This window comes from Enterococcus sp. GC34, assembly GCF_040886645.1.
Taxonomy (GTDB): domain Bacteria; phylum Bacillota; class Bacilli; order Lactobacillales; family Enterococcaceae; genus Enterococcus; species Enterococcus faecalis.
Map to the genome: position 1 here is coordinate 173015 of NZ_JBFOEF010000005.1, position 56089 is coordinate 229103.

70 protein-coding genes and 1 riboswitch (1 of these 71 only partly in view) are annotated in these 56089 nt (G+C 39.7%); of the genes, 60 read left to right on the plus strand and 10 right to left on the minus strand.

What is annotated here, in order from left to right; genetic code table 11:
- A protein-coding gene (gene add, locus AB3I72_RS06765) for an adenosine deaminase (protein ID WP_002361528.1) crosses the window boundary here: on the minus strand, positions 1-818 show its 5' portion. 214 nt of this gene lie to the left of the window's left edge; the window shows 818 of its 1032 coding nt (coding positions 1-818); its start codon is at positions 816-818; its stop codon lies beyond the left edge, outside the window.
- 141 nt (positions 819-959) lie between these two features.
- Between add and AB3I72_RS06770 the strand changes: the two genes are divergently transcribed.
- The 13 genes from AB3I72_RS06770 (at position 960) to deoD (ending at position 14584) form a co-directional block, all read left to right on the plus strand.
- Entirely contained in the window at positions 960-1967 is a 1008-nt protein-coding gene (locus tag AB3I72_RS06770) for a substrate-binding domain-containing protein (RefSeq protein ID WP_002356164.1), read from the plus strand.
- Between the two features lie 140 nt (positions 1968-2107).
- Entirely contained in the window at positions 2108-3409 is a 1302-nt protein-coding gene (locus AB3I72_RS06775) for a pyrimidine-nucleoside phosphorylase (RefSeq protein WP_061100546.1), read from the plus strand.
- A gap of 27 nt (positions 3410-3436) precedes the next feature.
- Positions 3437-4099, plus strand: a complete 663-nt coding sequence (deoC, locus tag AB3I72_RS06780; RefSeq protein WP_002356166.1) for a deoxyribose-phosphate aldolase — start codon at positions 3437-3439, stop codon at positions 4097-4099.
- A complete protein-coding gene (locus AB3I72_RS06785) occupies positions 4068-4532 on the plus strand; it encodes a cytidine deaminase (protein ID WP_002387503.1) in 465 nt (154 codons plus the stop codon). Before deoC ends, AB3I72_RS06785 begins: the two co-directional genes overlap by 32 nt.
- Before the next feature lie 95 nt (positions 4533-4627).
- A complete protein-coding gene (locus AB3I72_RS06790; RefSeq protein ID WP_061100545.1) occupies positions 4628-5701 on the plus strand; it encodes a BMP family protein in 1074 nt (357 codons plus the stop codon).
- Positions 5702-5754: 53 nt separating this feature from the next.
- Positions 5755-6840 carry a BMP family protein gene (locus AB3I72_RS06795; RefSeq protein ID WP_002356169.1) on the plus strand — a complete coding sequence of 362 codons (1086 nt, stop codon included), beginning with the start codon at positions 5755-5757 and terminating at the stop codon, positions 6838-6840.
- A 205-nt stretch (positions 6841-7045) separates the two neighbouring features.
- The gene (locus AB3I72_RS06800; RefSeq protein WP_002381361.1) at positions 7046-8614 is read left to right on the plus strand and encodes an ABC transporter ATP-binding protein; all 1569 of its coding nucleotides are present in this window, start codon (positions 7046-7048) and stop codon (positions 8612-8614) included.
- Positions 8607-9740 carry an ABC transporter permease gene (locus AB3I72_RS06805; protein ID WP_010820604.1) on the plus strand — a complete coding sequence of 378 codons (1134 nt, stop codon included), beginning with the start codon at positions 8607-8609 and terminating at the stop codon, positions 9738-9740. The genes AB3I72_RS06800 and AB3I72_RS06805 overlap by 8 nt, the downstream gene beginning before the upstream one ends.
- Positions 9740-10693, plus strand: coding sequence for an ABC transporter permease (locus tag AB3I72_RS06810; RefSeq protein WP_002356172.1), 954 nt, complete (start codon positions 9740-9742; stop codon positions 10691-10693). Before AB3I72_RS06805 ends, AB3I72_RS06810 begins: the two co-directional genes overlap by 1 nt.
- A gap of 268 nt (positions 10694-10961) precedes the next feature.
- Positions 10962-11555 carry a TMEM175 family protein gene (locus AB3I72_RS06815; protein WP_176944791.1) on the plus strand — a complete coding sequence of 198 codons (594 nt, stop codon included), beginning with the start codon at positions 10962-10964 and terminating at the stop codon, positions 11553-11555.
- Between the two features lie 301 nt (positions 11556-11856).
- Positions 11857-13023, plus strand: a complete 1167-nt coding sequence (deoB, locus tag AB3I72_RS06820) for a phosphopentomutase (RefSeq protein WP_002356179.1) — start codon at positions 11857-11859, stop codon at positions 13021-13023.
- 16 nt (positions 13024-13039) lie between these two features.
- Positions 13040-13858: a purine-nucleoside phosphorylase gene (locus tag AB3I72_RS06825; RefSeq protein ID WP_002356180.1), complete on the plus strand. Its 819-nt coding sequence runs from the start codon at positions 13040-13042 to the stop codon at positions 13856-13858.
- 18 nt (positions 13859-13876) lie between these two features.
- Positions 13877-14584 (plus strand): purine-nucleoside phosphorylase, encoded by a 708-nt coding sequence (gene deoD, locus AB3I72_RS06830; RefSeq protein ID WP_002359338.1) that lies wholly within the window; start codon positions 13877-13879, stop codon positions 14582-14584.
- A gap of 40 nt (positions 14585-14624) precedes the next feature.
- Here the strand turns inward: deoD and AB3I72_RS06835 are convergent, their stop codons facing one another.
- On the minus strand, positions 14625-15563 hold the full coding sequence (locus tag AB3I72_RS06835) for an iron-hydroxamate ABC transporter substrate-binding protein (RefSeq protein ID WP_368023744.1): 939 nt from the start codon (positions 15561-15563) through the stop codon (positions 14625-14627).
- A 229-nt stretch (positions 15564-15792) separates the two neighbouring features.
- Between AB3I72_RS06835 and AB3I72_RS06840 the strand changes: the two genes are divergently transcribed.
- The 4 genes from AB3I72_RS06840 (at position 15793) to AB3I72_RS06855 (ending at position 19923) form a co-directional block, all read left to right on the plus strand.
- Complete coding sequence (locus tag AB3I72_RS06840; protein ID WP_002373821.1) at positions 15793-16599, plus strand: ABC transporter ATP-binding protein; 807 nt, start codon at positions 15793-15795, stop codon at positions 16597-16599.
- The gene (locus AB3I72_RS06845) at positions 16596-17606 is read left to right on the plus strand and encodes a FecCD family ABC transporter permease (protein WP_368023747.1); all 1011 of its coding nucleotides are present in this window, start codon (positions 16596-16598) and stop codon (positions 17604-17606) included. The genes AB3I72_RS06840 and AB3I72_RS06845 overlap by 4 nt, the downstream gene beginning before the upstream one ends.
- Positions 17603-18607: a FecCD family ABC transporter permease gene (locus AB3I72_RS06850; RefSeq protein ID WP_368023748.1), complete on the plus strand. Its 1005-nt coding sequence runs from the start codon at positions 17603-17605 to the stop codon at positions 18605-18607. The genes AB3I72_RS06845 and AB3I72_RS06850 overlap by 4 nt, the downstream gene beginning before the upstream one ends.
- 113 nt (positions 18608-18720) lie before the next feature.
- Positions 18721-19923 (plus strand): iron-containing alcohol dehydrogenase, encoded by a 1203-nt coding sequence (locus AB3I72_RS06855; RefSeq protein WP_368023749.1) that lies wholly within the window; start codon positions 18721-18723, stop codon positions 19921-19923.
- A 56-nt stretch (positions 19924-19979) separates the two neighbouring features.
- Here the strand turns inward: AB3I72_RS06855 and gpmA are convergent, their stop codons facing one another.
- The 3 genes from gpmA to rpiA all read right to left on the minus strand — a co-directional run bounded on the left by gpmA (position 19980) and on the right by rpiA (position 22138).
- On the minus strand, positions 19980-20666 hold the full coding sequence (gene gpmA / locus AB3I72_RS06860; protein ID WP_002359343.1) for a 2,3-diphosphoglycerate-dependent phosphoglycerate mutase: 687 nt from the start codon (positions 20664-20666) through the stop codon (positions 19980-19982).
- Positions 20667-20840: 174 nt separating this feature from the next.
- Positions 20841-21416 (minus strand): recombinase family protein, encoded by a 576-nt coding sequence (locus AB3I72_RS06865; RefSeq protein ID WP_002356188.1) that lies wholly within the window; start codon positions 21414-21416, stop codon positions 20841-20843.
- A gap of 41 nt (positions 21417-21457) precedes the next feature.
- A complete protein-coding gene (rpiA, locus tag AB3I72_RS06870) occupies positions 21458-22138 on the minus strand; it encodes a ribose-5-phosphate isomerase RpiA (RefSeq protein ID WP_010777349.1) in 681 nt (226 codons plus the stop codon).
- Positions 22139-22482: 344 nt separating this feature from the next.
- Between rpiA and rpsL the strand changes: the two genes are divergently transcribed.
- The 42 genes from rpsL to truA all read left to right on the plus strand — a co-directional run bounded on the left by rpsL (position 22483) and on the right by truA (position 50071).
- Complete coding sequence (gene rpsL, locus AB3I72_RS06875; protein ID WP_002356190.1) at positions 22483-22896, plus strand: 30S ribosomal protein S12; 414 nt, start codon at positions 22483-22485, stop codon at positions 22894-22896.
- Between the two features lie 55 nt (positions 22897-22951).
- Positions 22952-23422: a 30S ribosomal protein S7 gene (rpsG, locus tag AB3I72_RS06880; RefSeq protein WP_002356191.1), complete on the plus strand. Its 471-nt coding sequence runs from the start codon at positions 22952-22954 to the stop codon at positions 23420-23422.
- An 83-nt stretch (positions 23423-23505) separates the two neighbouring features.
- On the plus strand, positions 23506-25587 hold the full coding sequence (gene fusA / locus AB3I72_RS06885; RefSeq protein ID WP_002356192.1) for an elongation factor G: 2082 nt from the start codon (positions 23506-23508) through the stop codon (positions 25585-25587).
- Between the two features lie 150 nt (positions 25588-25737).
- Positions 25738-26925, plus strand: coding sequence for an elongation factor Tu (gene tuf / locus AB3I72_RS06890; RefSeq protein WP_002356194.1), 1188 nt, complete (start codon positions 25738-25740; stop codon positions 26923-26925).
- 180 nt (positions 26926-27105) lie between these two features.
- Positions 27106-27930 (plus strand): bifunctional hydroxymethylpyrimidine kinase/phosphomethylpyrimidine kinase, encoded by an 825-nt coding sequence (gene thiD / locus AB3I72_RS06895; RefSeq protein ID WP_002364530.1) that lies wholly within the window; start codon positions 27106-27108, stop codon positions 27928-27930.
- A gap of 270 nt (positions 27931-28200) precedes the next feature.
- Positions 28201-29367 (plus strand): cyclopropane-fatty-acyl-phospholipid synthase family protein, encoded by a 1167-nt coding sequence (locus tag AB3I72_RS06900; RefSeq protein WP_002391607.1) that lies wholly within the window; start codon positions 28201-28203, stop codon positions 29365-29367.
- A 348-nt stretch (positions 29368-29715) separates the two neighbouring features.
- The gene (gene rpsJ / locus AB3I72_RS06905; RefSeq protein ID WP_002389727.1) at positions 29716-30024 is read left to right on the plus strand and encodes a 30S ribosomal protein S10; all 309 of its coding nucleotides are present in this window, start codon (positions 29716-29718) and stop codon (positions 30022-30024) included.
- Between the two features lie 21 nt (positions 30025-30045).
- Positions 30046-30675 carry a 50S ribosomal protein L3 gene (gene rplC, locus AB3I72_RS06910; protein WP_002356199.1) on the plus strand — a complete coding sequence of 210 codons (630 nt, stop codon included), beginning with the start codon at positions 30046-30048 and terminating at the stop codon, positions 30673-30675.
- 25 nt (positions 30676-30700) lie between these two features.
- Positions 30701-31324 carry a 50S ribosomal protein L4 gene (gene rplD / locus AB3I72_RS06915; protein ID WP_002356200.1) on the plus strand — a complete coding sequence of 208 codons (624 nt, stop codon included), beginning with the start codon at positions 30701-30703 and terminating at the stop codon, positions 31322-31324.
- Complete coding sequence (locus AB3I72_RS06920; RefSeq protein ID WP_002356203.1) at positions 31324-31614, plus strand: 50S ribosomal protein L23; 291 nt, start codon at positions 31324-31326, stop codon at positions 31612-31614. The genes rplD and AB3I72_RS06920 overlap by 1 nt, the downstream gene beginning before the upstream one ends.
- 39 nt (positions 31615-31653) lie before the next feature.
- On the plus strand, positions 31654-32484 hold the full coding sequence (gene rplB, locus AB3I72_RS06925) for a 50S ribosomal protein L2 (protein WP_002356204.1): 831 nt from the start codon (positions 31654-31656) through the stop codon (positions 32482-32484).
- Positions 32485-32526: 42 nt separating this feature from the next.
- The gene (gene rpsS, locus AB3I72_RS06930; RefSeq protein ID WP_002356205.1) at positions 32527-32805 is read left to right on the plus strand and encodes a 30S ribosomal protein S19; all 279 of its coding nucleotides are present in this window, start codon (positions 32527-32529) and stop codon (positions 32803-32805) included.
- Positions 32806-32826: 21 nt separating this feature from the next.
- Positions 32827-33174: a 50S ribosomal protein L22 gene (gene rplV, locus AB3I72_RS06935; protein WP_002356206.1), complete on the plus strand. Its 348-nt coding sequence runs from the start codon at positions 32827-32829 to the stop codon at positions 33172-33174.
- A 66-nt stretch (positions 33175-33240) separates the two neighbouring features.
- On the plus strand, positions 33241-33897 hold the full coding sequence (gene rpsC, locus AB3I72_RS06940; RefSeq protein ID WP_002356207.1) for a 30S ribosomal protein S3: 657 nt from the start codon (positions 33241-33243) through the stop codon (positions 33895-33897).
- 2 nt (positions 33898-33899) lie between these two features.
- A complete protein-coding gene (rplP, locus tag AB3I72_RS06945; protein ID WP_002356208.1) occupies positions 33900-34334 on the plus strand; it encodes a 50S ribosomal protein L16 in 435 nt (144 codons plus the stop codon).
- Positions 34324-34512: a 50S ribosomal protein L29 gene (rpmC, locus tag AB3I72_RS06950; RefSeq protein ID WP_002383858.1), complete on the plus strand. Its 189-nt coding sequence runs from the start codon at positions 34324-34326 to the stop codon at positions 34510-34512. The genes rplP and rpmC overlap by 11 nt, the downstream gene beginning before the upstream one ends.
- 23 nt (positions 34513-34535) lie before the next feature.
- On the plus strand, positions 34536-34802 hold the full coding sequence (gene rpsQ / locus AB3I72_RS06955; protein WP_002359348.1) for a 30S ribosomal protein S17: 267 nt from the start codon (positions 34536-34538) through the stop codon (positions 34800-34802).
- A 57-nt stretch (positions 34803-34859) separates the two neighbouring features.
- Positions 34860-35228 carry a 50S ribosomal protein L14 gene (rplN, locus tag AB3I72_RS06960; RefSeq protein ID WP_002356211.1) on the plus strand — a complete coding sequence of 123 codons (369 nt, stop codon included), beginning with the start codon at positions 34860-34862 and terminating at the stop codon, positions 35226-35228.
- A 35-nt stretch (positions 35229-35263) separates the two neighbouring features.
- Positions 35264-35575, plus strand: a complete 312-nt coding sequence (rplX, locus tag AB3I72_RS06965; RefSeq protein WP_002356212.1) for a 50S ribosomal protein L24 — start codon at positions 35264-35266, stop codon at positions 35573-35575.
- Positions 35576-35600: 25 nt separating this feature from the next.
- Positions 35601-36140 carry a 50S ribosomal protein L5 gene (gene rplE, locus AB3I72_RS06970; protein ID WP_002356213.1) on the plus strand — a complete coding sequence of 180 codons (540 nt, stop codon included), beginning with the start codon at positions 35601-35603 and terminating at the stop codon, positions 36138-36140.
- An 18-nt stretch (positions 36141-36158) separates the two neighbouring features.
- On the plus strand, positions 36159-36344 hold the full coding sequence (locus AB3I72_RS06975) for a type Z 30S ribosomal protein S14 (protein ID WP_002356214.1): 186 nt from the start codon (positions 36159-36161) through the stop codon (positions 36342-36344).
- 35 nt (positions 36345-36379) lie between these two features.
- Entirely contained in the window at positions 36380-36778 is a 399-nt protein-coding gene (gene rpsH / locus AB3I72_RS06980; protein ID WP_002356215.1) for a 30S ribosomal protein S8, read from the plus strand.
- Between the two features lie 31 nt (positions 36779-36809).
- The gene (gene rplF, locus AB3I72_RS06985) at positions 36810-37346 is read left to right on the plus strand and encodes a 50S ribosomal protein L6 (RefSeq protein WP_002356217.1); all 537 of its coding nucleotides are present in this window, start codon (positions 36810-36812) and stop codon (positions 37344-37346) included.
- A gap of 160 nt (positions 37347-37506) precedes the next feature.
- On the plus strand, positions 37507-37863 hold the full coding sequence (gene rplR, locus AB3I72_RS06990) for a 50S ribosomal protein L18 (RefSeq protein WP_002356218.1): 357 nt from the start codon (positions 37507-37509) through the stop codon (positions 37861-37863).
- Positions 37864-37883: 20 nt separating this feature from the next.
- Positions 37884-38384: a 30S ribosomal protein S5 gene (gene rpsE / locus AB3I72_RS06995; protein ID WP_002356219.1), complete on the plus strand. Its 501-nt coding sequence runs from the start codon at positions 37884-37886 to the stop codon at positions 38382-38384.
- Between the two features lie 14 nt (positions 38385-38398).
- The gene (gene rpmD, locus AB3I72_RS07000; RefSeq protein ID WP_002356220.1) at positions 38399-38578 is read left to right on the plus strand and encodes a 50S ribosomal protein L30; all 180 of its coding nucleotides are present in this window, start codon (positions 38399-38401) and stop codon (positions 38576-38578) included.
- 47 nt (positions 38579-38625) lie between these two features.
- Positions 38626-39066: a 50S ribosomal protein L15 gene (gene rplO / locus AB3I72_RS07005; protein WP_002356221.1), complete on the plus strand. Its 441-nt coding sequence runs from the start codon at positions 38626-38628 to the stop codon at positions 39064-39066.
- The gene (secY, locus tag AB3I72_RS07010) at positions 39067-40365 is read left to right on the plus strand and encodes a preprotein translocase subunit SecY (RefSeq protein ID WP_002359350.1); all 1299 of its coding nucleotides are present in this window, start codon (positions 39067-39069) and stop codon (positions 40363-40365) included. It abuts the gene before it with no gap.
- 86 nt (positions 40366-40451) lie between these two features.
- Positions 40452-41102 carry an adenylate kinase gene (locus AB3I72_RS07015; protein ID WP_002356223.1) on the plus strand — a complete coding sequence of 217 codons (651 nt, stop codon included), beginning with the start codon at positions 40452-40454 and terminating at the stop codon, positions 41100-41102.
- A 210-nt stretch (positions 41103-41312) separates the two neighbouring features.
- Positions 41313-41531, plus strand: coding sequence for a translation initiation factor IF-1 (gene infA, locus AB3I72_RS07020; protein WP_002356224.1), 219 nt, complete (start codon positions 41313-41315; stop codon positions 41529-41531).
- Positions 41532-41563: 32 nt separating this feature from the next.
- Positions 41564-41680, plus strand: a complete 117-nt coding sequence (gene rpmJ, locus AB3I72_RS07025; protein WP_002288710.1) for a 50S ribosomal protein L36 — start codon at positions 41564-41566, stop codon at positions 41678-41680.
- Positions 41681-41699: 19 nt separating this feature from the next.
- Positions 41700-42065, plus strand: a complete 366-nt coding sequence (rpsM, locus tag AB3I72_RS07030) for a 30S ribosomal protein S13 (RefSeq protein WP_002356225.1) — start codon at positions 41700-41702, stop codon at positions 42063-42065.
- A gap of 27 nt (positions 42066-42092) precedes the next feature.
- On the plus strand, positions 42093-42482 hold the full coding sequence (rpsK, locus tag AB3I72_RS07035) for a 30S ribosomal protein S11 (protein ID WP_002356226.1): 390 nt from the start codon (positions 42093-42095) through the stop codon (positions 42480-42482).
- An 80-nt stretch (positions 42483-42562) separates the two neighbouring features.
- On the plus strand, positions 42563-43501 hold the full coding sequence (locus tag AB3I72_RS07040; protein WP_002356227.1) for a DNA-directed RNA polymerase subunit alpha: 939 nt from the start codon (positions 42563-42565) through the stop codon (positions 43499-43501).
- Between the two features lie 73 nt (positions 43502-43574).
- On the plus strand, positions 43575-43958 hold the full coding sequence (rplQ, locus tag AB3I72_RS07045; RefSeq protein WP_002356228.1) for a 50S ribosomal protein L17: 384 nt from the start codon (positions 43575-43577) through the stop codon (positions 43956-43958).
- A 45-nt stretch (positions 43959-44003) separates the two neighbouring features.
- Positions 44004-44216: a hypothetical protein gene (locus AB3I72_RS07050; RefSeq protein WP_368023752.1), complete on the plus strand. Its 213-nt coding sequence runs from the start codon at positions 44004-44006 to the stop codon at positions 44214-44216.
- 16 nt (positions 44217-44232) lie between these two features.
- The gene (locus AB3I72_RS07055; protein ID WP_002356229.1) at positions 44233-45432 is read left to right on the plus strand and encodes a DUF819 family protein; all 1200 of its coding nucleotides are present in this window, start codon (positions 44233-44235) and stop codon (positions 45430-45432) included.
- Between the two features lie 15 nt (positions 45433-45447).
- Entirely contained in the window at positions 45448-46623 is a 1176-nt protein-coding gene (locus tag AB3I72_RS07060; RefSeq protein WP_202255907.1) for an amidohydrolase, read from the plus strand.
- A 201-nt stretch (positions 46624-46824) separates the two neighbouring features.
- A complete protein-coding gene (locus AB3I72_RS07065; protein ID WP_002359354.1) occupies positions 46825-47664 on the plus strand; it encodes an energy-coupling factor ABC transporter ATP-binding protein in 840 nt (279 codons plus the stop codon).
- Positions 47640-48509 carry an energy-coupling factor ABC transporter ATP-binding protein gene (locus AB3I72_RS07070; protein ID WP_002381364.1) on the plus strand — a complete coding sequence of 290 codons (870 nt, stop codon included), beginning with the start codon at positions 47640-47642 and terminating at the stop codon, positions 48507-48509. The genes AB3I72_RS07065 and AB3I72_RS07070 overlap by 25 nt, the downstream gene beginning before the upstream one ends.
- On the plus strand, positions 48506-49303 hold the full coding sequence (locus AB3I72_RS07075) for an energy-coupling factor transporter transmembrane protein EcfT (protein WP_002373841.1): 798 nt from the start codon (positions 48506-48508) through the stop codon (positions 49301-49303). Before AB3I72_RS07070 ends, AB3I72_RS07075 begins: the two co-directional genes overlap by 4 nt.
- An 18-nt stretch (positions 49304-49321) precedes the next feature.
- Positions 49322-50071: a tRNA pseudouridine(38-40) synthase TruA gene (gene truA, locus AB3I72_RS07080; protein ID WP_002356237.1), complete on the plus strand. Its 750-nt coding sequence runs from the start codon at positions 49322-49324 to the stop codon at positions 50069-50071.
- Between the two features lie 50 nt (positions 50072-50121).
- Here the strand turns inward: truA and AB3I72_RS07085 are convergent, their stop codons facing one another.
- The 3 genes from AB3I72_RS07085 to AB3I72_RS07095 all read right to left on the minus strand — a co-directional run bounded on the left by AB3I72_RS07085 (position 50122) and on the right by AB3I72_RS07095 (position 52502).
- Entirely contained in the window at positions 50122-50433 is a 312-nt protein-coding gene (locus AB3I72_RS07085) for a heavy metal-binding domain-containing protein (protein WP_002381365.1), read from the minus strand.
- Positions 50434-50564: 131 nt separating this feature from the next.
- The gene (gene brnQ, locus AB3I72_RS07090) at positions 50565-51920 is read right to left on the minus strand and encodes a branched-chain amino acid transport system II carrier protein (RefSeq protein ID WP_002361550.1); all 1356 of its coding nucleotides are present in this window, start codon (positions 51918-51920) and stop codon (positions 50565-50567) included.
- A gap of 90 nt (positions 51921-52010) precedes the next feature.
- On the minus strand, positions 52011-52502 hold the full coding sequence (locus AB3I72_RS07095; RefSeq protein WP_010816260.1) for a GNAT family N-acetyltransferase: 492 nt from the start codon (positions 52500-52502) through the stop codon (positions 52011-52013).
- A 173-nt stretch (positions 52503-52675) separates the two neighbouring features.
- Here AB3I72_RS07095 and AB3I72_RS07100 point away from each other — a divergent pair, with 173 nt between their 5' ends.
- Positions 52676-53260: a TIGR00730 family Rossman fold protein gene (locus AB3I72_RS07100; protein WP_002383869.1), complete on the plus strand. Its 585-nt coding sequence runs from the start codon at positions 52676-52678 to the stop codon at positions 53258-53260.
- A gap of 44 nt (positions 53261-53304) precedes the next feature.
- Here the strand turns inward: AB3I72_RS07100 and AB3I72_RS07105 are convergent, their stop codons facing one another.
- Positions 53305-54045, minus strand: coding sequence for an amino acid ABC transporter ATP-binding protein (locus AB3I72_RS07105; RefSeq protein WP_002356242.1), 741 nt, complete (start codon positions 54043-54045; stop codon positions 53305-53307).
- A gap of 11 nt (positions 54046-54056) precedes the next feature.
- Positions 54057-55640: an ABC transporter substrate-binding protein/permease gene (locus AB3I72_RS07110; RefSeq protein WP_002381368.1), complete on the minus strand. Its 1584-nt coding sequence runs from the start codon at positions 55638-55640 to the stop codon at positions 54057-54059.
- Positions 55641-55834: 194 nt separating this feature from the next.
- A riboswitch (Lysine riboswitch) is annotated at positions 55835-56009 on the minus strand.
- Between the last annotated feature and the right edge of the window lie 80 nt (positions 56010-56089).

A 56089-nucleotide genomic window follows, 5' to 3' on the forward strand; every position in this document is an offset into this window, starting at 1 on the left:
AATTGTTGAAAAGGGTATTCAGCCAATGTTTTGACGGTGCCTGTTTGGAAGTTGCTAGTTGGACACATTTCTAAAAGAACCTTTTTTTCTTTTAAGAGCGCCAAATATTCGGGTGTATCTTTCAAAGCAATACCGTGGCCAATCCGAGTAGCACCTAAAGTGACAGCATCAGCGACGTTTTTGCCACAGCCGCATTCCCCAGCGTGGAGTGTTAATGGAATTGACAATTGGTTGGCTAAAGCTAATACGTCTTCAAATGTGTATGGAGGGAAATCGACTTCATTGCCAGCTAAATCAAAGCCGCCAACGCCTGTCTCTCTGAAATCATGCGCTAAGTGAACGATTTTTTCTATGGCTTGTTGTTGGTCATGCCGCATGCCGCATAACAGTGCATTGCTTTTTACACCAAAATCTTCTTCGCCTTGTTTTAAGCCAGTTAAAACAGCGGTCACGATTTCAGGTAACCGTAAGCCTTTTTCTGTATGTTGCGAAGGCGCAAAACGCACCTCTATGTATGCCACGCCATCTTCGGCAGCTTGGCTAATCACGTCATACGCCGCTGCTTGCAAAGCTTCGGCCGTTTGTAGACAGGTTAGCACGAAGTCGAACCGAGTTAAATAATCATTCAAATCGGTGCATTTTTCAGGGGCAACCACTAACTCTTTCAAGGCTTGTTCGTCTTGGGGTAATGGAATGTTTTGTTTTTCAGCAATGGTGCGTAAAGTGGTTGGTCGAATCGACCCATCTAAGTGACAGTGCAGCTCGATTTTTGGTAATTGACGGACACGGGATTCTTCCATGAAAAAAATAGCCTCCATTTTCTTTTGTTTTTTAATCTTTTTAGTCTATTTCTTTTGTCTTTTTTTTGTTAAAATGTAAAAGATTCGATAAGTATTTTGAAGACTGTAACACGTCTACAAATGTCTGTCAATGCAAAAGGAGACGTTGGGAGGGGCGCGATGAAACTAACGATTAAAGAAATTGCTGATATGGCTGGTGTTTCTGTCACAACCGTCTCACAAATTCTGAATAATAAAGGGAGTCGTTTCAGTGAAAAAACCCGCAACAAGGTGTTGGCGGTAGTCGCTGAAAATCATTACAAGCCAGATTACTTTGCTTCGAATGTAATCAACCGTCATTCCAAAACCATTGGTATGATTGTGCCAGATGTGACGGATTTCTTTTTCTCAAAAGTGATTGAAGGTGTGGAAACATATTTAAATTCGTTAGGCTACATGATTTTGTTATGCAATTCAAAGCATGATTCCGAGCAAGCGATGCAATATGTTAGCGAGTTGATTCATCGGTCGGTAGATGGCATTATTTTTGCCACGCCGAATGTTTTGCCAGAAAATCATATTTTAAAAGACCGACGAGAACATCCGATTCCTGTCATTCTTGTCGATCGTGGGATTAATCCACGAGATAGTGGACGATTAATCGTTAAAGAGTACGAAGGTGCTTATCAAGCGGTCCATCATTTGATTCAACAAGGGCATCAGCATATTGGCATGTTGCGTGAAAGTGCCGGCTATTATCGTTTAACGGAACGAGTGACGGCGTATCAGCATGCGTTACAGGACAACAATTTACCTTTTCGTCCGCATTATGTTTGTGCTGGGGAATTGAACTTGCATGGCGGCTATGCTGCGGCGAAAGAAGTTTTGAAAAATGAAGAAATCACAGCAATTTTTTGTGGCAATGATGAAATGGCGATGGGAGCTTATCAAGCCATTGAAGAAGCAGGTAAGAAAATTCCTGACGATATTTCGGTGGTTGGTTTTGATGGCTTGGAAATTTCCGAATATTTGGTGCCGAGTTTAACAACCGTCTATCAGCCGAGTTTTGATATTGGCTATTATGCAGCAAAATTTTTGGTGGAAGCTATTGCAGATCCAACAGGGAAAGTTCCAAATAAAGTTTTTGATGCGACGTTTATTGCTAGAAAAAGCACAAAACCGATTTAAAAAACAGCTTAGAAATAGAACGTTCGTGTTGTTTGCGTTTTCACAAGAAAAAAATAATAGTAAACTGGTTTACTAAATGGTTTAAAGCTGAACGATTTTGTTGTATAATACATTATCGGGAAATCGGAGGGAACGAATTCATGAGAATGGTAGACATTATTGAAAAGAAACGTGACGGGCATCAACTAACAAGCGAAGAAATTCAATTTATTATCAACGGATACACAGATGGTTCAATTCCAGATTATCAGGTAAGTACCTTTTTAATGGCTGTTTTTTACCAAGATATGACAGACGAAGAAATTACACAAATGACGTTAGCAATGGTCCATTCAGGCGAAATTGTGGATCTTTCTTCTATAGAAGGAATCAAAGTCGACAAGCATTCTACAGGTGGCGTAGGCGACACTACGACGCTTATTTTAGCGCCATTAGTTGCTAGTGTCGGGGTCAATGTAGCAAAAATGTCTGGTCGTGGCTTAGGCTACACGGGCGGTACGTTGGATAAATTAGAAGCGATTCCTGGTTTTAAAGTTGAATTGACAGAAGAACGTTTTATTCAATTGGTGAACGATACAAAAGTGGCAGTGATTGGTCAGTCAGGTGATCTAGCACCAGCAGACAAAAAACTTTATGCGTTACGCGATGTGACCGCCACTGTTGACTCAATTCCATTAATTGCAAGTTCCATTATGAGTAAAAAAATTGCCGCAGGGGCAGATGCGATTGTCTTAGACGTGACTACTGGTGAAGGGGCCTTTATGAAAGACCTAGCAAGTGCTCGTCGATTAGCGGAAACAATGGTTCGCATTGGGAAACTGGCAAATCGTCAAACGATGGCAGTAATTTCAGACATGTCACAACCTTTAGGGGAGGCCATCGGAAATAGTTTAGAAATCGTTGAAGCAATCGAGACCTTGCAAGGAAATGGGCCAGAAGATTTAGTGGAGATGTGCTATGTCTTAGGAAGTCAGATGGTCGTTTTAGCTAAAAAAGCCGAGACGTTAGACGAAGCACGGGCTTTATTAGAAGAAGCATTAACAAGCGGTCGAGCGCTCGCAAAATTTAAAGAAATGATTGAAAATCAAGGCGGCGACAGTTCCGTTGTTGACCAGCCAGAAAAATTATTAACCGCAACTTATCAATTTGATTTACCTGCCAAAGAAACAGGCGTGGTACAAAAAATCGTTGCCAATGAAATTGGCGTTGCCGCAATGTTGCTGGGCGCTGGTCGGGCTACGAAAGAAGATACGATTGATTTTGCAGTTGGCTTGAAACTTCACAAAAAAGTAGGGAGCCCAGTTGAAAAAGGCGAATCATTACTAACCATTTATGCCAATCGTGAAGACGTGACAGAAGTCGAACAATTGCTTTATAAAAACATTGAAATTGGACCAACCGGCGAAGAGCCTATTTTGATTCACGATATCATTACGGAATAAAACAAAAAGAAAAGAGGAATTCTCATCATGGAATTAAACCGCATGATTGACCACACTATTTTGAAACCAGAAGCGACAGAAGCCGCTGTCCAAAAAATTATTGACGAAGCTAAGGAGTACAACTTTTTCTCTGTATGTATCAATCCTTGTTGGGTCGCTTTTGCTAGCGAGCAATTAGCAGATACCGACGTCGCTGTGTGTACCGTTATTGGCTTTCCTTTGGGGGCAAATACACCAGAAGTTAAAGCATACGAAGCAGCTGATGCAATTAAAAATGGTGCGAATGAAGTGGATATGGTGATTAATATTGGTGCATTAAAATCACAACAATACGATTACGTACGTCAAGACATTCAAGGCGTAGTAGATGCAGCCAAAGGAAAAGCGTTAGTCAAAGTGATTATTGAAACAGCATTATTAACAGACGAAGAAAAAGTTAAAGCTTGTGAATTAGCCAAAGAAGCAGGTGCCGATTTCGTTAAAACATCTACTGGCTTCTCAACAGGCGGCGCTAAAGTAGCAGATATTCGTTTAATGCGTGAGACAGTTGGTCCTGACATGGGCGTTAAGGCTTCTGGTGGCGTGCATAATGCAGAAGAAGCGCTAGCAATGATTGAAGCGGGGGCAACACGCATCGGTGCAAGTACGGGTGTAGCAATTGTTTCTGGCGCAACTGGCGAAGGGTATTAATTCGTATTTCAAATTAAACGAAGGTGTGGCGAAAAAGATGACAGTAAAACAAGAATGGCTTGATTGTGCCGTAGAAGCATTGGCACACGCCTATGTACCGTATTCTAACTTTCCTGTGGGCGCTTGCTTAGTGACTGCAGACGGGAAAATGTATCAAGGAGTCAACATTGAAAATGCCTCCTTTGGTTTAACAAATTGTGCAGAAAGAACGGCGATTTTTAAAGCCATTTCAGAAGATGAACGGACCTTCCAACATTTAGTTGTAGCAGGTAATACAGAGGCACCCATTTCTCCATGTGGCGCTTGTCGTCAAGTAATGGCTGAATTCTTTGATCCACAAATGCCGGTCACGCTAGTTGGTAAAGATGGCGCGACTAAAACAATGACAGTTGAGGCATTATTGCCCTATTCATTTACAGATAAAGATTTTTAAAAAAAGGACATAAGGTTTCGTTGGGCTCAAAGTAGATTTCAATAGCATAAATGCGAATGAAATAATAGATAAAATAGTAGGGGGCTTTTCGGAAAGTGAAACAAGCAAAATTTTTAGGTCTAGGATTGGCAGCAGTTGCCTTAATCATTGGGTTAGCTGCATGTGGCGGCAATAGCAAAAAGAATGCCAACACAAAAGGTGATCCACAACATAGTGTCGTAATGGTCACAGATACAGCCGGCATTGATGACAAATCTTTTAACCAATCTGCGTGGGAAGGAATGCAAGAGTGGGGCAAAGAGCACAAACTTCCAGAAGGACCTCAAGGGTATGCGTATATTCAATCAAATGAAGCATCTGATTATACATCAAACATTGACCAAGCCATTTCAAGTCAATTTAAAACGATTTTTGGCATTGGGTATTTACTAAAAAATGCAGTAGTAGATGCAGCGGACGCCAACCCAGAAACGAATTTCGTTCTAATCGACGATACAGTTAATGGGAAAAACAACGTCGCTTCTGCAACATTTAGAGATAATGAATCTGCGTATTTAGCAGGTGTGGCAGCAGCTAACACTACGAAAACCAACAAAGTAGGATTTATCGGCGGGGTTGAAGGACCTGTTATTGGCCGTTTCCAAGCTGGTTTTGAAAAAGGTGTAGCAGACGCTGGCAAAAAATTAGGCAAAGATATTCAAATTACGTCTACTTATGCAGGGACATTTGCAGACGCTTCAAAAGGACGGGCCTTAGCTTCTTCTATGTATCAAGCAGGTGCCGACATTATTTATCACGCAGCGGCGACTACAGGACAAGGAATCTTCCAAGAAGCTAAAGCGCTAAATGAAACAGGTTCAAAAGATAAAGTTTGGGTGATTGGTGTTGACCGTGACCAAAACGAAGACGGTAAATATACAACCAAAGATGGCAAGGATGATAACTTAACGTTAGCTTCAACCATTAAAGGTGTAAATATTGCTGTGAAAAAAATCTCTGATCTTGCATTAGAAGATAAATTCCCTGGCGGCGAACATTTAACTTATGGATTGAAAGATGGCGGTGTTGATTTAACAACAGAAGCCCTAAGCGATCAAGCCAAAACGGCAGTTAAAGAAGCCAAAGAACAAATCATCTCTGGTGACGTAAAAGTCCCAGACCAACCTTAGAAACAACTTAGTTGTTTAAATACATTAAACTATTTTTAGGAGGCTTTACAGAAATGAAAAAAGCAAAATTATTCGGTTTTAGTTTGATTGCATTAGGTTTATCAGTTTCACTTGCAGCATGTGGTGGTGGCAAAGGAAAAACCGCTGAAAGCGGCGGTGGCAAAGGGGATGCAGCGCATAGTGCTGTAATCATTACAGATACAGGCGGCGTGGATGACAAGTCGTTCAACCAATCTTCTTGGGAAGGATTGCAAGCTTGGGGTAAAGAACATGATTTACCAGAAGGTTCAAAAGGGTATGCATATATTCAATCGAATGATGCAGCTGACTATACAACAAATATTGACCAAGCGGTATCAAGTAAATTCAACACAATCTTTGGTATTGGCTACTTGCTAAAAGATGCAATTTCTTCTGCAGCAGATGCCAACCCTGATACAAACTTTGTTTTAATCGATGATCAAATAGATGGCAAAAAGAATGTCGTTTCTGCAACATTTAGAGATAATGAAGCAGCTTACTTAGCCGGTGTTGCTGCTGCAAACGAAACAAAAACGAACAAAGTCGGTTTTGTTGGTGGTGAAGAAGGGGTCGTAATTGACCGTTTCCAAGCTGGTTTTGAAAAAGGTGTGGCTGATGCTGCGAAAGAATTAGGTAAAGAAATTACTGTTGATACAAAATATGCGGCTTCATTTGCTGATCCTGCCAAAGGGAAAGCTTTAGCTGCTGCAATGTACCAAAACGGCGTTGATATCATCTTCCATGCTTCTGGTGCGACTGGACAAGGGGTCTTCCAAGAAGCAAAAGACTTGAATGAATCAGGTTCTGGCGACAAAGTTTGGGTAATCGGTGTTGACCGTGATCAAGATGCTGATGGCAAGTACAAAACAAAAGACGGCAAAGAAGACAACTTCACGTTAACTTCAACACTTAAAGGTGTCGGCACAGCGGTTCAAGATATTGCCAACCGTGCGTTAGAAGACAAATTCCCTGGTGGCGAACATTTAGTTTATGGATTAAAAGATGGTGGCGTTGACTTAACAGACGGCTATTTAAACGACAAAACAAAAGAAGCTGTTAAAACAGCAAAAGATAAAGTAATCTCAGGTGACGTAAAAGTCCCAGAAAAACCAGAATAATTTAAGCTCCTAAATGAAAAAAGAAGGGCTCATTATTGTTCCTTCTAAAAATAAAGTGGTCCTTGGCAGCGACGGCTGCCAAGGAAACCCTTTATGATGTTTGGATTTTTAACTAAATAGTTGAGGTTCTTCAACTACTTAGTTAAGGGTCAAAATTACCCTCTAAAGTATTGCCAATATAATTTTGTTAGGAAGTGAATAGACCTTGTCTCAAGAAGAAAACGTAATTGAGATGCGTAAAATCACCAAAGAATTTGGGACGTTCAAAGCCAACGACCAAATTGATTTACAAGTAAAACCTGGTGAAATCCACGCACTGCTAGGTGAAAATGGTGCAGGCAAGTCGACCTTGATGAATATCTTATCAGGGCTATTGGAACCGACCTCAGGTGAGATTTATATGAATGGCGAAAAAGTCAACATTACAAGTCCTACTGCAGCCAATCGTTTAGGAATCGGAATGGTCCATCAGCATTTTATGTTAGTTGAAGCCTTTACTGTGACTGAAAATATTATCTTAGGTAGTGAACCTACCCATGGCGGTATTTTAGACCGGAAAAAAGCGAAAAAAGAGATTGAAGAAGTGTCTAAGCAATACGGGTTGGATGTAAATCCCAATGCCTATATTCGCGATATTTCTGTGGGTATGCAACAACGGGTTGAAATTTTAAAGACCTTATATCGTGGTGCGAACGTTTTAATTTTTGACGAACCAACCGCAGTATTAACGCCACAAGAAATTGATGAATTAATGATTATTTTGAAAGAACTAACCGATGAAGGCAAATCGATCATTTTAATTACACATAAGTTAGATGAAATTAAAAAAGTGGCGGACCGTTGTACGGTTATTCGCCGGGGGCAAAGTATTGGCACCGTCAATGTGAAAGACGTTTCTTCGCAACAGTTAGCCGATATGATGGTGGGTCGTTCTGTTTCCTTCAAAACAGAGAAAAAACCAGCGCAACCGAAAGAAACAATTTTATCAATTAAAGATTTAGTAGTGAAAGAAAGCCGCGGCTTAGATGCAGTGAAAAATCTTAGCTTAGATGTCCGAGCAGGGGAAGTTGTTGGGATTGCGGGGATTGATGGCAATGGACAAACAGAATTAATCCAAGCCTTAGCAGGATTAACCAAAGTCGAAAACGGCTCCATTCATTTGAATGAAAAAGAGATTACTAATCGCAAACCTCGGGAAATTACGGAAATGGGTGTCGCCCACGTTCCTGAAGACCGACATAAATATGGCTTGGTATTAGAGATGACATTGGCTGAAAATATTGGCCTACAAACGTATTACCAAAAACCATACAGTTCAACAGGTATTTTAAACTATCGAATGATTAACAAACACGCCCGTGAATTAATTGAAGAATATGATGTACGGACTCCTAATGAATTAGTACCAGCTCGGGCGCTTTCAGGTGGGAATCAGCAAAAAGCGATTATTGCCCGAGAAGTTGACCGCGATCCAGATTTGTTGATTGTTTCTCAACCAACACGCGGTTTAGATGTCGGAGCTATTGAATACATTCATCGTCGACTAATTGAACAAAGAGATAAAAATAAAGCTGTTTTATTAGTAAGTTTTGAATTAGATGAAATTTTAAACGTTTCTGATCGTATCGCTGTTATTCATGCGGGGGAAATTGTCGGAATTGTTGATCCGAAAGAAACGACAGAAAATGAATTGGGCTTGTTAATGGCTGGCTACTCATTGGAAGAAGCCCGTGCTGAGTTATCAAAAGTAGAGGCAGGTGAAACTGTTGAATAATCGTTCTGAAAAAATAAGAAATATTTTAGTCCCTGTGTTATCTGTTATTATGGGTTTCCTCTTAGGGGCAATTATTATGGTTATCTTTGGCTATGACCCAGTGGCTGGGTATCAAGCGATGTTTGAAACAGCTTTCCAAGGAAAGAAAAGTATTGGTGAGATTTTTGTAACCGCAGCACCGTTGATTTTTACCGCTTTAGGATTCTCGGTGGCAAATTCGGCTGGATTCTTTAATATCGGGCTTTCTGGACAAGCCTTATGTGGTTGGGTGGCTAGTATTTGGGTCGCTTTATCCATGCCTGATACACCCCGGATGATTGCGTTGCCGGTGGCGATTATTGTTGGGGCAGTTGCAGGAGCTTTAGCAGCAGCCATTCCAGGTTTCTTGCGTGCCTATTTTGGGACGAGTGAAGTTATTGTTACGATTATGTTGAATTATATTTTATTGTACACAGGAAATCATATTGCTAATAATGTCATGAAACCAAGTATTATGGCGAATAAAGGGATTACCAAAATGATTGGTGCGAATGCATCATTACGCTCACCGTTTTTAACAAGTATCAGTGATGGCTCTCGTTTGAACATCGGCATTTTCTTGGCCTTCATTTTCCTTATTCTTGTGTGGTTCTTGATGAAAAAAACAACGCTTGGTTTTGAAATTCGGTCGGTGGGGCTAAACCCATTTGCTTCTGAATATGCTGGAATGAGCAGCAAGCGAACGATTATTTTATCCATGATGATTTCAGGAACGCTGGCTGGTTTAGGTGGTGCGGTCCAAGGATTGGGGACTTTCCAAAACTTCTTTATTCAAAACACATCGTTGAGCATTGGGTTCGATGGTATGGCCGTGTCTCTATTAGGAGCAGGTAGCTCAATCGGGATTTTACTTTCCGCATTACTGTTTGGAATGTTAAAACTTGGTGGACAAGGAATGCCGTTGATAGCTGGTGTACCAACCGAATTAGTTGATGTTGTTATTGCAGCAATTATTTTCTTTGTGGGAATTAGTTATTTAATTCGTTTCTTGTTAGCAAAAGCGTCTGGTAGTAAAAAAGAAGTAGCGATTGTAGAAACAATTGAAGCGGCGCCAGACAAAAACAATCAAGAGGGGGGAGACATCTAATGGATTTAGCAACAATTTCCTCAATCATCACGCAAACATTAGTGTATGCAACTCCGCTCATCTTGACAGCATTAGGCGGAACGTTCTCAGAACGAAGTGGTGTGGTTAACGTTGGTTTGGAAGGTATTATGGTAATGGGCGCTTTCAGTTCGGTCGTTTTTAACTTGACGTTTGCTGATACATTTGGCGCGGCGACACCATGGATTGCTTGTTTGGTAGGAGGCGTTGTCGGGATTGTCTTTTCTCTCTTACATGCCGTTGCAACTATTAACTTACGAGCAGATCATATTATCAGTGGTACTGTCATTAACTTGATGGCACCGGCGCTAGGGGTTTTCCTAGTAAAAGTTATTTATCAAAAAGGACAAACAGATATGATTACACAATCATTTGGTTATTTTTCTTTCCCAGGATTGTCAAAAATTCCAGTGATTGGTGAACTATTCTTTGCAAAAACCTCTTTGCCAGCTTTCGTGGCAATTTTGATTGCGATTTTAGCTTGGTTTGTCATTTATAAAACACGTTTTGGCTTACGGTTACGTTCTGTGGGAGAACATCCACAAGCGGCAGATACATTGGGAATTAATGTCTACTTAATGCGTTATTCTGGCGTCTTGCTATCCGGCTTCTTAGGCGGTATGGGCGGAGCTGTCTTTGCTCAAAGTATTGCGGGTCGTTTTGGGATTACCACAATTGCAGGACAAGGGTTTATTTCAATGGCCGCAATGATCTTTGGTAAATGGAATCCACTTGGGGCAATGGGCGCAGCCTTATTCTTTGGCTTTGCACAAAACTTAAGTATTGCTGGGGAAAACTTACCAATTATTTCAGAAATTCCAAAAGTTTATCTACAAGCAGCACCATACGTATTGACCATTTTAGTCCTAGTTGTGTTCTTCGGAAAATCATCGGGACCAAAAGCGAACGGGAAAAATTACGTCAAAACGAAATAAGAAAAGAAATGGGCCCTCCGTCAAAGCGACGGGGGGCCATTTCTTTTCTTAGGATAATCAGTTGAACACAAGCGGCATTAGGTACTGCTTCACTGCAAAAAAGCGAGTTGATAAAGGTAACTTTTCTTTTGGCTGTTTTTTACAATTCGAAGGAAGTGTCGAAATTTTGAAAAAAACCAAACAGGTCTAGCAGCTTTTTTTCAAAAATCGTTGGTTTTTCTGCTATACTTTTGTTTGTAGTAAGAATAGGAAAAGTGGAGGACGTTCAATGAATAAAACACGTGTAGAAGCATTTAGTGATGCAGTCATTGCCATAATCATGACCATCATGATTTTAGAAATTAAGACTCCTCAAGTGGGTGTTTTGGCAGGTTTGATAGAAAATATCCCATATTTTTTATCGTTTATTGTCAGTTTTATTTTTATCTGTATCGCATGGTACAATCATCATTACATAATGTCCGTAACTCATTGGTTTTCTAAAAAAGCGTTTTGGGCAAATAATTTTTGGTTATTCTCCATGGCCTTCATTCCGGTAGCAACTGCTTGGGTGAGTGAATTTTGGTGGATGCGGGCACCCGTTTATTTTTATCTTGTTGTGTATACGGTTTGGGATTTTGCCTACTTCTTGTTAACAAGGATCATTTATGAAGATAATGTAGTGAAAGATCCACAAGGTGCAGCTAAGTTAAGAAAATCGAAATCTTATAGTAAGGCAACAAAAATCATTCATCTTTGTCTTTTCGTAATCGGATATATCGGCATTTATTTTTATCCACCCATTGGCATTGGTGTGATTTTATCAGAAGCGGTTATCTGGTATTTAAATGTGCCAAAAGAGGGAGATCGCTTGGAGTGTTAAAAGTTTCGATTGTATAAAGAGTCGTGTTCTTTTTAAGGAGCAGGCTATTCGAAAAAAACAATAAAAAAGTTTCCTAATTCCGGTGGGAGACTTTTTTTCTTTCAGTTTTTAAGCCCTGCTAAAATCGAAGGAATCAGTGAAAATTTTAATGCTCTTTCAGGCAATAATAGCGGATTCATGGTATAATTGAAGAGCTGAGAATAAATAGATTATTCTATTTGATTCTCGAGACTATTTAAAAGGCTAGCGTAAAATAATTGTCATTCTTGACGTATTTACGACCTTAGAGGAGGAAGCAAGTGTGTTTAAACGTGTTCATTTAATCGTACTAGATTCAGTCGGTATTGGTGAAGCACCAGATGCTGAAAAATTTGGAGATGTCGGCAGTGATACACTGGGTCATATTGCCAAAGAAGCGGGACTAACCATTCCTCATTTAGAAAAACTTGGATTGGGAACTATTGCTCCTTTAACAGGTGTCAAAGCAGTGGCAGACCACGATGGCTATGCCACCAAATTAGAAGAAATTTCTGTTGGAAAAGATACTATGACCGGTCACTGGGAAATTATGGGCTTGAACATCAAAAAACCTTTTCGGGTATTCCCAAACGGCTTTCCTGAAGAATTACTGAAACAAATTGAAGATTTTTCTGGGCGAAAAGTTGTTTGTAACAAACCATATAGCGGGACAGCAGTCATTGATGATTATGGCGAACATCAAATGAAAACTGGGGATTTAATTGTTTATACTTCAGCAGACCCTGTTTTACAAATTGCGGCGCATGAAGACATTATTCCATTAGAAGAATTGTATAAAATTTGTCAATATGTTCGTGACATTACGAAAGACGAACCTTATATGATTGGTCGGATTATCGCCCGCCCGTATGTTGGTGAACCAGGTAATTTCACTCGAACCAGTAACCGTCATGACTATGCTTTAGATCCTTTTGGCCATACTGTTTTAGATTCGTTAAAAGAAAACGGCAATGATGTGATCGCTGTTGGGAAAATTAACGATATATTTAATGGACAAGGAATTACTGAAGCTATCCGCACGAAGAGCAATATGGATGGGGTGGATCAATTATTAACGGTCATGAACAAAGATTTCACAGGTTTAAGTTTTACTAACTTAGTGGATTTCGATGCGCTGTATGGCCACCGTCGTGATGTGAAGGGCTATGCAAAAGCCATCGAAGATTTTGATGGTCGTTTGCCAGAGATTATGGCAGCTATGGCCGAAGATGATTTGCTTTTAATTACAGCAGATCACGGGAATGATCCAACTTTCCCAGGAACAGACCACACACGTGAATATGTGCCTTTATTGGCTTATAGTAAAAAAATGACAAAACAAGGCAGCTTGCCACAAGGATTTTATTCAGATATTTCAGCAACGATTGCTGAAAACTTTGAAGTTCCTGCAACGGAAAACGGTCAAAGCTTTTTAAATCAATTACAATAATTCGAGGAGGCAACACATGACAACGTTAACGAACCATTTAAACGAAACAACTGAGTTTTTGAAAGAAAAAGGGGTGCAACAAGCAGACTTCGGTCTAATCTTAGGTTCAGGGTTAGGTGAATTAGCTAATGAAATAACCGATGCGATTGCTATTCCTTTCTCTGAAATTCCCCATTTTTCTGTTTCAACAGTCGTTGGACATGCTGGACAATTAGTTTACGGAACGCTTTCTGGAAAAAAAGTTTTGGCGATGCAAGGACGTTTTCATTATTATGAAGGACATTCGATGCAAACGGTCACTTATCCTGTTCGTGTGATGGCTGCTTTAGGCATTCATTCAATGATTGTAACCAACGCAGCTGGTGGCGTAAATGAAACATATACACCGGGGAATTTGATGTTAATCAATGACCACATTAATTTTACAGGCGATAATCCGTTAATTGGTGAAAATGATGAAGAAATCGGGCCGCGTTTTCCAGATATGAGTCATGCTTACACGCAAGAATATCGGGAAGTGGCAAAAAAAGTGGCTGCGGAACAAAATATTGATTTAAAAGAAGGCGTGTATATGGGCTTTTCTGGCCCGACATATGAAACGCCTGCAGAAATTCGGATGTCACGGACGATGGGTGCGGATGCAGTTGGCATGTCAACTGTTTCGGAGGTTATTGTAGCTGTGCATAGTGGCATGAAAGTACTAGGTATCTCTTGTATTACGAATTTAGCAGCTGGTATGCAAAGTAGTTTAAATCATGCAGAAGTAGTTGAAACAACTGAACGCGTTAAAGGACAATTCAAAGAGTTAGTGAAAGCAACACTAGCAGCTTTATAAAAAAAGGAGTAAACCAGAATGAGTGTGCATATCGAAGCAAAACCAGGTGAAATTGCCGATAAAATTTTACTACCAGGGGATCCCCTCCGAGCAAAATATATTGCGGAAACTTTTTTAGAGAATCCTGTCTGCTATAATCAAGTTCGTGGGATGTTAGGTTACACAGGAACGTATAAGGGACAGCGTGTTTCGGTCCAAGGGACAGGGATGGGGATGCCTTCAGCAGGTATTTATGCCCATGAGTTAATTAACTCTTACGATGTGAAGAAGTTAATTCGTGTTGGTACGTGTGGTTCTATTTCAGAAAAAGTCAACGTTCGTGAATTAGTTATCGCACAAGCAGCAGCGACACCTTCTTCCGCGATTCGTAATGATTTTCCTAAATATGATTTTCCACAAATTGCGAGCTTTGATCTTTTACTCAAATCTTACGAAATTGCTAAAGCAAAAGGCTTTACTACCCATGTTGGTAACGTATTGTCAGATGATGTTTTTTACAAAGATAGCTTAGATGATGTCTTTCGTTTAGGTCGATACGGGGTATTAGCGATTGAAATGGAAGCGGCAATGTTATATTATTTAGCAGCAAAATTTGATGTAGAAGCATTGGCGATTATGACGGTGAGTGATAGCTTGGTGACAGGCGAAGAAACAACGGCAGAAGAACGCCAAACGACGTTTAATGAAATGATTGAAGTTGGTTTAGAAACGGCAATTGCTAATTAAAAAAATGCTTGGATGATTATTTTCATCCAAGCATTTTTTTTTAATTTAAGAGCGCTTTTTTTACATCTTCAACAATTTGAGTATTCGCAATAGGTCCGTTGTATAACCAACTACTTTTTTTATCATAGGTATGAACTTGGTTATTTTTCACAGCAGGTAAGTTCTTCCAAATCGATTCTTGGAAAAGAGGTGCTGATTCATCACTGTTTACAAGGAAAATATGGTCTGCGTCAAGCTCAGCTAATTTTTCTAAAGAAACTTGATTCCAATCCGCAGTAGCATTTTTAGAAATTTCTTCCACTAATTTTGGAACTTGGAGGCCTAAGTCTTGATAGAGCACGGTTCCACTTGAACGATTATCGCTAACCATAAAGATTTGGTTGTTGGTTACCCATAAGACTGCCGCAGATTTGCCAGCATCTTTTTTGCCAAGGTCTTCTTGGACGCCTTTGGTTAAGGTATCATAATCTTCTAACACTTTTTTCGCTTGTTCTTTTTTATCTAAAACAGTGGCAATATCTTCCAATTGATCACGCCAAGTGACATTTTCGCCATTTTTGACCACATAAGTTGGCGCTATTTTACTGTATTCTTTGTATTTACCGCCTTCAACTAGAGCAGATGAACTGATTAATAATAAGTCAGGTTCAAATTTTAGAACCGCTTCATATGGCAAGTCATAGGAAATAGTGGGGACATCTTTCAATTCTTTCGCTAAATAATCTTGAATGCTGCCTTGTCCAACTGTCCATTGTGCCACTGTTTTTTCTCCTAATGCAACTAGATAATCTTCTAAATAGCTCGCAATAATCCGTTTGGGTTTCGCGGGGACGGTTACTTTATTGCCTAAGGTATCTGTTACTTCATGTGTTTTGTCAGCGTTGTTGGCTTCTTTATTCGTATTACCACAAGCTGCGAGTAAGAATGAACCAAGAAGAAGGGTTGTACCAATTAGGACCGTCTTTTTTAAAAGTTTCATTGTGTAACTCCTTTATTTTTAGTTGATAACGATTCTCATTATCAGTTAAAAACGACCGTTTGTCAATCATCGCTTGCTTTTTTGAGCAAATAAGTTGCATTTTTTAGATAATTCGTTTTTTGATTGGAAGAAACATTGCTTTTTAAGGAAGGGTCTTTTATAATCAAGGAACAATGAGTGAGAACGATTCTCAATAAATGTAAAATAACGACAGAAAAATTAAAGAGGAATGGTTATGAATTATTTAGAGGCAGAGGACTTAACTACAGGATATGGACGTCAAGTGATTAGTGAAGCGCTGAACTGTTCATTTGAAGCGGGAACTATTACAAGTATTATTGGACCAAATGGTTGTGGCAAATCGACCTTGTTAAAAACACTTGCGCGTATTTTGCCAGCTGAGAAAGGCAAGGTGTTCATTAAGAACCAAGAACTTCAACATTTTTCTTCAAAAGAAGTAGCACAAGAACTAGCGATTTTATCACAAACGCCAGAAAATACAATCGATTTATCTGTTTTTGACCTCGTCTCTTTCGGGCGATATCCTTATCAATCGGGCTGGAAAAGTGTCACCAAAGAAGATCAAGAGTACATACAATGGGCATTAGAATTAACAGGCTTAACTGAGTTAGCTAGAGAGTCTGTGGCAATTTTATCAGGTGGACAACGTCAACGGGTTTGGATTGCTATGGCGCTAGTGCAGGATACAGATATTTTAATTTTAGATGAACCGACCACCTATTTGGATCCAGCGCATCAGCTAGAAATTTTAAATGTGTTAAAACGAATTAATCAAGAACATCAGAAAACTATCGTGATGACGATTCATGATATTAATTTAGCTTCTCGTTTTTCTGATCGCGTGATTGCGATGAAAGAGGGAAAGATTATCAATGAGGGAACACCGCAAGAAGTGATTACTGTTACTGGCTTAGCGGATGTTTTCGCTATTCAAGCAGAAATTAGTTATCATAGTCAGACACAGCGGCCACTAGTGCTTTCTTATGAGTTGATGGAAATGGAGCTGGATGGATGAAAGGCATAAGCGGATTTTATAGACACCAATGGCAAGTGTTACTTGTCTGTCTTTTTTTGCTACTGGGGACAATGCTTCTGTCGCTGATGTTTGGTGCGACGTCGGTTTCGATTCAAACGATTATTGAATCATTTACGCACTTCGATGCGACCAATCAAGCGCATCAAGTCATCCAAACGGTTCGGTTGCCGCGGATTTTAGGGGCCACTTTTGTGGGAGCAAGTTTAGCGGTGAGTGGGGCGTTAGCGCAAGGGATTACGCAAAACCCATTGGCAGATTCTGGCTTGCTGGGTATCAATGCTGGGGCTGGCTTGGGCTTAGCGCTTGTTTTTGCTTTCCTCCCTCAGGCAAGTTATTGGTGGCTTTTAGTTGTTTCTTTTCTTGGTGCCGGCGTGAGTGTGGCACTGATTTATTATCTTTCTAATCATTCAATTCGAGGAGCAAGCCCAATGCGTCTGACCTTGGTGGGAGCTGGTATTAGTGCCCTTTTTTTATCATTTAGTCAATTCTTAGCCATTCAGTTCAATTTGAGTCAAGAGTTAACGTTTTGGTTTCTTGGCGGTGTCAGCGTTATTTCTTGGGCACAATTAAAAATAGTCGTCCCGATCTTTCTGGGCGCATTTGCATTAGCAATTCTGATCAGTCCGTCGGTGACTATTTTACGGTTTGGCGATGATGCAACAATTGGTTTGGGGCGAAATCCGCAGCGTATTCGGTTGTTCGCCAGTATAACGATTTTGCTTTTATCAGGATTGTCTGTGGCGCTGGTTGGCTCGGTCAGTTTTGTTGGTTTGGTGGTGCCTCATGTGATGCGAACAGTTTCTGGAGAAAATTACCGTCGCTTGATTCCGTTCTCGGCGTTAGGCGGTGCGCTCCTCGTTTTGGTGGCAGATTTAATCGCTCGAATGGTGAATCCGCCTTTTGAAACACCATTTGGGATTATCACGGCCTTAATTGGCATCCCATTCTTTCTTTATTTATTTCGTAAAGGAGGGCAACTAGGATGACACAGAAAAAAGTGTCCCGTTGGGTGGCTATCTTAATAGTTGGGATTATCCTAACTGCTTGTATCAGTTTAACGCAAGGGGAATTATCTGTTTCCTTCATGGATTTAAAAGCCCTTATTTTGGGACAGGGAAGTCAGGCCAAACAACTGTTAGTTTGGGATTTTCGGTTACCACGGATTGTACTTGCGGTCCTAGCGGGCGCAGCTTTAGGCTTAAGCGGTGCTATTCTTCAAGGGATTACTCGGAATCCGTTGGCAGATACTGGGATTTTAGGTATTAATGCGGGTGCGGGTTTGGCAGTGATTTTGTTTATTAGTTTTATTGAAACGACAAGTATCACGACGTTTGCACTTCCGCTCGTGGCCTTAGTTGGCGGCTTGCTAGCGGCTGTTGGGATTTTGGTAATCGCGTATCATCATCGTTTAGGATTGACGCCAGTTCGAATGGTCTTAGCGGGTGTCATTTTGAGTACGGGTATTTCAGCACTCACCTTATTAATTACATCAAAAATTGACACTGAAAAGTACCGTTTTGTTACAATGTGGCAAGCAGGCAGTATCTGGGGCAGTAATTGGTTCTTTGTGGGCGCTTTGTTGCCTTGGCTAGTCCTCGGGTTCTTTTTTGCGATGAAGCGTCATCGTCTGTTGGATATTTTACAATTGGGGGACGAAACAGCTATTTCTGTAGGTATTGCTGTGAAAAAAGAACGAATCGTTTCGTTGCTGTTAGCGGTGATGTTGGCGGCTTCAGCGATTTCCGTTACAGGGGGAATTAATTTTTTAGGTTTACTTGCGCCACATATTGCTCGCAAATGTGGTTTTACGCAACAAAAACAGGTATTGCCATTGGCGGCGTTGTTTGGGAGTTTACTTTTATTGTTTAGTGATACGATTGGTCGGCTATTGCCTGGCAATGGAGAAATGCCTGCAGGGATTATTGTTGCGATCATCGGTGCGCCTTATTTTCTTTATTTGTTAATCAAAACAAGCGATTCGTTATAAAAAAGAATCAAAAGCTGGGTCAAGCGATCGTTGTGAAAGCAACTGTCATTTGCTCGGCTTTTTTATTGGCGGATTTTTGAAAAAATAGTATGATAAATGCGTAAGAGCATTGAATGGAGGATGAAAGAATGGAAAACTTTAATTTTTATGTACCAACAGACATCCGTTTTGGGAAAGATCGTTTAGACGAATTACCTGCTGTGTTAGATCAATTTGGCAAAAATGTCTTACTTGTTTATGGTGGCGGTAGTATCAAACGTAATGGCTTGTACCAACAAATTACTGATTTGGCCCAAAAAAACGGGCATACACTGATTGAGTTGAGCGATGTCGAACCAAACCCGCGCATTGAAACCGTTAGAAAAGGAATTGAGTTGTGTAAAGAAAACCAAGTCGATGTTATTTTAGCAGTTGGCGGTGGTTCAACCATTGATTGTTCCAAAGCAATTGCTGCGGGCTTTTATTCGGAAGAAGATATCTGGACAGTTATTGCAGCCAGAAAAGGGTATACTGGTCCTGCTTTACCAATCGTGACCATCTTGACTTTAGCAGCGACAGGTAGTGAAATGAACGCAGGTGCTGTCATTTCTAACTTAGAAACCAATCAAAAATTAGGCTTTGGTGGTCCAAATATGATTCCAAAAGTTTCGTTCTTGGATCCAACGAATACTTTTACGGTTCCTCAAAATCAAACAGCAGCTGGCTCAGCGGATATTTTCAGTCATTTGATTGAAAACTATTTTAGTATTTCGACAGGCACGGATGTCCAAGATTTTGTGTCAGAAGGCTTAATGCGAACGGTTATCAAAAATTGTCCTATTGCTTTAGAAAATCCAGAAGATTATGATGCACGTGCTAATTTAATGTGGGCAAGTAGTTTAGCCTTAAATGGTTTAACAGGGCGCGGCAAACAAGGTGTTTGGTCTTGTCACCCAATGGAACATGAATTAAGTGCGTTTTATGACATTACGCATGGGATTGGCTTAGCAATTTTAACGCCTCGTTGGATGAATTACGTTTTGTCTGAACAAACCGTAGGCAAGTTTGCACAGTTTGCTCGAAATGTGTGGGGAATAGTCGAACAAGAAGAGGAAGTAGCAGCGAAAAAAGGTATTCAAGCATTGTATGATTACTTTGTAGCTTGTGGCATTCCAATGACATTACCAGAAGTTGGCATCGAAGCAGATAAATTTGAAGAAATGGCACAACAAGCTGTGGCCCATAGTGCAATTGCCGAAAAGGCTTATGTACCATTGGATGCAGCGGACATAGTAGCGATTTATAAAGATTGTTTAACCGAAAGTCAATTTATTTAATCCATAAAAAAGCGGTTTGCCTTGGCAAACCGCTTTTGTTAATAAGAAACAAGTTCTTATAAGTAGTATTTTTCTTTCACAGTTAAATCATCGTTTAATTCATAAACTAATGGTTTACCTGTTGGGATTTCAAGATCCATAATATCTTCATCAGAAATGCCTTCGATGTGTTTAGCTAAAGCACGTAATGAATTACCATGAGCCGCTACTAAGACAGTTTTGTTGTCTTTTAAAGCTGGCGCAATTTCATCTTGCCAGAATGGTAATGCACGTTCCAAAGTAACTTTCAAGTTTTCGCCACCAGGAATATCGCGTTGGTCTAACATTGCATAACGACGGTCGTTTGCTGCAGAACCTTCATCTGTTGCTTCCATTAATGGAGGAAGAGTATCGTAAGAACGACGCCAGATGTGGACTTGTTCGTCTCCGTATTTTTCAGCAGTTTCTTTTTTGTTTAGTCCTTGTAATTTACCATAGTGACGTTCGTTTAAGCGCCAAGATTTGATTTGAGGTACCCATAATTGATCTGAGTATTCTAGTAAATAGTTACAAGTTTTGATGGCACGAGTTAAAACAGAAGTATAAGCAACGTCGAATTCGATGCCTGCTTCTTTAATTTTACGGCCACCTTCTTTTGCTTCTTCAACACCTTCAGGTGCTAAATCTACGTCAGCCCATCCAGTAAATTGGTTTAAGGCATTCCATTCGCTAAGTCCATGACGAGAAAAAACTAATTTTGGCATGTATAAGCTCTCCTTTGAGTTTAGTTTTCTGAAAATAAGATTTCCACGTTTATTGTACACCGTTTTGCGCAAGATTTCCAATGGAAAATAGTAAAAAAACGTGAAAGTTGCTGAAAAATTAGAGTGAAATCGAATCAAAAAAGAAGCCCCATCTGAAGGACTTCTTTTTTATTCTTAGGAATACAGCCGCTCGACATCTGTCTCAGGTAAATTGATGTACTTATAACAAGTGCCCACCGAAACGCCGCATTTATTAGAAATAAATTGGATTGTTTCTTTGTTTTCATAATATAATGCACGGATTTTGCGGACGGTACGTCCATCAATTTTTGGACGTCCACCTACTTTTCCGTTTTCACGAGCTTTGTGGAGCCCGACGAGTGTTCGTTCTTTAATTAGTGCACATTCCATCGCAGATAAGCTCTCCATTAATTGGAAATAGGCTTCACCTGTTGGAAGGTGAGTATCAATTCCTTCTGAAATGCTGACAAAATCAACTTGTTTTTCCTTTAACATTTTCATAAAGTCTGTTAATTGGCGGGTTGTTTTACCTAAATGGTGCAATTTACAAACAATAAGTGTATCCCCAGCAGAAAGAAGTTTTTCGACTTCGTCTAAGACACTGATCTCCGCTTGAGGATCAAATGTCTCTTGGAAAATATCATCACAACCAAACGATTGGAGAGTGGTTAGTTGATTTTTTAAATCGTCTTCAATAATAGTTGTGCGTGCGTAACCAATTCGTTTCATATATTATCCTTCCTATATAAATAATCTTTTTTCACACATTCTTAACGTGCGGGAACATGTAAGGTTTTCGGTCCATCTTCATAACCGACGATTACCATAGAAACCATATTTAAAAATAAGCCGTGTTCAACGACGCCAACCAAGTTGTCCAAATAAGAACCTAAAGCTTCTGGATCTGTAATTTTTTCTAAATGCAAATCGATGATATGGTGGCCTCCATCTGTTATTAATGTTTCGCCAGCAGCGTTTAGACGAAGTGTTGGGTGATAGCCTTTTTCTTCAAATAAATGCACTAGTTGGCAGCTGCCATAAGGGACAACCTCAACAGGAAGTGGGAAAGCCCCTAAATCGTCCACCATTTTTGATTTATCCACAATCCAAATACATTTCTTTGAATAAGTGGCCACAATTTTTTCAAAAAGTAAGGCAGCGCCACCGCCTTTGATTCCTTGAAAATCAGCGCTGATTTCATCGGCGCCATCAATCGTAAGATCCACATACGGAACCTCATCAATACCCTTTAAAGGAATGCCCAAGGCCAAGGCTTGTTTCTCTGTTTCTTTTGAAGTAGTAACCCCTACGATTGACAATCCTTCTTCTTTTACGCGACGACCAATTTCGTCTACCATAAATTTTGCTGTTGAGCCAGTACCCAAACCGACAATCATGCCGTCTTCTACATATTTTGCAGCTTCGATTCCTACCATTTGTTTCAGATTCATCGCTGTTTTCCGCCCCCTTCAATAGTCAAAGATATTGTACCGTTATTTAACTAAAAAAGATAGAAAGTTTTTGAAAAAGTCATAAAAATTTTTAAAGAAAAAGTGCATTTAAATAGAAGGAAAAGCTTTTTTACGAAAGGCGAAAGAAGAGGGTTGACAGCTGATACTTATCGTGGTATCCTAACAAAGGTGCTTTATCTACAGGTTCCTTATAGGGACGTGCTGACTGTCTATCAAAGCATATTTGATAAAGAGTGCAGAGATTGCATTATTTTTTATCGCGAAAAAAGAACCACCTGGATGTGTGGAACTAGAAGCGAAGTAAGGAAGGAGGAGAACAAGGAATGCCTACAATTAACCAATTAGTACGTAAACCTCGTAAATCTAAAGTAGAAAAATCTGATTCACCAGCCTTAAACAAAGGATATAACAGTTTTAAGAAAACTCAAACAAACGTTAACTCTCCGCAAAAACGTGGAGTTTGTACACGTGTGGGTACGATGACACCTAAAAAACCGAACTCAGCTTTACGTAAATATGCCCGTGTTCGTTTGTCAAACTTAATCGAAGTTACAGCTTATATCCCAGGTATCGGTCACAACTTACAAGAACACAGCGTGGTATTATTACGTGGTGGACGTGTAAAAGACTTACCAGGGGTACGTTACCATATCGTTCGTGGTGCGCTTGATACTGCCGGTGTTAACGACCGTAAACAAAGCCGCTCTAAATACGGTACAAAACGTCCTAAAGCTTAATTATAATAAGACAATAACAACTTGAAAAATCATATTTCGGAAGGAGGAGTTACGGATGCCTCGTAAAGGTCCTGTTGCAAAACGTGATGTTTTACCAGATCCAATTTATAACTCAAAATTAGTAACTCGCTTAATCAACCGTGTAATGGTTGACGGTAAACGCGGGATTGCTGCTAACATTATCTATAATTCATTTGATATCATCAAAGAATCTACAGGTAACGATCCATTGGAAGTTTTTGAACAAGCAATGAAAAACGTTATGCCTGTTCTTGAAGTTAAAGCACGTCGTGTTGGGGGTTCTAACTACCAAGTACCAGTTGAAGTTCGTCCAGAACGTCGTACAACTTTAGGTTTACGTTGGGTAGTTAACTACGCACGTCTACGTGGTGAACACACAATGGAAGAACGTCTAGCGAAAGAAATCATGGATGCTGCTAACAACACTGGCGCTTCTGTTAAAAAACGCGAAGACACACACAAAATGGCAGACGCAAACCGCGCATTTGCTCATTATCGTTGGTAAGATCCTCTCTGTCTGTCGCGTAAAGTGGCAGCAGAAAGTCAATTTACAATCGATTTAAATAAAGAGAGGAGTAAACATACAAAATGGCAAGAGAATTTTCACTTGAAAAAACTCGTAACATTGGTATCATGGCCCACGTTGATGCTGGTAAAACAACAACAACTGAGCGTATCTTGTACTACACTGGTAAAATCCATAAAATCGGTGAAACCCATGAAGGTGCTTCACAAATGGACTGGATGGAACAAGAACAAGAACGTGGTATCACGATTACATCCGCTGCGACAACTGCACAGTGGAAAGGCTACCGTGTAAATATCATCGATACTCCAGGACACGTGGACTTCACAATTGAAGTACAACGTTCTCTACGCGTATTAGATGGTGCGGTAACAGTTCTTGACTCTCAATCAGGTGTAGAACCTCAAACAGAAACTGTTTGGCGTCAAGCGACTGAATATAAAGTTCCTCGTATTGTATTCTGTAACAAAATGGATAAAATCGGTGCGGACTTCTTCTATTCAGTAGAATCATTACATGATCGTTTACAAGCAAACGCTCATCCAATTCAAATTCCAATCGGAGCTGAAGAAGACTTCACTGGAATCATTGACTTGATTAAAATGAAAGCTGAAATCTACACAAATGATTTGGGAACAGATATTCAAGAAACTGATATTCCTGAAGATTATTTAGAAAAAGCGCAAGAATGGCGCGAAAAATTAGTTGAAGCTGTTGCTGAAACTGACGAAGACTTAATGATGAAATATCTTGAAGGTGAAGAAATCACTGAAGAAGAATTAGTCGCTGGTATCCGTCAAGCAACAATCAACGTTGAGTTCTTCCCTGTATTAGCTGGTTCAGCATTCAAGAATAAAGGGGTTCAATTAATGTTGGACGCTGTTCTTGATTACTTACCATCTCCATTAGATATCGATGCTATCAAAGGGATCGATACTAAAACAGACGAAGAAACAACTCGTCCAGCTGATGACGAAGCACCTTTCGCTTCATTAGCATTTAAAGTTATGACTGACCCATTCGTAGGTCGTTTAACTTTCTTCCGTGTTTATTCTGGTGTCCTTGAAAGTGGTTCATACGTATTGAACGCTTCAAAAGGCAAAAAAGAACGTATCGGTCGTATCCTACAAATGCACGCCAACACTCGTCAAGAAATTGACAAAGTGTACTCTGGTGATATCGCTGCTGCTGTTGGTCTGAAAGACACAACAACTGGTGATACATTATGTGCATTAGATGCACCAGTTATTCTTGAATCTATTGAATTCCCTGATCCAGTTATCCAAGTCGCTGTTGAACCTAAATCAAAAGCTGACCAAGATAAAATGGGCGTGGCTCTACAAAAACTTGCTGAAGAAGATCCATCATTCCGCGTTGAAACAAACGTTGAAACTGGTGAAACAGTTATCTCTGGTATGGGTGAATTGCACTTAGACGTTTTAGTAGACCGTATGAAACGTGAATTCAAAGTTGAAGCTAACGTAGGTGCTCCTCAAGTATCTTACCGCGAAACATTCCGTGCTGCGACTAAAGCAGAAGGTAAATTCGTTCGTCAGTCTGGTGGTAAAGGACAATACGGTCACGTATGGGTTGAATTTACACCAAATGAAGAAGGTAAAGGCTTCGAGTTTGAAAACGCAATTGTCGGTGGTGTGGTTCCTCGTGAATACATCCCAGCAGTTGAAAAAGGGTTAGAAGACTCTATGAACAACGGTGTTCTTGCTGGTTATCCATTAGTTGATATCAAAGCAAAACTTTACGATGGTTCATACCACGATGTCGATTCAAATGAAACGGCCTTCCGTGTAGCTGCTTCTATGGCATTGAAAGCTGCGGCTAAAAATGCAAACCCAGTTATTTTAGAACCAATGATGAAAGTTACAATTACTGTTCCTGAAGATTACTTAGGTGATATCATGGGACACGTAACAAGTCGTCGTGGACGTGTTGAAGGTATGGAAGCACACGGTAACTCTCAAATCGTTAATGCGATGGTACCTTTAGCTGAAATGTTTGGTTATGCTACAACATTACGTTCAGCAACACAAGGACGCGGTACATTTATGATGGTATTTGACCACTATGAAGACGTACCTAAGTCTGTTCAAGAAGAAATCATCAAGAAAAACGGCGGCAACGCATAATTTTCCTTGAGAATAAAAGGTTTGTTTTTAGAACTATCCTTTTTTCAAGATTTCGTGTAAAATAGCTTATGATGATCAGACGATTTTTAGTAACGTCTATCACATATAAAACAAACAATAAAATTTATATTTTTAGGAGGAACATTCAAAATGGCAAAAGAAAAATTTGACCGTTCTAAATCCCATGTTAACATTGGTACTATCGGACACGTTGACCATGGTAAAACTACATTAACAGCTGCAATTGCTACTGTATTATCAAAACACGGTGGCGGGGAAGCACAAAGCTACGATTCTATCGATAACGCTCCAGAAGAAAAAGAACGTGGAATCACAATCAACACTTCTCATATCGAATATGAAACTGAAACTCGTCACTATGCACACGTTGACTGCCCAGGACACGCGGACTACGTTAAAAACATGATCACTGGTGCTGCTCAAATGGACGGAGCTATCTTAGTAGTTTCTGCTGCTGATGGTCCTATGCCTCAAACACGTGAACATATCTTATTATCACGTAACGTTGGTGTACCATACATCGTTGTATTCTTAAACAAAATGGATATGGTTGATGACGAAGAATTATTAGAATTAGTAGAAATGGAAGTTCGTGACTTATTATCAGAATACGATTTCCCAGGCGATGATGTTCCAGTTATCGCAGGTTCTGCTTTGAAAGCTTTAGAAGGCGACGAGTCTTATGAAGAAAAAATCTTAGAATTAATGGCTGCAGTTGACGAATATATCCCAACTCCAGAACGTGATACTGACAAACCATTCATGATGCCAGTCGAAGACGTATTCTCAATCACTGGACGTGGTACTGTTGCTACAGGCCGTGTTGAACGTGGTGAAGTTCGCGTTGGTGACGAAGTTGAAATCGTTGGTATTAAAGACGAAACATCTAAAACAACTGTTACAGGTGTTGAAATGTTCCGTAAATTATTAGACTACGCTGAAGCAGGCGACAACATCGGTGCTTTATTACGTGGTGTTGCACGTGAAGATATCGAACGTGGACAAGTATTAGCTAAACCAGCTACAATCACTCCACACACAAAATTCAAAGCTGAAGTATACGTATTATCAAAAGAAGAAGGCGGACGTCATACTCCATTCTTCACTAACTACCGTCCTCAATTCTACTTCCGTACAACAGACGTTACTGGTGTTGTAGAATTGCCAGAAGGTACTGAAATGGTAATGCCTGGTGATAACGTTGCTATGGACGTTGAATTAATTCACCCAATCGCTATCGAAGACGGAACTCGTTTCTCTATTCGTGAAGGCGGACGTACTGTAGGTTCAGGCGTTGTTACTGAAATCGTTAAATAATTAACTTTTTAACTATAGCTTTAACCAGCGTAAAAAACTGGGGTATTCGGACGTAAGACCAGAGAATTTATTCTCTGGTCTTTTTTTGTTTAGAAATTGGCTGGCTAAAAAATAAGCCAATTGGCTGTTTTAGCAGACTTGTTTCTTCCGTATACTTGGAGAAAAAGGTTAGGTGATTCGATGGAAAAAGTATTGACGATTGCAGGCTCCGATTCAACTGGAGGGGCAGGGATTCAAGCAGATTTAAAAACATTTGAAGAGTATGGAGTTTTTGGATTTTCAAGTTTAACCTCGATTGTGACGATGGATCCTACGACAGGCTGGTCGCATGAAGTGACTGAATTGCCAGAAACGCTCTTAGAAAAACAATTGATTTCGGTTTTTGCAGGCGGTCCAGTAGCGGCCTTGAAAACAGGGATGATGGGCAATGAACAAAACATTAAAATGGCTAGCAAATACATTAAACAAGAGAAAATTCAAAAAGTCGTGATTGACCCAGTCATTGCTTGTAAGGGAACGGCACAAATTCTGCAACCCAAAAGTGTGGAAGGCCTAAAAAACGATTTACTGCCATTAGCATTAGTTGCCACGCCTAATTTAATTGAAGCGGGCATCTTATCTGGTTTAGGCGAAATTTCTTCCGTGGCGGAGATGGAAGAAGCGGCAAAACGAATTGTACAAATGGGAGCCAAACATGTCGTGGTTAAAGGGGGACATCGCTTAGCTGGTGAAAAAGCACTGGACTTGTTTTACGATGGTCACACCGCGCATCTTTTGGAAAATGAATTATATCCTACTGATTATAATCATGGTGCAGGTTGTACTTTTTCAGCGGCAATCACAGCCGGCTTGGCGAAAGGTTATTCGGTGTTAGAAGCAGTAACTTTAGCAAAAAAATTTGTAGCAGCGGCGATTAAACACGGTATTCAAGTTAATCCTTATGTGGGGCACGTGTGGCATGGTGCATACACCCATGCGGAACAACGGATGCGTAAGAAAGCATAATGTTTAGAACTAGAGGAGTCTGTCAAGGACTGGCTCTAGTTTTTTTGTGATAAAGAATAACAATAGTAGGTATTACGTTAAAAGAATGTTCAAATTTTTAAAAGAGGAGTAGAATAGAACTGTAATTGCAAAAAAGAAGCGGAACATAGAAGGGGTGTTAACTTTTCTGTGCTTCAGTTTAGAACGGACTGTGGTGTTTGTTTTGACGAACTGCCGGAAAGCGACTTCTTTTTGTTTTGGCTTCAAATGGTATTTAATGGAGGGAATGCAATGTTAGAAAAAGAAACGTACAGTCAACTGTTTAAATGGTCTTTTTCAAAAAAGACACAAGTCACATACTGGGATGGTACCGTCAAAGAGTATGGGCAAGGGTCGGGGGATCCGGTTTTTAAAATTGTATTCAATGAAAAAATTCCTGTGAAGGATTTACTGAATAACGCTTCGTTAACTTTAGGGGAAGCCTACATGGATCGCAAAATTGAAATCGAAGGCGATATCCAAGCGCTGATTTATGATGTGTATAACCAAAAGGATAGCTTTTTACACAATGCTAAATTTATTAAATGGCTTCCTAAAGAAAGTCATTCAAAAAAACGTTCACAAGAAGATATTCACAGCCATTACGATCTAGGAAATGATTTTTACAAAAAATGGCTTGACCAAACAATGACGTATTCGTGCGCCTATTTTAAAACGCCTGAAGATACATTAGAACAAGCGCAAGTGAATAAAGTGCATCATATTTTAGATAAATTGTTTATCAAAGAGGGCGACACTTTACTGGATATTGGCTGCGGCTGGGGCACGTTAATTTTAACTGCGGTGAAAGAATACGGAGCCAAAGCAACTGGGATTACATTAAGTGAAGAGCAATTTCATCATATTCGCCATATTATAGAAAAAGAAGGCCTACAAGATCGAATGACTGTCAAATTGATGGATTATCGTGATTTAAAAGGAGAGTCTTTTGACCATATTACGAGTGTCGGGATGTTTGAACATGTCGGTGCAGAAAATCTACATGAATATTTTGACGTCGTTCAACGAAATTTAGCGCCTAAAGGTACGGCGTTGATTCATGGGATCAGTCGCCAACAAGGTGGGGCTAAAAATGCTTGGATTAATCGTTATATTTTCCCTGGTGGCTATATTCCTGGTGTCACTGAGCTAGTCGGTCATATGACAGAAAATGACTTGCAAGTGATTGACTTGGAAAGTTTGCGCAGAGATTATCAATTGACGTTGGAACATTGGACAAAAAACTTCCATAATATAGAAGCAGAAATTGTTGACGAAAAAGGCGAGCGCTTCTATCGAATGTGGGACTTATATTTGCAAGCATGTGCAGCCTCATTCCAAGCAAGCAATATTGATGTTATTCAATATTTATTGGTTCATCCAGATAACAATGATATTCCAATGCGCCGGATTGGTTAATAGAATAAAAAAGAAAGAATTTGAGATTCTGGTAAAAAAGGAATCTCAAATTCTTTTTTTATAAAAATAGAATGAAAAGAATTGAAAAACAAAACAAATGCTTTTCAAAACAAGAAAAAATTCTTTCAAAAAAACGCAGAAAATCCTTGCTAACACTATCCTTTCATAGTATAATCAAAAAGGTGCTGTTTACAGGAGTGTAAAAAGCATTGGTAGATCAACGATTTGATTTGCCGGCTGTGAAGCGAGAGGTTGCGACACGCTCGGACGCTTTGCCATGAACGAGCATGCCGGATAAATTTTCGTGGAGCTATGTCTACTTTTAAAATAGGCGAAGGAGGGAACAAGATGGCAAAACAAAAAATTCGTATCCGTTTAAAAGCGTATGAACACCGTATTTTAGATCAATCAGCGGATAAAATTGTGGAAACAGCAAAAAGAACTGGAGCTGACGTATCAGGTCCGATTCCATTACCAACAGAACGCTCACTTTACACAGTTATTCGTGCGACTCATAAATACAAAGATTCTCGCGAACAATTCGAAATGCGTACTCACAAACGTCTAATTGACATTGTGAACCCAACACCAAAAACAGTTGACGCTCTAATGAAGCTTGACTTACCGTCTGGTGTTAATATTGAAATCAAACTATAAAATTAAGATGGAGGTGTACTCATGACCAAAGGAATCTTAGGGAAAAAAGTGGGAATGACACAAATCTTTACTGAGTCTGGTGAATTAATTCCAGTAACAGTAGTTGAAGCTACGCCAAACGTAGTTTTACAAGTAAAAACTGTTGAAACTGACGGATACGAAGCTATCCAAGTTGGTTACCAAGACAAACGTGAAGTTTTATCAAACAAACCTGCGAAAGGTCATGTTGCAAAAGCAAACACGGCTCCTAAGCGCTTCATTAAAGAATTCAAGAATGTTGAGCTAGGAGAATATGAAGTAGGTAAAGAAATCAAAGTAGATGTTTTCCAAGCAGGAGACGTTGTTGATGTTACAGGTACTACGAAAGGTAAAGGATTCCAAGGGGCAATCAAACGTCACGGCCAAAGCCGCGGACCTATGTCTCATGGTTCTCGTTATCACCGTCGTCCTGGGTCAATGGGTCCAGTAGCGCCTAACCGTGTATTTAAAAATAAACGACTAGCCGGCCGTATGGGTGGCGACCGCGTAACAATTCAAAACCTTGAAGTTGTTAAAGTGGACGTAGAAAGAAATGTTATCTTAATCAAAGGAAACATTCCTGGAGCGAAAAAATCTTTAATCACAATCAAATCAGCTGTGAAAGCTAAATAAGTGTAGGGAAAGGAGGAACTAAGGAATGCCGAATGTAGCATTATTCAAACAAGATGGAACTCAAAACGGTGAAATCACTTTAAATGAAGAAATCTTCGGAATCGAACCTAATGAAAGTGTTGTCTATGATGCAATCATCATGCAACGTGCTTCATTAAGACAAGGAACACACGCAGTTAAAAACCGTAGCGCTGTTCGTGGCGGTGGCCGCAAACCATGGCGTCAAAAAGGAACTGGTCGTGCTCGTCAAGGTTCAATCCGTTCACCACAATGGCGTGGAGGTGGCGTAGTCTTTGGACCAACACCGCGTTCATACAGCTACAAACTTCCTAAAAAAGTTCGTCGCTTAGCAATGAAATCTGTATTATCAGACAAAGTTGCTGAAAATAACTTGGTAGCAGTAGAAGGTTTAAGCTTCGATGCACCAAAAACAAAAGAATTCAAACAAGTTCTTGCTAACTTGTCTATCGATACTAAAGTATTAGTTGTTTTAGAAAATGGTAACGACTTTGCAGCTTTATCAGCTCGTAACTTACCAAACGTTTCTGTAGTAACTTCTGATAACGTTAGTGTGTTAGATGTTGTGTCAGCTAACAAAGTCTTGGCAACACAAACAGCTCTTACTCAAATTGAGGAGGTGCTTGCATAATGGAATTACTAGACGTAATCAAACGCCCAGTGATCACTGAAAAATCCATGTTAGCTATGGACGAAAAGAAATATACTTTCGAAGTGGACACTCGCGCAAACAAAACTTTAGTAAAACAAGCTGTTGAATCAGCATTCGATGTTAAAGTAGCAAACGTAAACATCTTAAACGTGCGTCCAAAATTCAAACGCATGGGTAAATATGCAGGTTATACAAAAAAACGTCGCAAAGCGATCGTTACATTAACTGAAGATTCAAAAGAAATTCAATTATTCGAAGCTGCTGAATAAGCAGTCCTGAACAATATCAACGTAGGAGGGAAATAAGACGTGGCGATTAAAAAGTACAAACCTACCACAAATGGCCGTCGTAACATGACAAGTTCTGATTTCGCTGAAATCACAACTTCAACACCAGAAAAATCATTGTTACAGCCATTAAAAAACAATGCCGGTCGTAACAACAACGGTCGCATTACGGTTCGTCACCAAGGTGGCGGTCACAAACGTCAATACCGTGTGATTGACTTCAAACGTAATAAAGATAACGTCGCAGCGGTTGTTAAAACGATCGAGTACGATCCAAACCGTTCTGCTAACATCGCGTTAGTTCATTACGAAGACGGGGTTAAGGCATACATCTTAGCACCAAAAGGATTAGAAGTAGGCATGCGCCTAGTATCTGGTCCAGAAGCAGATATTAAAGTAGGTAACGCATTACCATTGGAAAACATTCCAGTTGGTACAGTTATCCACAACATTGAAATGAAACCTGGTAAAGGTGGACAATTAATCCGTTCAGCTGGAACAAGCGCGCAAGTACTTGGTAAAGAAGGCAAATACGTATTAATCCGCTTAAACTCTGGCGAAGTTCGTATGATCTTAGCAACTTGCCGTGCAACAATCGGTTCAGTTGGTAACGAACAACACGAATTAATCAACATTGGTAAAGCTGGCCGCTCTCGTTGGATGCGTAAACGCCCAACTGTTCGTGGTAGCGTAATGAACCCTAACGATCACCCACACGGTGGTGGTGAAGGTAAAACACCAATTGGACGTAAAGCGCCAGTATCTCCATGGGGTCAACCAGCAATTGGATACAAAACACGTAATAAAAAAGCTAAATCAGACAAACTTATCGTTCGTCGTCGTACTAAATAATTTTTTTGACCATGTGTCGTACATTTTGAGAGGAGGTTCACCATGGGTCGTAGTTTAAAAAAAGGACCTTTCGTCGATGATCATTTGATGAAAAAGGTCGAAGCACAACAAGGTGCCGAAAAGAAAAAAGTAATTAAAACTTGGTCTCGCCGCTCTACAATTTTTCCATCATTCGTAGGTTTCACAATCGCTGTATATGATGGACGGAAACATGTCCCTGTTTACATTCAAGAAGACATGGTAGGACATAAATTAGGTGAATTTGCACCAACTAGAACTTATCGTGGCCACGTTGCTGACGATAAAAAAACTAAACGCTAATTTTGAGGGGAGGATATGCAAATGTCAGAACAAATTACATCAGCTAAAGCAACTGCAAAAACAGTTCGCACTTCACCTCGTAAAGCACGTTTAGTAATCGATCTTATCAGAGGGAAAAGCGTTGCGGATGCAATTTCAATCTTGAAATTCACACCGAACAAGTCTGCTGGAATCATTGAAAAAGTTTTAATGTCAGCAGTTGCTAACGCAGAAAACAACTTTGACTTAGACGTTGAAAGCTTAGTCGTATCTGAAGCATTTGTTAACGAAGGACCAACAATGAAACGTTTCCGTCCTCGTGCAAAAGGTTCAGCTTCACCAATCAACAAACGTACTAGTCACATCACAGTAGTTGTAACAGAGAAATAAGTCTCATGAAATAGGCTGTTTTCTTTATGAAAACAGAGCTTAAACATTTAAGAGGAGGGACAATCAGTGGGTCAAAAAGTACATCCAATTGGAATGCGTGTAGGCATCATCCGCGACTGGGATGCGAAATGGTATGCTGAAAAAGAGTATGCTGAATTCTTACACGAAGATTTAAGAATCCGTAAATTTATCGCAACAAAACTTGCTGATGCTGCTGTATCTACAATTGAAATCGAACGCGCTGCAAACCGTGTTAACATTTCAATTCACACAGCTAAACCAGGTATGGTTATCGGTAAAGGCGGATCTGAAGTCGAAAACCTAAGAAAAGAATTAAACAAATTAACTGGCAAACGAGTTCACATCAACATCGTTGAAATCAAAAAACCAGATTTAGATGCAAAATTAGTAGGCGAAGGAATTGCACGTCAATTAGAAAACCGTGTTGCTTTCCGTCGTGCTCAAAAACAAGCCATCCAACGCGCAATGCGTGCTGGCGCTAAAGGAATCAAAACTCAAGTATCAGGTCGTCTAAACGGTGCGGATATCGCTCGTTCAGAAGGATACTCTGAAGGAACTGTACCACTTCATACATTACGTGCGGACATTGATTACGCATGGGAAGAAGCGGACACTACTTACGGAAAACTAGGAGTTAAAGTGTGGATCTATCGTGGAGAAATTCTTCCAACGAAAAAAAACACTGAGAAAGGAGGGAAATAATCATGTTAGTACCTAAACGTGTAAAACACCGTCGTGAATTCCGCGGAAAAATGCGCGGTGAAGCTAAAGGCGGAAAAGAAGTAGCATTTGGTGAATGGGGTTTACAAGCAACTGAATCTCACTGGATTACTAACCGTCAAATCGAAGCAGCCCGTATTGCAATGACTCGTTACATGAAACGTGGCGGGAAAGTATGGATTAAAATTTTCCCTCACAAGTCTTACACAAGTAAAGCTATCGGCGTACGTATGGGTAAAGGTAAAGGGGCACCAGAAGGCTGGGTATCACCAGTTAAACGTGGTAAAATCATGTTTGAAATCGCAGGCGTTCCTGAAGAAGTAGCTCGTGAAGCTCTTCGTCTTGCATCTCACAAATTGCCGGTAAAAACTAAGATCGTAAAACGTGAGGAAATGGGTGGTGAATCGAATGAAGGTTAAAGAAATCAGAGAATTAACCACTGCCGAAATGCTAGATAAAGAAAAACAATTAAAAGAAGAATTGTTCAACTTAAGATTCCAATTAGCAACAGGTCAATTAGAAAACACTGCACGTATTAAAGAAGTACGTCAATCGATTGCACGCATCAAAACAGTATTGCGTGAACAAGCTAACTAATAGTGGAAGGAGGCCAAACGCGTATGACTGAAGAAAGAAATCAACGTAAAGTTTACCAAGGTCGCGTGGTATCAGACAAAATGGATAAAACAATCACAGTTGTCGTTGAAACAAAGAAAAACCACCCTATCTATGGCAAACGTATGAAATATTCTAAAAAATATAAAGCGCATGATGAAAACAACACAGCGAAAGTTGGAGACATCGTAAAAATCATGGAAACTCGTCCATTATCAGCTACAAAACGTTTCCGTTTACTAGAGGTAGTCGAAGAAGCAGTTATTATCTAATAAAACGAGAATTTCCTAATAGATTGAAGCACAAAATCTGAAAGGGGGATACACATCGTGATCCAACAAGAAAGTCGTTTAAGAGTCGCTGACAATTCTGGCGCACGTGAAATTTTAACGATCAAAGTCCTAGGCGGATCTGGTCGTAAAACTGCTAACATCGGTGACGTTATTGTTGCTACTGTCAAACAAGCAACGCCAGGTGGGGTTGTTAAAAAAGGTGAAGTAGTTAAAGCCGTTATCGTTCGTACAAAATCTGGCGCTCGTCGTGCTGACGGTTCTTACATCAAATTTGATGAAAATGCTGCGGTAATTATCCGTGACGATAAAAGCCCACGCGGAACACGTATCTTCGGACCAGTTGCACGTGAATTACGTGAAAACAACTTCATGAAGATCGTTTCTCTAGCACCAGAAGTATTATAATCTCGAGCCCACGTTAAAGGAGGTGCGAAACAGTAATGTTTGTTAAAAAAGGCGATAAAGTAAAAGTTATCACTGGTAAAGATAAAAACAAAGAAGGCGTTGTCTTAGCAGCGTTTCCTAAACAAGATAAAGTTATCGTTGAAGGTGTCAACGTCGTTAAAAAACACCAAAAACCAAACCAAGCAGCCCCACAAGGTGGAATCCTTGAAGTGGAAGCGCCAATTCATGTTTCTAATGTAATGGTGATTGATCCTTCAAACGGAGAAGCTACTAAAGTTGCGTTTAAAGAAGTCGACGGCAAAAAAGTCCGCGTTTCTAAAAAAACAGGTGAAGTTTTAGATAAATAAAAATTGCGGAAGGAGGGCTTACTGAATGAACCGCCTGAAAGAAAAATATATTAAAGAAGTAACACCATCATTGGTGGAAAAATTTAATTACAGCTCAGTTATGCAAACACCTAAAGTTGATAAAATCGTTATCAACATGGGTGTGGGTGATGCAGTATCAAATGCTAAAAACTTAGACAAAGCTGTTGAAGAATTAGCATTAATCACTGGTCAAAAACCACTTATCACAAAAGCTAAAAAATCTATCGCTGGATTCCGTTTACGTGAAGGAATGCCAATCGGTGCGAAAGTAACGCTACGCGGCGAAAGAATGTACGAATTTTTAGATAAATTAGTAACAGTTTCTTTACCTCGTGTACGTGACTTCCACGGTGTCAGCAAAAAAGCTTTCGATGGTCGTGGTAACTATACTTTAGGTATTAAAGAACAATTAATCTTCCCAGAAGTTGATTATGATTTAGTAGATAAAGTACGCGGTATGGACATCGTAATTGTTACAACAGCGAACACTGACGAAGAGTCTCGCGAATTGTTGGCACAATTAGGTATGCCATTCCAAAAATAATATAAGGAGGCGAACTACGTGGCTAAAAAATCAATGATTGCTAAAAACAAACGTCCTGCTAAACATTCAACACAAGCTTATACTCGTTGTGAACGTTGTGGACGTCCACATTCAGTTTATCGTAAATTTCATCTTTGCCGTATTTGCTTCCGCGAACTTGCCTATAAAGGTCAAATTCCCGGCGTGAAGAAAGCTAGCTGGTAAACAAGTAAACTCGCATAAAGGAGGTAAATAGTTCAATGGTCATGACAGATCCAATTGCAGATTTTCTAACTCGCATTCGTAATGCGAACATGGTTAAACATGAAACTTTAGAAGTACCTGCTTCAAAAATCAAACGTGATATCGCAGAAATCCTGAAACGTGAAGGATTTATCCGCGACGTAGAATACATCGAAGATGACAAACAAGGCGTAATCCGTGTTTTCCTAAAATATGGTAAAAACGAAGAACGTGTTATCACAAACTTAAAACGTATTTCTAAACCAGGTTTACGTGCATACGTAAAAGCTGACGAAGTACCAAAAGTATTAAACGGTCTAGGAATTGCAATCATCTCTACATCAGAGGGTGTAATTACTGACAAAGAAGCTAGAGCGAAAAATATCGGCGGCGAAGTAATCGCCTACGTATGGTAATTCTAAAAAATACACAAGGAGGTGTCTCTAAGTGAGCCGTATTGGTAATAAAGTTGTTGTTCTTCCTGCTGGTGTTGAAATCAAGCAAGACGGAAACAACATTACAGTTAAAGGACCTAAAGGTGAATTAACACGCGAATTTTCTTCTGATATCAAAATGAACATCGAAGGAAACGAAGTGACATTCACTCGTCCAAACGATTCAAAAGAAATGAAAACAATCCACGGAACAACTCGTGCAAACTTCAACAACATGGTTGTTGGTGTTTCTGAAGGTTTCCAAAAAGCACTTGAACTTATCGGGGTCGGATACCGTGCCCAAGTACAAGGCAACAAATTAACTTTAAACGTTGGTTATTCTCATCCTGTCGAAATGACAGCACCAGAAGGCGTAACATTTGAAGTACCTGCGAACACACAAGTTATCGTTAAAGGCATCAACAAAGAAGTTGTTGGTGAATTAGCTGCTAACATCCGTGGCGTTCGTCCTCCAGAACCTTATAAAGGCAAAGGGATTCGCTATGTTGGTGAATTTGTACGCCGTAAAGAAGGTAAAACTGGTAAATAATAACAGCTGTGTAGAAAACAGAAGTCAACAACAAGCAACTGTCATTTTATGGGATTTTTCCAATAAAATGCTTTTGTCTTGTCTGCCAGCTTCTCTTTTCCGTAATCTGCTGACTGCTTGAAATATTAGTAGTAAACATTAAATCAAAGAGGTGAAAATTGTGATTACAAAACCAGATAAAAACAAAACACGTCAAAAGAGACATCGTCGTGTACGTAACAAAATCTCTGGTACTGCTGAGTGCCCACGCTTGAACATTTTCCGTTCTAACAAAAACATCTACGCGCAAGTCATTGATGACGTAGCGGGTGTGACGCTAGCAAGTGCCTCTGCCTTGGATAAAGAAATTTCAGGTGGAACAAAAACAGAAACAGCTGCAGCTGTTGGTAAACTAGTTGCTGAACGTGCCGCTGAAAAAGGCATCAAAAAAGTAGTCTTCGACCGTGGTGGATACCTTTACCATGGCCGCGTGCAAGCTTTAGCTGAAGCTGCTCGTGAAAATGGACTAGAATTTTAGGAGAAGGAGGAACACCATTCATGGTTTATATTGATCCAAAACATTTGGAATTAGAAGACCGCGTTGTAGCGATCAACCGTGTAACAAAAGTTGTTAAAGGTGGACGTCGTTTACGTTTCGCAGCTTTAGTTGTTGTCGGTGACAAAAACGGACACGTTGGTTTCGGTACTGGTAAAGCACAAGAAGTACCTGAAGCTATCCGTAAAGCAATCGAAGACGCGAAGAAAAACTTAGTTGAAGTGCCTATGGTTGGTTCTACTATCCCGCACGAAGTAATTGGCGTATTCGGTGGCGGCCGTATCCTTATGAAACCTGCAGTAGAAGGTTCTGGGGTAGCTGCTGGTGGACCAGTTCGTGCCGTATTGGAATTAGCTGGTGTAGCAGATATTACATCTAAATCACTAGGTTCAAACACACCTATTAACGTTGTTCGCGCAACTGTTGAAGGTCTAAAACAATTAAAACGTGCCGAAGAAGTGGCAGCACTTCGCGGTAAATCTGTAGAAGAAATTATCGGTTAAGGAGGACAAAAATAATGGCTGAATTAAAAATTACTTTAAAACGCAGTGTTATCGGACGTCCTCAAAACCAACGTGCTACAGTTAAAGCGTTAGGTTTAGGTAAAGTGAATAGTACTGTTACAAAACCTGCCAATGAAGCAATCAAAGGTATGGTTAACACTATTTCACATTTAGTGGACGTAGAAGAAGTTTAAGATTTATAGATTTGTAATAGAAGATTGCTTAAGGAGGTGCCAAACCTATGAAACTTCATGAATTAAAACCTGCTGAGGGCTCACGCCAAGTACGTAACCGTGTTGGACGTGGTACTTCATCTGGTAATGGTAAAACAGCTGGCCGTGGACAAAAAGGGCAAAAAGCTCGTTCAGGCGGTGGTGTTCGTTTAGGATTTGAAGGGGGTCAAACTCCATTATTCCGTCGTTTACCAAAACGTGGGTTTACAAACATTAATCGTAAAGATTACGCTGTTGTAAACTTAGATACTTTAAACCGTTTTGAAGATGGAACAGAAGTAACTCCTGTTGTCCTAAAAGAAGCAGGAATCGTTAAAAACGAAAAAGCGGGAATCAAAGTTCTTGCAGATGGTGAGTTAACGAAAAAATTAACTGTGAAAGCAGCTAAATTCTCGAAATCAGCACAAGAAGCTATCGAAGCTGCTGGTGGTTCAATCGAGGTGATCTAATTGTTCAAGCTATTAAAGAACGCCTTTAAAGTCAAAGACATTAGATCAAAAATCTTATTTACAGTTTTAATCTTGTTTGTATTTCGCCTAGGTGCGCACATTACTGTGCCCGGGGTGAATGCAAAGGGATTGTCTGATTTAAGTAGCTTACCCTTTTTGAATATGTTGAATATGGTGAGTGGTAGTGCCATGCAAAACTTCTCTATCTTCTCGATGGGGGTTTCGCCATACATTACAGCCTCTATTATTATTCAACTATTGCAAATGGATATTGTACCTAGATTTGTAGAATGGTCAAAACAAGGGGAAGTTGGGCGTAAGAAATTAAATCAAGCAACAAGATATCTAACGATTGTCTTGGGTGTGGCTCAGTCAATGGGGATCACTGCTGGTTTTAATAGCTTAAGTCAAACTGGGATTGTCAACAATCCAACCTTAGGTACCTTTGTGATGATTGCGGTTATTTTAACTGCTGGGACGATGTTTGTGACTTGGATGGGTGAACAAATTACAGAAAAAGGAATCGGAAATGGTGTTTCAATGATTATCTTTGCCGGGATTATTTCTCGTTTGCCAGGAGCAGTCAAAGAAATCTATGAAGATTACTTCGTCAATATCGAGTCTTCTCGTATTTGGCAATCTGTTATTTTCATTGCAATCTTAGTTATTGCTATTTTGGTGATTGTTACAGTCGTAACGTTCTTCCAACAAGCAGAACGTAAGATTCCAATCCAATATACAAAACGTGTTTCTGGTGCACCAACAAGTAGTTATTTACCGTTAAAAGTAAATGCTGCTGGGGTTATTCCAGTTATCTTTGCCAGCTCGTTAATTGCAACACCAAATGCCATTTTACAAGCTTTCTCATCAAAATTCGCTGGTGAAAATTGGTATGACATTATGACAAAAATCTTCAGTTATAACACAGTTCCAGGGGCAATCATCTATACTGTCCTAATCGTTGCGTTTACGTTCTTCTATGCATTTGTTCAAGTAAACCCTGAGAAATTAGCGGAAAACTTACAAAAACAAGGAAGCTACATTCCAAGCGTGCGACCAGGTAAAGGTACAGAAGAATATGTATCTGGCGTGTTAATGAGATTAAGTGTTGTCGGCTCAATTTTCCTAGGACTTGTTGCTTTACTTCCAATCATTGCGCAAATGGTTTGGAACTTACCTCAATCAATCGGTTTAGGTGGAACAAGTTTACTAATCGTTATCGGGGTTGCATTAGAAACAACGAAACAATTAGAAGGATTAATGATGAAACGTCAATATGTCGGCTTTATCAATAAGTAAGAATCGAGTGTTGAGGTTTTACCTCAGCACCATTCTCACATATGGCTAGCTTCATAAGCCGGTCTTTAAAATTAGGAGGAGAATATATGAACCTCATTTTAATGGGATTACCTGGAGCAGGTAAAGGCACCCAAGCAGAAAAAATCATTGATACGTATGGCATTCCACATATTTCTACTGGAGATATGTTCCGTGCAGCAATGAAAAATGAAACTGCCTTGGGCCTAGAAGCGAAATCTTATATCGATAAAGGTGAACTGGTTCCTGACGAAGTAACAAACGGAATTGTTAAAGAACGCCTTGCTGAACCAGACACAGACAAAGGATTCCTATTAGATGGTTTCCCACGTACACTGGATCAAGCAAAAGCATTAGATACAATGCTTAAAGAATTAAACAAAAAAATTGATGCTGTCATTGACATCCATGTAGAAGAAGATGTATTAATCGAGCGTTTAGCTGGACGATTCATCTGTCGCACATGTGGCGCAACGTATCATAAATTATTCAACCCGCCAAAAGTTGAAGGCACTTGTGATCGCTGTGGCGGACATGAATTCTACCAAAGAGAAGATGATAAGCCCGAAACGGTTAAAAATCGTTTGGCAGTCAACATTGAAAGTAGCGCACCAATCTTAGCTTTCTATAAAGAACAAGGCTTGATGCATACAATCGATGGCAATCGCGAAATCGATACTGTTTTTTCTGATGTGAAAAAAATCATTGACGAAAACTAATTTCCAATTGCCCGCAGTTTAACCCTGTTGTTGTATTCAGTTTCTCTTGCCAAAACATAACTAAATATGGTAGAATATATCAGTCCGACTTCTACAGTTTTGTGACATCAAAATGAATAACGAAGTTAGTTGAGAATTTCTAGGTGGGAGCTGGAGTTTCCGCCGTTTTATCGTGTGAAAACGCGAAACAAGTACAAGGAGGTACTGTGCGTGGCAAAAGAAGATATGATTGAAGTCGAAGGTACAGTCGTCGAAACTTTGCCGAATGCAATGTTTAAAGTCGAACTAGAAAATGGACACCAAGTTCTTGCTACTGTTTCAGGTAAAATCCGTATGCACTACATCCGTATCTTACCTGGTGACAAAGTAACAGTTGAATTATCACCGTATGATTTAACGCGTGGCCGTATTACTTATCGCTTTAAATAATTGTACTCCGTAAAACCACAGGAGGTATTATCATGAAAGTAAGACCATCAGTAAAACCAATGTGTGAACATTGTAAAGTAATTCGCCGTAAAGGACGTGTTATGGTTATTTGCCCAGCAAATCCAAAACATAAACAACGTCAAGGATAATTAGGAGGTGTAACGAATAATGGCTCGTATTGCAGGAGTAGACATCCCTCGTGACAAACGTGTAGTAGTTTCTCTTACTTACATTTATGGTATTGGTAACACTACAGCTAAAAAAGTTTTAGCAAACGTTGGCGTATCTGAAGATGTTCGTGTACGTGATTTAACAAACGAACAAACAGATGCGATTCGTGCGGAAATTGATAAGTTAAAAGTTGAAGGGGATCTTCGTCGTGAAGTGAACTTAAACATCAAACGCTTGATGGAAATCGGTTCATACCGTGGAATCCGTCACCGTCGTGGATTACCAACTCGTGGACAAAACACGAAAAATAATGCACGTACTCGTAAAGGCCCTACTAAAACAGTAGCAGGCAAGAAAAAATAATTCCTAAGTGAAGGAGGTTAGAACTTCATGGCAGCAAAAAAAGTTAGTCGTAAACGCCGTGTCAAAAAGAATATAGAATCAGGTGTAGCACATATCCATTCTACATTCAACAATACAATCGTAATGATTACTGATACACATGGTAATGCATTAGCATGGTCATCAGCAGGATCATTAGGCTTTAAAGGAAGCAAAAAATCAACTCCTTTTGCCGCTCAAATGGCTGCAGAAGCCGCAACTAAAGTGGCAATGGAACATGGACTTAAAACTGTAGACGTAACAGTTAAAGGACCTGGTTCTGGACGTGAAGCAGCAATTCGTTCATTACAAGCAACAGGTTTAGAAGTGACTGCAATTCGTGACGTGACTCCAGTTCCTCATAATGGATGCCGCCCTCCAAAACGCCGTCGTGTTTAATGAGCGCCACTCATTCTGAGTTTGAATTAGGAACGTCATTGAACAAGACACTTTTCGTTTTGAAAGGGGTATAGATAAGAATGATTGAATTTGAAAAACCAAGAATCGAAAAAATTGATGAAAATAGAGATTATGGTAAGTTCGTCGTTGAACCATTAGAACGCGGTTACGGAACTACTTTAGGTAACTCTCTACGTCGTATTTTATTGTCTTCTTTACCAGGAGCTGCAATTACGAATATTCAAATCGATGGTGTTTTACACGAATTCTCAACCATTCCAGGTGTACGAGAAGACGTAACACAAATTATTTTGAATATTAAAGGCTTAGCATTGAAATTATATGCTGAAGAAGAGAAAACCCTTGAGATCGATATTACAGGACCCGCTACCGTGACTGCCGGCGATATTATCGTGGACAGTGATGTTGAGATCCTAAATAAAGATTTAGTTATCTGTAGTGTTGCTGAAGGAGCTACTTTCCATGCTCGCTTAACAGTGAAACCTGGTCGTGGCTATGTTCAAGCAGACGAAAACAAAAAAGAAGATATGCCAATCGGTGTACTTCCAGTTGATTCCATCTACACACCCGTTCGTCGTGTTAACTACCAAGTAGAAAATACACGTGTTGGTCGTCGTGATGATTTCGACAAATTAACAATGGAAATATGGACAGATGGTTCAATCATTCCTCAAGAAGCACTAAGTTTAGCTGCGAAAATCATGACTGAGCATTTAGATATCTTTGTAAACCTTACTGACGAAGCGAAAAACGCTGAAATCATGGTGGAAAAAGAAGAAACTCAAAAAGAGAAAATGCTAGAAATGACGATTGAAGAACTTGATTTATCAGTTCGTTCATATAACTGTTTAAAACGTGCAGGCATTAATACTGTACAAGAACTTACAAACAAATCTGAACCAGAAATGATTAAAGTACGTAATTTAGGTCGTAAATCTCTTGAAGAAGTAAAACTTAAATTGCATGATCTAGGATTAGGATTACGTAAGGACGATTAAGACTTTTACGAAGTTTCCAGTCCTGCTTAACAGCAGTGGCTCGTGAGAACAGAAACGAAGGAGGGAACCCAACGTGAGTTACCGTAAATTAGGACGCACATCAAGCCAACGTAAAGCTATGCTACGTGATATTACAACTGATTTAATCATCAACGAACGCATCGTAACTACTGAAGCTCGTGCGAAAGAAGTACGTTCAACTGTAGAAAAAATGATTACTTTAGGTAAACGTGGAGATCTTCATGCACGTCGTCAAGCAGCTACTTTCGTTCGTAATGAAGTTGCTAGTGTTCGTGAAGAAGATGAGTCTATCGTTGTTGAATCAGCTTTACAAAAGCTATTTAACGATTTAGGACCTCGTTTCGCGGAACGCCAAGGTGGTTACACTCGTATCTTGAAGACAGAACCAAGACGCGGCGATGCAGCACCAATGGTAGTTATCGAATTTGTTAAATAATTAATAAACCGATCACTTTATAGATGTTTCTTTTAGAGTGTTATGATGTTGGAGGCGACTCCGAGTCTAGCTCTGCTTTCCCTGCTAAAGATGGCTTTAGCAGGGGAGCACTCATCATATAAAGGTGATTTTTTTTTGCTTTGGGAAAACGCTGTTTTCTCAAAGCTTTTTTGTTTCATAAAAGCATTGCGGAAGCTTTTCCGGTTTGTTATACTGGTTATTAATTGGAATTTTCAGATAATTAAATATCTGAGTTAGTAGAAGGGGGAATTATATGTCGCAAATGTTTGCTTTTTCGTTACTGATGGTTATTTTATACATTGGTGATGTAGTTTCTATCAAAACAAAAGCTTGGATTCCATCTGTTTTTGTTTGTGGTGTTTTATTTATTCTTGGTTATTGGACTATTTTTCCACAAAATATTGTGGAAGTGGCAGGGATTCCTACAGTGGTTGCCACTTTATTAATGTATCTGTTGATTACTAATATGGGCACTCTGCTCTCTGTTAAAGAATTGGTTAATCAATGGAAAACGATTGTGATTGCTTTGTCAGGTATTCTGGGCATTATTGCCTTGTTATTAGCTGTAGGGACTTTTGTTTTTGACTTAAAAACAGTTTTAGTTGCAATCCCGCCGTTAGTAGGAGGTTTAGTTTCTTCATTAGTAATGTCAGAAGCGGCTCAATCAGCTGGTTTAGCCTCACTTTCAGTTTTGGCAATTTTAATTTATGTCATTCAAGGGTTTGCAGGTTATCCCTTAACTTCAATTGTTCTAAAAAAAGAAGGAAAGCGGAAGCTTCAAGAATATCGAGCAGGGACATGGCAGCCGGTTCATGAACAAGAGGGGCAAGAAACAGGAGCAGAACCAGATGTGCCTAAACTATTTGAAAAAGTACCCAAACGATATCATACAGATTATTCACGAATTTTACGTTTAGCCTTAGTTGCCACACTCGCTTATTATGTTTCTGTGTGGACGGCACCGTTTGTGACGATTAGTCCTTTTGTGCTGTGTTTATGTTTTGGCGTGATTGCAACGTCTTTAGGCTTTTTAGAAAAGCAACCATTGCAGAAAGCAAATAGCTTTGGTTTTGCGATTTTAGGGTTAATGCTTTTTGTCTTTGATGGCTTAAAACAAGCCACACCTGAAATGTTGATGGATTTATTTTTACCAATGATTGGGATTATTGTGATTGGTGTTATCGGGATGTACATCTTTTCAGCAATTGTTGGTCGTGTATTAGGTGTGAGTAAAGAGATGGCATTCGCTGTTTCGTTGACAGCTTTATATGGCTTTCCAGCCGATTATATTATTACTAATGAAGTGATTCAATCATTGACAGAAGATGAACAAGAACAGGCGGCTTTAACGAGCCATTTAATGCCACCGATGTTAGTGGCAGGTTTCGTAACAGTCACCATTGTTTCGGTTATTTTAGCGGGTATTTTTTCAAGTATTTTATTAAGTTTGTAGAAACGGGGCGTAAGTATGAAAAAAATCAAAGCACTAGTCAAGCAGCATGCACAAGAAATGATTGCTTTTCGACGGGATTTACACCAACATCCAGAATTACAATTTGAAGAATTTCGAACGACAGAAAAAGTCGCGGAAGTTCTTGATCAATTAGGAATTACTTATCGCAAAACAGAACCGACGGGTTTAATTGCTGAAATTGTGGGTGGCAAACCAGGCCGAGTGGTTGCGCTGCGGGCTGATATGGATGCCTTACCTGTACAGGAATTAAATGAAGATTTAGCTTATAAATCTTTAGAAGCTGGCAAGATGCATGCATGTGGGCATGATTCCCATACCGCGATGTTAGTAACAGCGGCTAAAGTATTAAAAGAAATCCAAGAAGAACTTCAGGGAACGGTACGGTTAATTTTTCAACCATCTGAAGAGAATGCGCAAGGTGCTAAAGCAATGGTTGCGCAAGGCGCAATGACCGGTGTTGATGATGTATTTGGCTTACATATCTGGTCACAAATGCCTGTAGGAACCGCTTCGTGTCGAGTGGGCTCAAGTTTCGCATCCGCAGATATTTTTTCTGTTGATTTTAAAGGACGTGGTGGCCATGGTGCCATGCCAAACGCTTGTATTGATGCGGCAGTCATAGCTTCTTCTTTCGTGATGAATCTGCAAACGATTGTTTCTCGGGAGACAGATCCTTTAGATCCAGTAGTTGTCACGATTGGACGGATGGATGTGGGGACCCGTTTTAATGTGATTGCTGAGAATGCACGTTTAGAAGGAACGGTTCGTTGCTTTAGTGTAGCAACGCGTAATCGGGTAGAACAGGCGCTGCAACGCTATGCGGAACAAACAGCCGCTATTTACGGTGGGACGGCTTCGTTAGATTATCAATATGGAACGTTGCCAGTGATTAATGATGAGCAAGATGCCTTGTTTGCTCAAACACTAATTAAGGAAAATTTTGGTGAAGCGGCCTTAAGACAAGAAGAGCCGACAACCGGTGGTGAAGACTTCAGTTATTATACTGAACATGCTTCTGGTTGTTTTGCCTTAGTGGGAAGTGGTAATCCAGAGAAAGATACGGAATGGGCACATCACCATGGTCGTTTCAATATTGATGAAGATGCGATGGCAATGGGTGCTGAATTATATGCCCAATATGCGTTTGAATATTTGAAGACGCATTTTTAAAAGAAAATCAGTAACTTCTTGTTTTATGAGAACAAGAAGTTATTTTTATGAAAAATAGACCTGTCAAGACAGATAAGAGCTCCCATAATGACCGTTCTTTTGGTATAATAAAAAATAGTGTGAAGAATCAGAACAGATGATTGAAAAAACGCTACTTTTTTGGTAGTGTTAGAAAGAATAAATAGATTGAGGGAGTACGCGATGCAACCAATCATTGAACTAAATAATATCCAATTTAATTATCAACCAGAAGATGCTTCTCCCGCTTTAAAAGATGTGTCTTTTTCCATTCAACAAGGCGAATGGGTCGCTATTATTGGCCATAATGGTTCTGGTAAATCAACGTTAGCCAAAACGATCAATGGTCTGTTACTGCCAGCTGCTGGGACTATCAAAGTTGGCGGCAAAGAATTAAATGAAGCAAACGTCTGGGATATCCGGCGTATGGTAGGAATGGTCTTTCAGAATCCAGATAACCAATTTGTCGGTTCAACAGTCGAAGACGATGTGGCTTTTGGTTTAGAAAATCAAGGTATTCCGCGTGATGAAATGGTCGAACGTGTTCACGATGCATTAGAACGGGTTCGTATGTTAGATTTTGCCAAGCGAGAACCTGCTCGGCTATCTGGCGGCCAAAAACAACGAGTAGCTATCGCTGGTGTGGTTGCTTTGCGACCAGATATTATTATTTTAGACGAAGCGACAAGTATGTTAGATCCAGAAGGTCGTGCAGAAGTGATTGCTACCATTCAAAAGATTAAAGAGGAAAGCAATTTAACAGTTATTTCTATTACCCACGATATTGATGAAGCGGCTAATGCGAATCGTATTTTAGTGATGCGCCAAGGACAATTGACAAACGAAGGAACACCAGAAAAGATTTTTTCTGCAGGAGAAGCGCTTGTTGAAATGGGCTTGGATTTACCGTTTCCTGAAAAATTAAAAGTAGCTTTGAAAGAGCGTGGCGTTGTTGTGCCAACGAATTATTTAACAGAAGAAGGGATGGTGGATTGGTTATGGACATCCGTTTTAAACAAGTAGATTTTACTTACCAACCCAATACTCCTTTTGAGCAACGGGCATTATTCGATATTAATTTAACGATTCAAGACGGCTCTTATACAGCGATTGTCGGACATACTGGCAGTGGCAAATCAACGTTATTACAACATTTGAATGCTTTGGTGAAACCAACTAAAGGCCAAGTGACAATTGGAGAGCGTGTAATTACGCCAGAAACTGATAATAAGAATTTAAAACCAATTCGTAAAAAAGTTGGGATCGTTTTTCAATTTCCAGAAGCACAATTGTTTGAAGAAACAGTGGAGCGAGACATCGCTTTCGGACCGAAAAATTTTGGTGTTTCAGACGAAGAAGCGAAAAAATTAGCTAAGAAAATGCTTGATTTAGTCGGCTTAGATGAAAAATACTTACAACATTCTCCGTTTGAGTTATCAGGTGGTCAAATGCGCCGTGTCGCAATTGCTGGTGTGCTAGCGATGGAACCAGAAGTCTTAGTATTAGACGAACCGACCGCTGGTTTGGATCCTAAGGGTCGTAAAGAAATGATGGAGATGTTTAGTCGTCTGCATAAGGAACATAATATGACCATCGTTTTAGTGACACATTTGATGGATGACGTGGCTAATTACGCAGATCATGTGATTGTTTTAGAAAAAGGACAAATCGTCCGAGCGGGAGCACCACAAGAAGTGTTTCAAGAGACACAATGGCTGAAAGAAAAACAATTAGGCGTGCCAACTGCAGCCGAATTTGCTGAAAAATTAGTGGCAAAAGGCTTTTCTTTTGAGCAATTACCATTAACGGCCGATCAATTAGCCGATCAGCTTCTGAAAAAAATGCAGGAAGCAGGTGAGGCAAAATGATGAATAAATTGATTTTTGGGCGCTATATTCCAGGTGATTCTTTTATCCATCGTTTAGATCCGCGCGCAAAGTTATTAGCTAGTTTTTATTTTATTGGAATTATCTTTTTAGCAAATAATTGGCAGAGTTATGTTTTAATAGCAGCCTTTACTGCTTTTGCTATTTCATTATCAAAAATCAGCGCCCGCTTCTTTATCCGCGGTGTTCGGCCATTATTATGGCTAATTCTGTTTACTGTGGCTCTTCAAACCTTGTTTACACAAGGGGGAGAGGTGTACTTTCAGTGGGGAATTATTTCCATTACCCAGTTTGGTGTGACGAATGGGCTATTTATTTTCTGTCGTTTTGTTTTAATTATTTTCATGTCAACGTTATTAACTTTAACGACGGCACCATTAGAGTTATCAGATGCGATTGAATATTTGTTACGCCCACTTCGTGTGGTGAAATTTCCAGTTCATGAAGTTTCATTGATGTTATCAATTGCCTTACGTTTTGTCCCAACATTAATGGATGAAACGGAAAAGATTATGAATGCCCAACGTGCCCGTGGTGTTGATTTTGGTGAAGGAAACTTACTTCAAAAAATGAAAGCTATTGTTCCACTTTTGATTCCGCTTTTCGTAAGTAGTTTTAATCGTGCGGAAGACTTAGCGACTGCCATGGAAGCAAGAGGTTATCAAGGCGGTGAAGGACGGACGAAATACCGCATTCTTCATTGGCACCTACGAGATACAATAGTAATGTTTGGCTTTGTCTTGTTAACCATTGGCTTATTTGTATTAAGAACTTAGAAAAGGTGAAGAAAAATTATGCCCCGCTATAAAGCAATCATTGCCTATGATGGCACTCATTTTCATGGCTTTCAAAAGCAGCCTAATGAGCGTACCGTTCAAGAAGAAATAGAAAAAACGTTAGCACGCATGAATAACGGACACTCCGTAACGGTTTTTGGTTCAGGACGAACAGATGCAGGTGTTCATGCAATGGGCCAAGTGATTCACTTTGATTATCCGCAGGAACGTCCGTTGGAAAAAATGCGCTTTGCGTTAGATACACAAACACCCGAAGACATTGCTGTGCGCAGCGTGGAACGTGTTTCAGAAGACTTTCATGCACGTTATCACGTGATCGAAAAAACCTATCAATTTAAAGTGGATATTGGCAAACCGCGAAGTCCATTTCGACGTTTTTATGCCAGTTATTTTCCGTATCCCATTGATCTCGAAAAAATCCAACAAGCTTTACCTGATTTATTAGGTACCCATGATTTTACCTCTTTCTGTGCCTCAGGAAGTTCAGTAGAAGATAAAGTCCGAACTATTCATGAAGCCAGTGTTCATGTCAATGAAACGGGGGATGAATTAACATTCACTTTTCGGGGCGATGGTTTCTTGTACAAAATGATTCGGATTTTAGTTGGTACGCTATTGAAAATCGGCAATGGACGGCTGGAACCAACCGCGATTCCAGCAATTATCGCAGCCAAAGATCGAAATTTAGCAGGTCCGACTGCTCATCCAGAAGGATTGTATTTAGCAGAAGTGAAATATGAAAACTAAAAAGACGCAGACCTTACAAGAAAAGGTCTGCGTCTTTTTAGTTGCAAAATTTAGATGTATTTAACAGCTGTTCCGTAAGCCACGACAGATTGCATGTCTGTGCCAATTGTGCCAGAATCAAAACGCATCATCACAACGGCATCTGCACCTAATTTAGAGGCTTCTGCTTTTAAACGTTCGATTGCTTGGTCGCGTGCTTCTCGTTGCATATCAGTGTAACCTTTGATTTCACCGCCAACTACGCTTTTTAGTCCAGCACCTAAATCTTTAAACATATTTTTAGAACGTGTGGTTAACCCGAAAACTTCTCCAATAATTTCATATTCTTGACCGCTAATTCTCTCGGTTGTTGTAACTAACATGGGCAATTTCCTCCAGTACTTGTTGGTAACTTCAATTTACCATAGTCAAGAGTTTGATACAACGAATATACATAAAAACGACACTAGAAAAGATGCGCTTCCACATTTTTCTAGTGCCGTTTTGGTAAGAATTAATCAAGGATAGGATCTTTTTTAGAAATCATGACCCAAACCCAACTAATTAGAAAAGCAACTGTTGCTGGAACGACCCAGCCCATGCCAATAGTGAACAATGGTAAGTATTGGCCGGCTTTTTCTAAAAGCGTTGTTACAAACGCCGTATCTTTGATAAAGGCAGGCGCGCTATTTAATGCATCTAAAACAGCAGCAATCAATGTGATATAGGTCGTTGCTTGATAGACTTCCCGTCGATGTTTGAAAATAGGACTGATGATTACCAAAAGCATTAAAGTAATCGCCAATGGATAAAGGAACATCAAGACTGGAACGGCAAATTGAATGATGTTGGTTAAGCCGACATTTGCAAAAATAGCTGGTAAAATAACAACAATTGCCAAGAATTTTTGATAGGAAACTTTCGGAAACATTTCTTCAAAAGTCTCAGAAAAGGCTGTGCTTAAGCCGATACCGGTTTTTAAACAAGCAAGAACTACGATAAAAGCCAGTAAAATACTCCCTGGTAGGCCTAAATAGTAATTAGCAATTTGGGCTAAGGCAATCCCGCCGTTTTCACTGATTGGAAAAGCCCCGATACTCATTGTTCCCATATAAGCAAGTAAGGTATAGATAATCCCCATCAATACAACACTGAAAGCACCTGATTTAATCATTCCTTTAGCGATATCTCCTGGTTTTTCGACGCCCATATTTCGTAAAGTGGAAACGACAACAATCCCAAAAGCTAATGAAGCTAAAGCATCCAACGTATTATAACCTTCTGTAAATCCTTTAAAAAAAGGACTTGAAATATAATTTTCACCAACAGCGGCACTGGCCACATGACCTAATGGTTTTACAAAGGCTAAAACAATCAAAATTCCTAGCAATGCTAAAAATAACGGATTTAAAAATTTACCCACATAATCTAAGATTTTACTTGGCTTTCTAGAGAAGAGCCAAACAGCTAAGAAAAATAATGCGGAAAAGCCAGCAAGAACCAGCCATTGCAAATCTTTAGGAACAAATGGTGCAAGACCAATCTCAAAAGAAGTAGTTGCTAACCTTGGTAAAGCAAAGAAAGGACCAATCGTTAAATATAATAGTAAGGTAAAAATAAGAGCATAACGACGATTAATCCGAGAAGCTAAGTCAAAAACACCTGAACTTTTAGAAACACCCATAGCAATGACACCAAGAAAAGGTAAGCCAATTCCAGTGGCTAAGAAGCCCAAGTTTGCTAAAAAGACGGAAGCCCCCGCTTCTTGTCCCATATGTACAGGGAAAATTAAATTTCCAGCACCGAAAAACAAACCGAATAACATTGAACCAACGTATAGATAATCACGCCAAACTAACTTTTTTTGCATAGATTCACACTCCTTAATATTGTCTTATTATTTAAAATAACAGAAGAAGAAACAGAGAGCAACCAGTTTTTATAGAAAACATTGGTTTTCTTATTTTTCTATGAAATAAGCATACTGATAATCATCACAATAGTGTCCATTTATATAAAATTCTTCTTTAAAATGTGCTTCCTGCACAAAACCATGTTTTTCATAGAATCGAATGGCTTCTTGATTGGTAGCCATTACTCGCAAACTCAGCTTATGAATCCCGCTTATCTGGGCCATCTCTTTGACATACGACAACAAAGAACCACCAATCCCTTGGCCTTGGAAATCTGGCGAAACGCCAATACTTAGTAGCCATTGTTTTTGATGAGCTACTAACGAAGTGGGCGGATGGACTTCAATAAATCCAGCGAGTTGTTGTCCGCTGATGGCAACAAAAATCGTTTCATCTTTCATTTTTTCTTGATATGCCGCAAGCGAGAGTGGTTGTATCTCGGCGGGGGTATTCTTTTTTGTCCAAATGATTTGGTCCAAGGCATGTAATGCGGGCCAATCGGCTTCGGCAACTAAGCGAATAGTGAGTGAGGTAGACAAGATAATAGGGCTCCTTTTTCTGAAATTTTAAAATATAAAAAGACTATAGCATTTATTGTCTGAAAATTCAAATACTTTTAAAACGAAAAGAAAAATGGCTGCACCTTTTCGAGAAAATCAAAATATGCTACCATAGCTACCAGAGGATAGATGGTAAAAAAGAATCTATCTAAATGGAGGGTATGTTTGTGAAAAAAATGGCAGTATATTGTGGCGCCAGTCTGGGGAATGAGCCAATCTATCAGCAAGCTGCAGTAGCGTTAGCCGCTTGGATGAAAGAAAATCACTATGATCTAGTTTATGGCGGTGGCAATGTTGGTCTAATGGGTACGGTGGCTGACACGCTTTTAGCAGAAGGTGGAGAGGTAATTGGTGTTATGCCCACTTTTTTAATGGAGCGGGAGATTGCACATAATGGCATTACAAAGATGCATACAGTTAGCGATATGCATGCGCGTAAGAAAAAGATGATTGAATTGGCAGATGTATATTTAGCTTTACCCGGTGGTCCCGGCACGCTAGAAGAAATTAGCGAGGTGATCTCTTGGGGCCGAGTCGGTGAACATATGAATCCTTGTATTTTATACAACGTGAATGGTTACTATGATTTATTAGCTGCCTTTTTTGATAAAATGGTAGAAACTAGTTTCTTAACAGAAGCGGATCGAGCTAAAATTTTCATTTCAGATTCCTTAGAAGAAATTGGTGCATTTATTGATTCCTATGAACCGCCAATGATTCGTCAATACAAAAAATAACAAAAGAGGCAGTCACTCTAACCAGAATGACTGCCTCTTTTTTACTAGTTTTTCGTTAGAATCCGATGTAAGAACTCTTTTGTCCGAGCTTCTTTTGGATGGACAAAAATATCTTCAGCGGTCCCTTCTTCGGCAATGACACCTTTATCCATGAAAATAACACGATCGGATACGTCCCGCGCAAATTCCATTTCATGTGTTACAATCACCATTGTTAGCCCTGTATGGGCAAGATTTTTCATCGTTTTTAGCACTTCGCCAACCATTTCAGGATCCAATGCAGAAGTTGGTTCATCGAAAAGTAAAACATCTGGATCCATTGATAATGCTCGAGCAATGGCTACCCGTTGCTTTTGTCCACCAGACAATTGAGCAGGTTTGGCATCAATAAAACGAGCCATGCCAACCTTTTCTAAATTTTCTAAGGCAATTTTTTTGGCTTCTTCTTTGTTTCTTTTTAGGACAGTCATCTGACCAGAAGTACAATTTTCTAAGACATTCATATTATTAAATAAATTGAATGATTGGAAAACCATACCTAAATGGGTCCGATATTTGGGCAAACTATAACCACGTTCTAAAACATTTTTACCATTATAGATGATTTTGCCATCTGTTGGTTTTTCTAACAAATTAATACAACGTAGTAACGTTGATTTACCAGAACCAGAAGAACCGATAATGGTGACAACTTCTCCTTTGTTGACGTTCATATTAATATCTTTTAATACTTCGTTTTCGCCAAAGCTTTTTCGTAAATGTTCAATTTCAATAATTGCACTCATCTGTTTGCCTCCTAGCTTTCTTTTCCTTCTTCAGTTAATTCTTCTACTTTAACGTAAGCAGAAGGGCCATCCATTTTACGTTCCACAACACGTAAGATTCGTGTGATCACAAAAGTCATTACCAAGTACATGATGCCGACAATTGTAAAGGTTTGGAAGAACTGGAAGTTTGCGCCAGAAGCAGCATTCCCTTGGAAGAATAAATCTGCAACACCGATAACACTTAACACGGCCGTATCTTTGATATTAATGACAAATTCATTCCCTGTTGCAGGTAAAATATTACGTAATACTTGGGGAATAACGACTTTACGCATTGTTTGTCCATGGGTCATCCCAATCGCTTGTGCTGCCTCGAATTGTCCTTTATCCACTGCGAAAATACCTCCGCGAACAATTTCAGACATATAGGCACCAGTATTCACAGAAACGATAAATAGTGCGGCCACTGTTCGGTCTAAAGAGATGCCAAAAGCTAGAGCTAAACCATAGAAAATAACCATTGCTTGAACCATCATTGGTGTACCACGGAAAACTTCAATATAAATAGAAAGAATTAAATTTCCTAATTTTTGGAAGAAACGAGCGACTGGGTTTTCAGAATCTGGAATTGTACGGAAGACACCAATTAGTAAACCAAGGGTTGTTCCGACGACCGTCCCAATTAACGCGATAAATAGCGTTAAACCAGCACCACGTAAAAACATGTCGCCATATTGATTCCAAATATTTTTGAAATCGTTAATAAGTCCTGTTTTTTGTTCATCACTATCTGTTGCTGCAGGTTGATCCTTGATTGCTTGGTCCATAATTTTTGTCCGTTCATCTTGAGAAATACCTGCTAAAATTTTGTTTACTTTTTCAATGTCAGGATCGCCTTTACGCATGCCGACTGCTACTTGTGAGTCTTCAGCGCTAGCATCAAAGCCATTTTCTTTTGGAAATTCTAACATTTTTAATTCTTTATTGACACTAGTTGCTGTTATGCCTTCAGGGCGTTCACTAACATACCCATCAATCATGCCAGAAGCAAGTGCTGTTCGCATAGCTGAAAAGTTATCCATTGCTTGCTGTTTATTGACATTTGGAATTTGATCAATTAATCCGTAGTGGAATGTATTTAGTTGAGCCGTAATTTTAGCATCAGCTAAATCTTTCAAGCTTTTTGCATTAGCGTATTTGCCATCTTTTTTTACAATTACGACAAATTGTGATTCATAATAAGGGTTTGTAAAAGCAATTTCTTTTTTTCGTTCAGCGGTTGGACTCATTCCGGCGATAATGGCATCAATTTTTCCAGATTGTAAGGCGGGCGCCAAGCCATCCCATTTGGTTTGGACGATTACTAATTTGCGACCTAAACCATCGGCAATTTTTTTAGAAATTTGAACATCATAGCCGCCTGCATAAGAGTTGCCTTGAATAGGCACTGCGCCATGTGCGTCATTTTTCTGTGACCAGTTAAAAGGGGCGTAGCCAGCTTCCATGCCGACACGAAATTCACCATTTTCCTCCGCCGAAGCGTTGGTTGTCATGCCAAGTAACGAAAATAGCGTGACAAGTAGTAGACTGAATGAAAAAACTTTTTTGTTCATCTTTTTCTCTCCTTTAAATTTCTTGTCTGATTGATCGTTTTGTCTTTTTTCAATCAACAAGCTTTGATAATCAGCTGAGCAAAAGCGATTCTGTCTTTTTAAAGGAGAATACTTCTGTCACAACCTATTTTTGAATACAAAAAAACAACCAAACAGATGTAAGGTTGCTAGGTAATGTCGAAAAAAATTCCTCAACGAAACATAGCACAACTTAGCATCACTACTAAGACAGTCCGCAAGCTCTTAACTTACGTCCCAACACACAACAGAAGAGGCTCTGTTATGCATTTCGGCGATTGATCCTAAACTTGCTTCCCAGTGTCCTCTCACTCCACAAGCGTAATAAAAACCGCGACCTCTACCTCTTTTTTGAGGCACTATTCAGTTATTAAATTCAGTTATTAATTTTAGGATAAATCCAGAAGAAAGTCAATATGTTCCAGCAAAGG

Bases quoted from the DNA above. Each gene is read 5' to 3' on its own strand.
- AB3I72_RS06770 (WP_002356164.1), top strand. From the start codon at position 960: ATGAAACTAACGATTAAAGAAATTGCTGATATGGCTGGTGTTTCTGTC.
- AB3I72_RS06775 (WP_061100546.1), top strand. From the start codon at position 2,108: ATGAGAATGGTAGACATTATTGAAAAGAAACGTGACGGGCATCAACTA.
- deoC (WP_002356166.1), top strand. From the start codon at position 3,437: ATGGAATTAAACCGCATGATTGACCACACTATTTTGAAACCAGAAGCG.
- AB3I72_RS06795 (WP_002356169.1), top strand. From the start codon at position 5,755: ATGAAAAAAGCAAAATTATTCGGTTTTAGTTTGATTGCATTAGGTTTA.
- AB3I72_RS06810 (WP_002356172.1), top strand. From the start codon at position 9,740: ATGGATTTAGCAACAATTTCCTCAATCATCACGCAAACATTAGTGTAT.
- AB3I72_RS06815 (WP_176944791.1), top strand. From the start codon at position 10,962: ATGAATAAAACACGTGTAGAAGCATTTAGTGATGCAGTCATTGCCATA.
- AB3I72_RS06825 (WP_002356180.1), top strand. From the start codon at position 13,040: ATGACAACGTTAACGAACCATTTAAACGAAACAACTGAGTTTTTGAAA.
- deoD (WP_002359338.1), top strand. From the start codon at position 13,877: ATGAGTGTGCATATCGAAGCAAAACCAGGTGAAATTGCCGATAAAATT.
- AB3I72_RS06835 (WP_368023744.1), bottom strand. From the start codon at position 15,563: ATGAAACTTTTAAAAAAGACGGTCCTAATTGGTACAACCCTTCTTCTT.
- AB3I72_RS06840 (WP_002373821.1), top strand. From the start codon at position 15,793: ATGGTTATGAATTATTTAGAGGCAGAGGACTTAACTACAGGATATGGA.
- AB3I72_RS06845 (WP_368023747.1), top strand. From the start codon at position 16,596: ATGAAAGGCATAAGCGGATTTTATAGACACCAATGGCAAGTGTTACTT.
- AB3I72_RS06850 (WP_368023748.1), top strand. From the start codon at position 17,603: ATGACACAGAAAAAAGTGTCCCGTTGGGTGGCTATCTTAATAGTTGGG.
- AB3I72_RS06855 (WP_368023749.1), top strand. From the start codon at position 18,721: ATGGAGGATGAAAGAATGGAAAACTTTAATTTTTATGTACCAACAGAC.
- gpmA (WP_002359343.1), bottom strand. From the start codon at position 20,666: ATGCCAAAATTAGTTTTTTCTCGTCATGGACTTAGCGAATGGAATGCC.
- AB3I72_RS06865 (WP_002356188.1), bottom strand. From the start codon at position 21,416: ATGAAACGAATTGGTTACGCACGCACAACTATTATTGAAGACGATTTA.
- rpiA (WP_010777349.1), bottom strand. From the start codon at position 22,138: ATGAATCTGAAACAAATGGTAGGAATCGAAGCTGCAAAATATGTAGAA.
- rpsL (WP_002356190.1), top strand. From the start codon at position 22,483: ATGCCTACAATTAACCAATTAGTACGTAAACCTCGTAAATCTAAAGTA.
- rpsG (WP_002356191.1), top strand. From the start codon at position 22,952: ATGCCTCGTAAAGGTCCTGTTGCAAAACGTGATGTTTTACCAGATCCA.
- fusA (WP_002356192.1), top strand. From the start codon at position 23,506: ATGGCAAGAGAATTTTCACTTGAAAAAACTCGTAACATTGGTATCATG.
- tuf (WP_002356194.1), top strand. From the start codon at position 25,738: ATGGCAAAAGAAAAATTTGACCGTTCTAAATCCCATGTTAACATTGGT.
- thiD (WP_002364530.1), top strand. From the start codon at position 27,106: ATGGAAAAAGTATTGACGATTGCAGGCTCCGATTCAACTGGAGGGGCA.
- AB3I72_RS06900 (WP_002391607.1), top strand. From the start codon at position 28,201: ATGTTAGAAAAAGAAACGTACAGTCAACTGTTTAAATGGTCTTTTTCA.
- rpsJ (WP_002389727.1), top strand. From the start codon at position 29,716: ATGGCAAAACAAAAAATTCGTATCCGTTTAAAAGCGTATGAACACCGT.
- rplC (WP_002356199.1), top strand. From the start codon at position 30,046: ATGACCAAAGGAATCTTAGGGAAAAAAGTGGGAATGACACAAATCTTT.
- rplD (WP_002356200.1), top strand. From the start codon at position 30,701: ATGCCGAATGTAGCATTATTCAAACAAGATGGAACTCAAAACGGTGAA.
- AB3I72_RS06920 (WP_002356203.1), top strand. From the start codon at position 31,324: ATGGAATTACTAGACGTAATCAAACGCCCAGTGATCACTGAAAAATCC.
- rpsS (WP_002356205.1), top strand. From the start codon at position 32,527: ATGGGTCGTAGTTTAAAAAAAGGACCTTTCGTCGATGATCATTTGATG.
- rplV (WP_002356206.1), top strand. From the start codon at position 32,827: ATGTCAGAACAAATTACATCAGCTAAAGCAACTGCAAAAACAGTTCGC.
- rplP (WP_002356208.1), top strand. From the start codon at position 33,900: ATGTTAGTACCTAAACGTGTAAAACACCGTCGTGAATTCCGCGGAAAA.
- rpmC (WP_002383858.1), top strand. From the start codon at position 34,324: ATGAAGGTTAAAGAAATCAGAGAATTAACCACTGCCGAAATGCTAGAT.
- rpsQ (WP_002359348.1), top strand. From the start codon at position 34,536: ATGACTGAAGAAAGAAATCAACGTAAAGTTTACCAAGGTCGCGTGGTA.
- rplX (WP_002356212.1), top strand. From the start codon at position 35,264: ATGTTTGTTAAAAAAGGCGATAAAGTAAAAGTTATCACTGGTAAAGAT.
- rplE (WP_002356213.1), top strand. From the start codon at position 35,601: ATGAACCGCCTGAAAGAAAAATATATTAAAGAAGTAACACCATCATTG.
- rpsH (WP_002356215.1), top strand. From the start codon at position 36,380: ATGGTCATGACAGATCCAATTGCAGATTTTCTAACTCGCATTCGTAAT.
- rpsE (WP_002356219.1), top strand. From the start codon at position 37,884: ATGGTTTATATTGATCCAAAACATTTGGAATTAGAAGACCGCGTTGTA.
- rpmD (WP_002356220.1), top strand. From the start codon at position 38,399: ATGGCTGAATTAAAAATTACTTTAAAACGCAGTGTTATCGGACGTCCT.
- rplO (WP_002356221.1), top strand. From the start codon at position 38,626: ATGAAACTTCATGAATTAAAACCTGCTGAGGGCTCACGCCAAGTACGT.
- AB3I72_RS07015 (WP_002356223.1), top strand. From the start codon at position 40,452: ATGAACCTCATTTTAATGGGATTACCTGGAGCAGGTAAAGGCACCCAA.
- rpmJ (WP_002288710.1), top strand. From the start codon at position 41,564: ATGAAAGTAAGACCATCAGTAAAACCAATGTGTGAACATTGTAAAGTA.
- rpsM (WP_002356225.1), top strand. From the start codon at position 41,700: ATGGCTCGTATTGCAGGAGTAGACATCCCTCGTGACAAACGTGTAGTA.
- rpsK (WP_002356226.1), top strand. From the start codon at position 42,093: ATGGCAGCAAAAAAAGTTAGTCGTAAACGCCGTGTCAAAAAGAATATA.
- AB3I72_RS07040 (WP_002356227.1), top strand. From the start codon at position 42,563: ATGATTGAATTTGAAAAACCAAGAATCGAAAAAATTGATGAAAATAGA.
- AB3I72_RS07050 (WP_368023752.1), top strand. From the start codon at position 44,004: ATGTTGGAGGCGACTCCGAGTCTAGCTCTGCTTTCCCTGCTAAAGATG.
- AB3I72_RS07055 (WP_002356229.1), top strand. From the start codon at position 44,233: ATGTCGCAAATGTTTGCTTTTTCGTTACTGATGGTTATTTTATACATT.
- AB3I72_RS07060 (WP_202255907.1), top strand. From the start codon at position 45,448: ATGAAAAAAATCAAAGCACTAGTCAAGCAGCATGCACAAGAAATGATT.
- AB3I72_RS07065 (WP_002359354.1), top strand. From the start codon at position 46,825: ATGCAACCAATCATTGAACTAAATAATATCCAATTTAATTATCAACCA.
- AB3I72_RS07070 (WP_002381364.1), top strand. From the start codon at position 47,640: ATGGACATCCGTTTTAAACAAGTAGATTTTACTTACCAACCCAATACT.
- AB3I72_RS07075 (WP_002373841.1), top strand. From the start codon at position 48,506: ATGATGAATAAATTGATTTTTGGGCGCTATATTCCAGGTGATTCTTTT.
- truA (WP_002356237.1), top strand. From the start codon at position 49,322: ATGCCCCGCTATAAAGCAATCATTGCCTATGATGGCACTCATTTTCAT.
- AB3I72_RS07085 (WP_002381365.1), bottom strand. From the start codon at position 50,433: ATGTTAGTTACAACAACCGAGAGAATTAGCGGTCAAGAATATGAAATT.
- brnQ (WP_002361550.1), bottom strand. From the start codon at position 51,920: ATGCAAAAAAAGTTAGTTTGGCGTGATTATCTATACGTTGGTTCAATG.
- AB3I72_RS07100 (WP_002383869.1), top strand. From the start codon at position 52,676: ATGGAGGGTATGTTTGTGAAAAAAATGGCAGTATATTGTGGCGCCAGT.
- AB3I72_RS07105 (WP_002356242.1), bottom strand. From the start codon at position 54,045: ATGAGTGCAATTATTGAAATTGAACATTTACGAAAAAGCTTTGGCGAA.
- AB3I72_RS07110 (WP_002381368.1), bottom strand. From the start codon at position 55,640: ATGAACAAAAAAGTTTTTTCATTCAGTCTACTACTTGTCACGCTATTT.